This window comes from Pseudomonas sp., from assembly GCF_035554175.1.
Classification (GTDB): Bacteria; Pseudomonadota; Gammaproteobacteria; order Pseudomonadales; family Pseudomonadaceae; genus Aquipseudomonas.
The window spans coordinates 458,400-515,346 of sequence record NZ_DATMIV010000019.1 but is presented as its reverse complement, the minus strand read 5'-3'; the positions used below and the strand labels follow the sequence as shown (position 1 = coordinate 515,346).

The window sequence follows — 56,947 nt, the reverse complement described above, 5'->3', positions numbered from 1 at the left end:
GCTTTCAGGCAGCCTGCTGAAACTGCTGCCGATACTGATTCGGCGACAGTTCCGTGTGCTGGCGGAACAGTCGCGCAAAGAAACTCGCATCGTCGTAACCGACTTCATAACTGATGGTCTTGATGCTCTTGCGCGTGCCCGAGAGCAAGCCCTTGGCGGTCTCGATGCGCAGACGTTGCAGGTAATGCAGCGGCTTGTCGCCGGTGGCGGTCTGGAAGCGGCGCATGAAGTTGCGGATGCTCATGCCGTGCTCGCGGGCGACGTCTTCGAAGCGGAACTTGTCGGCGAAATGCTCCTCGAGCCAGTGCTGGATCTGCAGGATGATCACGTCCTGATGCAGCTTCTGCCCGCCAAATCCGATACGCCCCGGCGAATAGCTGCGCTGCACTTCGTAAAGAATGTCGCGGGCCACGGCCTGCGCCACGTTCGCGCCGCAGAAGCGTTCGATCAGGTAGATATACAGATCGCAGGCCGAGGTCGTACCGCCGGCGCAATAGAGGTTGTCGGCATCGGTCAGGTGCTTGTCCTGATTCAGGTAGACCTTGGGGAAGCGCTCGGCGAAAGCATTGAAGAAGCGCCAGTAGGTGGTCGCTTCCTTGCCATTGAGCAACCCGGCCTCGGCGAGCCAGAACACGCCAGTCGCTTCGCCACACAACACCGCGCCGCGAGCGTGCTGTTCGCGCAGCCACGGCAGGATTTGCGGATAACGGCCGCACAGCGTGTCGAAATCGTCCCAGAACGCCGGGAGGATAATCACATCGGCATTTTCCAGACCGCCGTCGACCGGCATGACGACGTCGCTGAAGCTTTTCACCGGTTGGCCATCGGGGCTGACTAGGCGCGTTTCAAACGCCGGCGTCAGGCCGTGGCCCAGTTGTTTGCCGTATCGCAGGCTGGCCACATGGAAAAAATCCTTGGCCTGCATGAGGGTGTAAGCGAAAACCCGGTCGATGGCCAGGATGCTGACGCGCCGCAAGGGCGGGGAGACGTGCTTGGACATAATTCAACTTTTGTTTTGTTTTTATAAGGGAAAGTGGTCACCAGACGGCTGGATCGTCTTATTTTTTGTCGGATGTGTCCAGTGTCCCGTAACGGAAGTCGGGCTTAGTCTCTGAAAGCCGTATCCCTCCAACAAGAAAGAAAGGTGCCGCATGATCCCCAGAACCCTGTTCAGCTCCGAGCATGAATTGTTCCGCGACAGCGTACGAACGTTCCTCGAGAAAGAGGCTGTGCCGTATCACGCGCAGTGGGAGAAGCAGGGGCATATCGACCGCGCACTCTGGAACAAGGCGGGGGAGGCGGGGATGCTGTGTTCGCATCTGCCGGAGGAATATGGCGGGCTGGGCGCGGATTTTTTATACAGCGCCGTGGTGATCGAAGAAGTCGGCCGTCTGGGCCTGACCGGGATCGGTTTCTCGCTGCACTCGGACATCGTCGCACCGTACATCCTGCATTACGGCAGCGAAGCGCTGAAGCACAAATATCTGCCGAAGCTGGTTTCGGGGGAAATGGTTACCGCCATCGCCATGACCGAGCCAGGCGCCGGCTCCGACCTGCAAGGGGTGAAAACCACGGCGGTGCTGGACGGTGACGAATACGTGATCAACGGTTCGAAAACCTTCATCACCAACGGCTTTCTGGCGGATCTGGTGATCGTGGTGGCCAAGACCGATCCGAAGGCCGGCGCCAAGGGCACCAGCCTGTTTCTGGTGGAAGCGAACACACCGGGCTTTGAAAAGGGCAAGCGTCTGGAGAAGGTCGGCATGAAGGCGCAGGACACCTCGGAACTGTTCTTCCAGGACGTACGCGTGCCCAAGGAAAATCTTTTGGGGCAGGCCGGCGCCGGGTTCGCTTATCTGATGCAGGAATTACCGCAAGAGCGCCTGACCGTAGCCATCGGCGGGCTGGCTTCGGCTGAAGCAGCGCTGCAGTGGACGCTGGATTACACCCGCGATCGCAAGGCGTTCGGCAAGGCGATCGCCGACTTCCAGAACACCCGCTTCAAACTGGCCGAGATGGCTACCGAGATCCAGATCGGCCGGGTCTTCGTCGACCGTTGCCTGGAACTGCACCTGCAAGGCAAGCTCGATGTGCCAACGGCAGCGATGGCCAAATATTGGGGCACCGACCTGCAATGCAAAGTGCTCGACGAATGCGTGCAGTTGCATGGCGGCTACGGCTTCATGTGGGAATACCCGGTGGCCCGGGCGTGGGCGGATGCGCGGGTGCAGCGGATCTATGCCGGCACCAATGAAATCATGAAGGAGATTATTGCGCGGTCGCTCTGAGAGGCTGAAAAGATCGCAGCCTGCGGCAGCTCCTACACAGGACCGATGTGAACCCTGTAGGAGCTGCCGCAGGCTGCGATCTTTTTATTTACGGTGCAGGATTCGGATGATCCTTGTGAATCGCCTCAATCCCGGCCAGCACTTGATCGGAAAGCTTCAGATTGAAACTGGCGATGTTGCTGTCCAGTTGCTCAAGCGTAGTCGCGCCAATGATGTTGCTGGTCACGAACGGTTGTTGCGTTACGAAGGCCAAGGCCATTTGCGCCGGATCCAGACCGTGTTCACGGGCCAAAGCCACATAACGGCTGCACGCTGCTTCCGATTGCGGATTGAAATAGCGGCTGAAGCGGCTGTAGAGGCTCAGGCGGCCTTTTGGTGGCCGGGCGCCGCCCTCGTACTTGCCAGAGAGAAAGCCGAACGCCAGCGGCGAATAAGCGAGCAGACCGCATTGTTCGCGAATGGCGATTTCCGCCAGGCCCACTTCGAAGCTGCGGTTGAGCAGGTTGTACGGATTCTGGATCGACACCGCACGCGGCCAGCCACGGGCTTCGGCCAAAGCTAGAAAACGCATGGTGCCCCACGGCGTCTCATTGGACAGGCCGATGTGGCGGATCTTGCCGGCCTTCACTTGTTCATCGAGGGCTTCGAGGGTGTCTTCGAGCGGGGTCAGGTTGGCTTCGATCTTGTGCTTGTAGCCCAGTTGTCCGAAAAAGTTGGTGCTGCGCTCGGGCCAGTGCAATTGGTACAGATCGATGTAATCGGTCTGCAGGCGTTTGAGGCTGCCGTCCAGCGCTTGGGTGATGTGCTGGCGGTTGTGGCGCAGATTCTTGTCGCGGATGTAGTCGATGGTGTTGCCGGGGCCGGCGATCTTGCTGGCGAGGATCCAGTCGGCACGATCACCGCGACTTTTGAAGTAATTGCCGATATAGCGTTCGGTAGTGGCGTAGGTTTCGGCTTTCGGCGGCACCGGATACATTTCGGCGGTGTCGAGGAAATTGATCCCCGCCTCTTTGGCCCGTTCGATCTGGGCGAAGGCTTCAGCTTCAGTGTTTTGCTCGCCCCAGGTCATGGTGCCGAGGCAGATTGCACTCACGTTCAGGTCGGTACGGCCTAGCTGGCGATAGTCCATCGGGTGCTCCTTGGGCAAAACAATCATAAAAGCAGGTTGAAAATTTTTTCGCAATCTGCATAATTGCCGACCTCTTTCTGCAGTGGAAGTGATGCCCCGCCGCCGAAGAATCTTGCCGTTGAACGGACGCGCCGACCCGAGCCCCCGAAAGCGTCTGTATCCGGCTGCCTTTGACTTGTCAAAGTACGCACTATTCAGTAAGATCCGCCGTCTTATTTACAGGCGGCCCCTGAGGCTATAAAGAATGAAAACTTTTACTGCTAAACCGGAAACAGTAAAGCGCGACTGGTTTGTCGTCGACGCTGCTGGTCAGACCCTGGGTCGTCTGGCCACCGAAATCGCGAGCCGTCTGCGTGGCAAGCACAAGCCTGAGTACACTCCTCACGTTGACACCGGCGACTACATCGTCGTCATCAACGCCGAGCAGATCCGTGTTACCGGCGCTAAAACCACTGACAAAATGTACTACTCCCACTCCGGTTTCCCGGGCGGCATCAAGTCGATCAACTTTGAAAAGCTGATCGCCAAGGCCCCTGAGCGCGTGATCGAGACCGCGGTTAAAGGCATGCTGCCTAAAAACCCGCTGGGTCGCGACATGTACCGTAAGCTGAAAGTCTATGCGGGCGCTGCACACCCTCATACTGCTCAGCAGCCCCAAGAACTGAAGATTTAACGGAATAGTTCATTATGTCGGCGACTCAAAATTACGGCACTGGCCGTCGCAAGACCGCAACCGCACGCGTTTTCCTGCGTCCGGGTACTGGTAACATCTCCATCAACAACCGTTCGCTGGATAACTTCTTCGGCCGCGAAACTGCCCGCATGGTAGTTCGTCAGCCGCTGGAGCTGACCGAGACTGTCGAGAAGTTCGACATCTACGTCACCGTGATCGGTGGTGGTGTAAGTGGTCAGGCTGGCGCAATCCGCCACGGTATCACTCGCGCTCTGATGGACTACGACGAAACCCTGCGTAGCGCTCTGCGCAAAGCCGGCTTCGTTACCCGCGACGCCCGTGAAGTTGAACGTAAGAAAGTGGGTCTGCGCAAAGCGCGTAAGCGTCCGCAGTACTCGAAGCGTTAATTCCGCTTCTACGTTCAAAAAAGAACGCCCGATTCCTCACGGAAGCGGGCGTTTTTTTATGCCTGCGATTTATCAAAGAATTGCGTTGTGACAACTTGCCACAGCCGTAGACCCCCTATACTCCAAGGCTTAAGGGGCTGAGCCCCGGGGAATTAACCTTGTCAGAATTGGGGGTTTTCATTACCATTCGGGCAAAATTTTTATAAGTAACATTTGATTTATTTAGTAGACGCCTGATTTAACAGGCCAAAAAAGCTGATGGGAGAGGACTGAATGAGCAATGACGGCGTGAATGCAGGCCGGCGTCGCTTCCTGGTGGCAGCCACATCCGTGGTGGGTGCTGCAGGAGCGGTGGGGGCTGCGGTCCCGTTCGTGGGGTCATGGTTTCCCAGTGCCAAGGCGAAAGCTGCCGGTGCACCGGTGAAAGTGAATGTCAGCAAAATCGAGCCAGGCCAGCAAATGATTGCTGAGTGGCGCGGCCAGCCGGTGTTCATTGTCCGCCGTACCGAGGAAATCCTGGGGAATCTCAAAAAGATCGAGGGCCAGCTCTCCGATCCGACCTCCAAAAACTCCACGCAACCCACCTATGTCGACCCTGAAGTGCGCTCGATCAAGCCGGAAATTCTGCTGCTGATCGGGATCTGTACGCACCTGGGTTGCTCACCGACCTTCCGTCCCGAAGTGGCACCTGCAGATCTGGGCAAAGACTGGGTAGGCGGGTATTTCTGCCCTTGCCACGGTTCCCACTACGATCTGGCTGGCCGCGTCTACAAGTCGCAACCTGCGCCTTTGAACCTGCCAGTTCCCCCGCATTCCTATGAGACCGATGACCTGATTGTCATTGGCGTCGATACGGAGAAAGCGTGATGAGCAAATTCATGGATTGGGTTGATGCGCGCTTTCCCGCGACCAAAATGTGGGAAGACCATCTCAGCAAGTATTACGCACCAAAAAACTTCAACTTCTTCTATTTCTTCGGCTCGCTGGCGTTGCTGGTGCTGGTCAACCAGATCGTTACCGGCGTCTGGCTGACGATGAGCTACACGCCGTCGGCAGAAGAAGCCTTCGCTTCCGTCGAATACATCATGCGCGACGTCGAGTACGGCTCGATCCTGCGTCTGCTGCATTCGACCGGCGCCTCGGCGTTTTTCATCGTCGTCTATCTGCACATGTTCCGCGGCCTGCTCTACGGTTCGTACCAGAAACCGCGAGAGCTGGTCTGGGTGTTCGGCATGCTGATCTACCTGGCGCTGATGGCCGAAGCATTCATGGGTTATCTGCTGCCCTGGGGCCAGATGTCCTACTGGGGTGCCCAGGTGATTATCTCGCTGTTCGGTGCGATTCCGCTGATCGGCGATGACCTGACCCAGTGGATTCGTGGTGACTACCTGATCTCCGGGATCACCCTGAACCGCTTTTTCGCCTTGCACGTTGTCGCGCTGCCGATCGTGATTCTAGGCCTGGTGGTGCTGCATATTCTGGCGCTGCACGAAGTCGGTTCGAACAACCCTGACGGCGTTGATATCAAGAAGCACAAAGACGAAAACGGCGTACCTCTGGACGGCATTGCTTTCCACCCGTATTACACGGTGAAGGACATTGTCGGCGTCGTGGTGTTCCTGTTCATCTTCTGCTTTATCGTGTTCTTCTTCCCGGAAATGGGCGGCTACTTCCTCGAAAAACCTAACTTCGAACCGGCCAACCCGTTCAAGACGCCTGAGCATATTGCCCCGGTCTGGTACTTCACACCGTTCTACGCCATCCTGCGTGCGATCCCGGACAAACTCATGGGTGTTATCGCCATGGGGGCTTCAATTGCGTTGCTGTTTGTCCTGCCATGGCTTGACCGAAGCCCGGTGAAGTCGATGCGCTATAAAGGCTGGATGAGCAAGGTCTGGCTGATCGTATTCTGTATTTCTTTCGTGCTGCTTGGCTGGACGGGCGTTAAAGCTCCGACTCCATCTCTGACATTGCTATCGCAGGTCTGCACCTTCCTGTATTTCGCCTACTTCATTCTGATGCCGTTCTACACCCGGCTCGAGAAGACCAAACCGGTTCCGGAAAGGGTGACTGGCTGATGAAAAAGTTATTGCTTGCTCTGATTTTTGTTGCGCTGCCTTCCCTGTCTTTTGCGGCCGAGGGTCATGGTCCGGAACTGGAACATGTCGATATCGACGTCTCCGACCAAGCCGCCCTGCAGGATGGCGCGCGCACTTTCGCCAACTATTGCATGGGCTGTCACAGTGCCAAGTTCCAGCGTTACGAGCGCGTCGCCGATGACCTCGGCATCCCGCACGAATTAATGCTGGAGAAGCTGGTGTTCACCGGCGCCAAGATCGGCGACCACATGAACATCGGCATGCAGCCGGCCGACGCCAAGACCTGGTTCGGCGCGGCGCCGCCGGATCTGACTCTGGTAGCCCGCGTGCGTGGCACCGACTGGCTCTACGGTTATCTGAAGTCGTTCTACGAAGATCCTGCACGTCCATGGGGTGTGAACAACAAGGTCTTCCCGAACGTCGGCATGCCTAACGTACTGGTCGGCCTGCAAGGTCGTCAGGTGGTGGGCTGCAAACAGGTGCAGATCGTCGAGGATGGCAAGAAGCAATACGATCCGCTGACCGGCACGCCGCTGACCCATGAAGCGTGCGATCAGTTGACCATCGTGCCGAAATCCGGTGCTCTGAACGAAGAGCAGTTCGATGAGAAGGTCAAGAATCTGGTAACCTTCCTGGCTTACTCGGCTAACCCGGTTAAGCTGCAACATCAGCGCATCGGTACTTATGTCTTGCTGTACCTGGCGTTCTTCTTTGTGTTCGCCTACCTGCTCAAGCGTGAATACTGGAAAGACGTGCACTGATACGCTTCAAGCATTGCTGTTAATCGCGCGCGCCCAAGGGCGCCTCCGCTAAAGCAGGGTCTGCTCAGCCAGACCTTGCGGGAGGTGTCCTCTGGGCGCGCGCGTTTTTCCGGTTCCGACACATTCAACAAGCGAGGAGGATCGCCATGGGCGTGACCAATCGGTTGGCCTGTTACTCCGACCCCGCCGACCACTATTCCCACCGAGTGCGCATCGTGCTTGCAGAGAAGGGTGTCAGCGCCGAAATCATTTACGTGGAAGCGGGTCGCCAGCCGCCTAAACTGATTGAGGTGAACCCTTACGGCAGTCTGCCGACGCTGGTCGATCGTGACCTGGCGTTGTGGGAGTCGACCGTGGTGATGGAGTATCTGGATGAGCGTTACCCGCACCCGCCGCTGATGCCGGTTTATCCGGTGGCGCGGGCCAACAGCCGTCTGCTGATCCACCGGATTCAGCGTGACTGGTGCGGGCTGGTGGATCTGATTCTGGATCCCAAGAGCAAAGAGGCCGCACGGGTCGTGGCGCGCAAGGAACTGCGCGAAAGCCTGACAGGCGTTTCGCCGCTGTTCGCCGACAAGCCGTTCTTCCTCAGTGAGGAACAAAGTCTGGTGGATTGCTGCCTATTACCCATACTCTGGCGTTTGCCGATTCTGGGTATTGAACTGCCGCGGCCGGCCAAGCCGCTGCTTGATTATATGGAGCGTCAGTTTGCGCGTGAGGCTTTCCAGGCGAGTCTGTCTGGTGTCGAACGCGATATGCGCTAAGGCTTAAGGAGCCGCTATGAACTCCAGTCGACCTTATCTGGTCCGCGCGCTCTACGAGTGGATTGTGGATAACGATTGCACCCCGCACATGCTGGTCAATTCCGAGTATCCAGCGGTGCAGGTGCCACAGGGCTTTGCCAGCGACGGCCAGATCGTCCTGAACATCTCGCCGAGTGCCGTGCGTCATCTGCACATGGACAACGACGTAGTAACGTTCGAAGGCCGCTTCGGCGGCGTTCCACACAGCCTCTACGTACCGATCAGTGCAATCCTGGGTATCTACGCCCGGGAAAATGGCCAGGGCATGGTGTTTGACCTCGAGTTGCCGATGGATGACGAGGAAGGCATCGATCCGGATGACGACTCGCCGCCACCGGGCAGCGAGCCGCCACGCCCGAGTGGCCGGCCAAGTCTGAAGGTTGTGAAGTAATAAAAAAGGCGATCCGGATGGATCGCCTTTTTTTGTGTCATTGGCCATGTAGGAGCTGCCGAAGGCTGCGATCTTTTGATTTTTAAAAGCAAGATCAAGAGATCGCAGCCTCGTTGCACTCGTCAGCTCCTACACAGCTCCTACACAGCTCCTACACAATCAGGTCAGTCGATGTACTCGAACAGCTTCACGATCTTCTGCACGCCGGACACACCTTGAACCAGATTGGTCGCCTGGTTGGCTTCCTGTTTGGTCAGCAGGCCCAGCAGATAGACGATGCCGTTCTCGGTCACGACCTTGATGCGCGAGCCAGGGATGCTGGCGTCGGTGAGCATCTGGGTCTTGATTTTGGTGGTCAGCCAAGCGTCGTTCTGGCGCGCGAGCAGGGAGGACGGTTGCAGTACTTGCAGCTCGTTATGCACCTTCTTCACTCGCTGCACATTGGCGGCGGCCTGTTCGGCCTTGGCCTTGAGATCTTCGCGAGGGGTCTGGCCGGCCAGCAGGACGACGCCGTTGAAACTGGTGATGACGATGTGTGAATCGTTGTCCAGCGCCGGGTCGGCCTTGGCGATATTCACGCCCGCTTTGGTTTCGATCAGCGAGTCGTCGATCTTGCTGCCGAAGGTGCGGGTGCCACGGTCGTCTTCGATCGGCGCTTCACGGCTGGCATTCACCACGGAGGTGCAGCCGCTGATGCCGAGGCATAGGGTCAAGGCCAGAAGGCCAAGGCGATTAGGGGTCATTCTTCACTCCCGAACAGTTGGCTGTCGATCAGATCGCAAAGGCAATGGATCGCCAGCAAGTGGACTTCCTGGATACGTGCAGTGACGTCGGCCGGTACGCGAATCTCCAAGTCCTCGGGCAACAGCAGCGACGACATGCCGCCGCCATCGCGTCCGGTCAATGCTACGACAATCATTTCGCGATCATGTGCGGCCTGGATCGCTTGAATAATATTCGCCGAGTTACCGCTGGTCGAAATCGCCAGCAGCACATCGCCTGGCTGACCGAGGGCGCGGATCTGTTTGGAAAACACTTCGTTGTAGCTGTAGTCGTTGGCGATCGAGGTGATTGTCGACGTGTCGGTGGTCAGCGCGATCGCCGGCAGGCTCGGACGCTCGCGTTCGAAGCGGTTGAGCAGCTCCGAGGAAAAGTGCTGGGCGTCGCTGGCCGAGCCACCGTTGCCGCACGAGAGCATTTTGCGTTCGTTGAGCAAGGCGTTGACCATGATCTGGCTGGCTTCCTCGATGTACGGTGCAAGTACGTCCATCGCCTGTTGCTTGGTGTCGATACTGGCCTGGAATAGCTGGCGAATTCGGGATTGCATGTCCATCTGTGTGACCTTAAGTGGCGCGGCTGTTCGGCACGTGAATGTGCAGCCCGCAAAGCAAAGAGCAAAATGTGGCGGACAAAATCGGGGCAGAGTGCAGGCAATCAACCGTCGAAAGCATTCTGCAACCAGTTCAACTGATACGGGTGGCTGTCGATCGCCACCACGTCGAAGCGGCAGGGGGAATTGGCCCAGCGCGACTCGCGCTGAAGAAAATACTGTGCTGCAAAGATCAGTTTCTGCTGTTTGCGCTCGTCGATACTGGCGAGCGCACCACCCCATTGCGTATTTTTTCTGTAGCGAACTTCAACGAATACTACTGTATCGCCATCAAGCATGACCAGATCAAGCTCGCCGCGCTTGCATAACCAGTTCTGCGCCAGCAGCCGCAGCCCTTGATTCTGCAGATGTTCGAGCGCGTGACGCTCGGCATCCTTGCCGCTTTGCGAGCGCGATCTGTCGGGCATCAGCGCTGAGTGTCCGGCAGGCGCTGCACCTGACCGCTGACGAACTGCGCCCAAGGCAGCTGACGCACAACACGCTGGGTCTGGGTCATGCCGAGGCTGCCCGACTGACCCTCGATCCGGCTGTCCGGCAGGGCTTTGAGCTGACCAAGGCGCGGTGCCAGACGATAGGCGTCGGCGCCCATGGCGTACAGGCGACCGAGACTGCCGTTGGCTTGCGGCCACTGTGCAGTCACTTGCTGGCGCAACGGATCGCTGGTTTCCAGCAGCCATGGGGTTTCGCAGAAGCGAATGCCGTTCATGTCGTTGTACTGATTGACGTCGCCGCTGGCGCTGTACACGTGGGAGGTCGCGTAGACGGGAACGTCACCGGCGTACTGGAAGTTCAGGGTCGGCTTGATCTGCTGGGCCTGTTGCGGCGTGGCGGCGAGGAAAATGAATTCGATGTCCTGACGGCGCGAAGGCTGCGCGGCGACGTTGGTGCCAGCAACGTTCTGCAGGCTCTTGGCGCGGGCTTCGCTCTGGCGCAGCTGGAACATGTCGGCGATCTGCTGGGCCAGTTGCACCGGCTGATCGACACGTTCGGTGGCGACGATGCTGCCGCCATTGGCTTGCCAGTCCTGGCTGAACGCACGCAGGACGCGGTCGCCCCATTCGCCCTTGGGCACCATGATCGCCGCGCGGTGCAGGCCATCGGCACGGGCCCGCCGCGAGACCTCACGGGCTTCGTCTTCAGCAGCGAGACCGAACTGGAACAGTTGCGCCGGGCCTTGCTCGCCTTCGCTGTAGTTCAGCGCCAGGGTGGTGATCGGCAGTTGCGGGCGGGTGCTCAGTTGCTTGACCAGTGGTTTTTCCAGCGGGCCGACCACCAGTTGCACACCGTCAGCCTGAGCCTTGCGGTAGAACTCGTCCATCGAGGTCAGCTTCGAGCTGTCGTAGAACTCAATGGCAGGTGGGTTCTGCCCGGCCTGTTGCGCCTGATAATGCGCGGCCATGAAGCCTTCACGCAGCGCTTTGCCGACCGAAGCCAATTGGCCGTCCTGTGGTAGCAGCAGGGCGATTTTGCTCAGGGGCTGGCTGGCCAGTTCCTTGAGTTTGGTCAGAGGCAGGGGCAGGTTGATTGCGGCCGGGTGCTTTGGATTCTGTGCGCGCCAGTTGTCGATCGCGGCTTGCTGCTGCTCCAGCGTGCCTGCGGTTTTCACCGCTTGCGCCAGTGCCATCCAGCCGCCGAGGTCGTCGTTGCTGTTCGGTTGCAGTTGATCGGTCGGCAGCGAGGCGATCAGGGTCCAGATCGCTTCGTGGTTCTTGCTTGCCGCTTCGCCTTCCAGCATCGGCGCGATGAACACACGCTCGCGGGCAGCGGCCAGTGTCTGGCCATCGGCTTCAAGGGCGCGGGCGTGGACGGTGCCGGTGCGTACTTGCTGCTCTTCTGGCATTTCACCCAGCTTCTGGAAGCTCGGATGGCTCAGGGCAGTCAGCGCAGCTTTCGGTTGATTGCGCGTCATGGCCAGCTCGGCGGACAGCGTGTTGGCGAAAATCTGCTGGCCTGGCTTGAGTTGCTCCACCGGCACTTGTTGCAGGATTTGCGCGGACTGGCCGGCATTGCCTTGGCGGTAAGCCTGGTCCGCCGCGCTCAGGCGCAGCAGGGCGGCTTGTTCCGGGGTTTTAGCCTGGGCAGCCTGTTCGAGCAGTTGCTCGATGCTGGCGTCCGGAGTCCGTGGAAGTTCGCCAAGGCTGGAGGAAGGGGAGCTGGCACACGCGGCCAATAAGGCAGCGAGGCAGAAGGCAGTGAACAGCCGCAGGCAAGCGATCATGTAAGTGTTCCTGATACTCGATCAAATTAGCGTGGAATTGTACCCAAGCACTGGCCGGGGCGCGATGTTAGTGGCGTGAATCGGTCAATTTAGCTGAAGCAAATGTTGTGACGGCGCACACCCGTGAGCAAAACCGCGCTCGGCTCGCGCGCATCGCCAGCCTCGTGACGCGTTACAATGGCCGCTTTTAACGATCACGAGGTGTGCGCTTTGACTGCTCCAGGTCCTTTGAATTCCGCTGCTGGCTCGCTTTATGTGGTGGCGACGCCCATCGGCAACCTGGACGACATCAGCGCCCGGGCCTTGAAAATCCTCCGTGAAGTGGCGCTGATTGCCGCGGAAGACACGCGGCACTCGGCACGCCTGATGCAGCACTTCGGTATCGGCACGCCGCTGGCCGCATGTCACGAGCACAACGAACGGGATGAGGGTAGCCGCTTTATTACCCGATTGCTGTCGGGCGACAACGTCGCGCTGATCTCCGATGCCGGCACGCCGCTGATTTCCGATCCGGGTTATCACCTGGTGCGGCAGGCTCGCGCGGCGGGGATCAATGTCGTGCCAGTGCCGGGCGCCTGCGCACTGATCGCCGCGCTGTCGGCGGCGGGGCTGCCGTCCGACCGTTTTATCTTCGAAGGTTTCCTGCCGGCCAAATCGGTCGGGCGCAAGGCGCGTCTGGAGGCGGTCAAGGAAGAACCGCGTACCTTGATTTTCTACGAGGCGCCGCACCGCATTCTCGAATGCCTGCAGGATATGGAGGCGGTGTTTGGTGCCGAACGTCAGGCTTTGCTGGCCCGCGAGATCACCAAAACCTTCGAAACCCTCAAAGGCCTGCCGCTCGCCGAGTTGCGCGCTTTCGTCGAGTCCGACAGCAATCAGCAGCGGGGCGAGTGCGTGGTGCTGGTCGCCGGCTGGACCGCGCCGGAGTCGGAGGACGCGGTCAGTAGCGAAGCCATGCGCATCCTCGAGCTGCTCCTGGAGGAAATGCCCCTCAAGCGCGCCGCCGCACTGGCAGCGCAAATCACTGGCGAGCGCAAAAACGTGCTGTATCAGCTGGCGCTGGATAAACAGAAAGGCGTGTAAGCCGTCGCCCATGGCGCTCTTGAGGGTTTTAGCGCTTGTTCTTCCGGCGCTCTGCCGTTAACCTTCGCGGCGGAGAGTCGATCGGACAGTCGCTGCCCTCTATGAAAATTAGGGGGGGGAGGAAAGTCCGGGCTCCATAGGGCGAAGTGCCAGGTAATGCCTGGGAGGCGTGAGCCTACGGAAAGTGCCACAGAAAATAACCGCCTAAGCGCGCAAGCGCCGGTAAGGGTGAAAAGGTGCGGTAAGAGCGCACCGCACGTCTGGCAACAGTTCGTGGCTAGGTAAACCCCACTTGGAGCAAGACCAAATAGGGTCCCAAGGCGTGGCCCGCGCTGGGACCGGGTAGGTTGCTAAAGATGTCCAGTGATGGCCATCGTAGACGAATGACTGTTCAAGACAGAACCCGGCTTACAGATCGACTCTCCACCTTTTTCTTTCCCTGCCTGAGTCAAGGATTGAGCGGCTGTGTAATATCAGCAGGCCCGGTCTGAAATTCCGGCAGCGGCAATCGCGGTAATAGCCTTTTCCCACCTCGCTTCAATCCACAGCAGAAGCGCATTTGTAATACCGAAAAAATCTTACTCTTAACAAATCACTTTAACTTTCGAGCGCAGCTGTCAGTGCTGCATCAAGTTATCAGTCGAAACTTCACGTCAGATTCTCGTTAAGCCTCCTTTTACGCTCCTAAATCTCCGTTCTGTAAGGCTTTTCCTTTAATCCGCGCCTTGACGGTGTGGTGGGCGCATTCCTATAGTGTGCGCAAGTGGCGGAAAGTGGCATGAAGTGGGTTTTTTGAGCTCAAAACGATAAAAATTGGAGAAACGCAGACGTGTTTCGCGGAGCTAACGCTATCAGTCTCGATGCAAAGGGCCGTCTCGCCATGCCGAGCCGGTACCGTGACGAGCTCGATTCGCGCAGTTCCGGCCAGTTGATCGTGACCATTGATGCCGTTGATCCGTGTTTGTGTGTCTATCCGCTCGACGAGTGGGAAATTATTGAAACCAAGTTGCGCGCACTCCCTTCGCTTCGCGAAGAGAACCGGCGCCTGCAACGTTTATTGATTGGTAATGCCGTCGACCTCGAACTCGATGGCAGTGGTCGTTTTCTGGTTCCGCCACGTCTGCGCGAGTACGCCAGGCTGGACAAGCGGGCGATGCTGGTCGGCCAACTGAACAAGTTCCAATTGTGGGACGAGGATGCATGGAACGCGGTATCTGCCGCCGACCTTGCTGCTATTCAACAACCGGGCGCGATGCCTGATGAACTGCGTGATTTGATCCTGTGACTATTGATAGCGGCTTTAACCACATCACCGTACTGCTTGACGAAGCCGTCGAGGCTCTCGCCGTACGTGCTGATGGCTGCTATCTGGACGGCACGTTCGGGCGCGGCGGGCACAGTCGGTTGATCCTCAGCCAGCTCGGGCCGGACGGTCGGCTCATCGGGTTCGACAAGGATCCACAAGCGATTGCCACCGGGCAAACGCTAGCGGCCGAAGACGGCCGCTTTGTCGTTGTGCAGCGCAGCTTTGCCGAGCTCGGTTCAGTGGTTGCCGAGCGCGGTCTGGCCGGCAAGGTCAGCGGCATCCTGCTCGATCTCGGTGTGTCGTCACCGCAGCTTGACGATGCCGAGCGCGGTTTCAGTTTCCTCAATGACGGTCCGCTGGACATGCGCATGGACCCGTCCCGTGGTATCAGCGCTGCCGAATTCGTCAACACCGCGCCGGTGGAAGAAATCGCCCGGGTGTTCAAGGAATACGGCGAAGAACGTTTCTCCGGGCGCATGGCCCGTGCCGTCGCCGAACGTCGTGACATCAGGCCATTCGAGCGCACTGCCGACCTGGCCGAAGTGCTGAAAGTCGCCAACCCGGCGTGGGAAAAGGGCAAGAACCCGGCCACCCGCGCGTTCCAGGGTTTGCGCATTCACGTCAACAACGAACTGGGCGATCTGGAAGCCGGCCTCGATGCCGCTCTGGAAGCACTGGAAGTTGGCGGTCGTCTGGTGGTGATCAGTTTTCACTCGCTGGAAGACCGCATCGTCAAACTGTTCATGCGCAAACTGGTGAAAGGCGAAGCCGACAACCTGCCGCGCAACCTGCCGGTTCGCCACGTCGCGTTCGAACCGAAAATCAAGATCCACGGCAAAGCGCAGACGGCCTCCGACGCCGAACTCAAAGCCAACCCACGTTCCCGTAGCGCCGTCATGCGTGTCGCGGAGAAGTTGCGGTGAGCAAGCTTTTCGCCAAACCACTGCCGGGCGGCAGCTTTCTGATGCTGTTGCTGTTTATCGGCGTACTGTTTTCGGCTATCGCCGTGTCGTACAGCGCGCACTGGAACCGGCAGTTGCTCAATACCCTTTATAACGAACTCAGCGTGCGCGACAAGGCGCAGGCCGAGTGGGGCCGGCTGATTCTCGAGCAAAGCACCTGGACTGCGCACAGCCGCATCGAAGTGCTGGCCACCGAACAACTGAAGATGCACATTCCCGGCGCGGCTGACGTGAAGATGGTGGCGCCATGATGAAGCTCGAAGGCGCACTGTTTCCATGGCGCTTCCGTCTGATGGTGGCGCTGCTCGGCCTGATGGTCGCGGCGATCTGCTGGCGGATCATCGATCTGCAAGTGGTCGACCGTGACTTCCTCAAAGGCCAGGGCGACGCGCGCAGTCTGCGACACATCCCGATTCCAGCGCATCGTGGCCTGATCACCGACCGTAACGGCGAGCCTTTGGCGGTGAGTACGCCGGTGACCACGCTGTGGGCCAACGCCAAGGAAATGCAGACGGCCAAAGAGAAGTGGCCGGCACTCGCCGCTGCGCTGGGCCAGAATCCGAAAGCCCTGAGCGAGCGTCTCGAAGCCCAGGCCAACAAGGAATTCATTTATCTGGTGCGCGGGTTGACCCCCGAGCAGGGCCAGGCTGTGCTCGACCTGAAAGTGCCGGGCGTCTACGGCATTGAAGAATTCCGCCGGTTCTACCCGGCCGGTGAAGTGACCGCGCACATGGTTGGCTTTACCGACATCGACGATCACGGTCGTGAAGGCGTCGAGCTGGCCTATGACGAATGGCTGGCCGGAGTGCCGGGCAAACGACAAGTCATCAAGGATCGCCGTGGCCGGCTGATCAAGGATGTCCAGGTCACCAAAAACGCCAAGGCGGGCAAGCCCTTGGCGTTGTCGATTGACCTGCGCCTGCAATACTTGGCCAACCGCGAGCTGCGCAACGCGATCATCGAAAACGGCGCCAAGGCCGGCAGTCTGGTGATCATGGACGTGAAGACCGGCGAAATCCTGGCCATGGTCAACCAGCCGACCTACAACCCCAACAACCGTCGCAACCTGCAACCGGCGATGATGCGCAACCGCGCGATGATCGACGTGTTCGAGCCGGGTTCGACGATGAAAGCCATCTCGATGAGCGCGGCGATCGAAACCGGCCGCTGGAAACCGAGCGACACCGTCGAGGTGTATCCGGGCTCGCTGCAGATCGGCAAATACACCATCAAAGACGTGTCGAAGACCGAAGGGCCGGTGCTCGATCTGACCGGCATCCTGATCAATTCCAGTAACGTCGGCATGAGTAAGGTCGCCTTCGATATTGGCGGTGAAACCATTTTCCGCCTCGCGCAAAAAGTCGGTCTCGGCCAGGACACTGGCCTGGGCTTCCCGGGCGAACGTGTCGGCAACCTGCCCAACTACCGCGAGTGGCGCAAGGCTGAGACGGCGACCCTGTCTTACGGCTACGGTATTTCCGTGACCGCGATCCAACTGGTTCACGCCTTCTCGGCTCTGGCGAACAATGGGCGACTCGCGCCGCTGACCCTGATCAAAACCGACAAGGCGCCGCAGACCACGCAAGTGTTGCCGGAAGCCGTGGCGAAAACCATGCAAGGCATGCTGCAGCAAGTGATCGAAGCCCCGCGTGGCGTTTTCCGTGCGCAAGTGCCGGCGTACCACGTCGGCGGCAAATCGGGTACTGCGCGCAAGACCTCGGTCGGCACCAAGGGTTACGCGGAAAACTCTTACCGCTCGCTGTTCGCCGGGTTCGGCCCGATGAGCGATCCGCGTTACGCCATCGTTGTGGTGATCGACGAACCGACCAAGGCCGGTTACTTCGGTGGTCTGGTGTCGGCGCCGGTGTTCAGCCGTGTGATGTCCGGCACCCTGCGCCTGATGAACGTGACCCCGGACAACCTGCCGACCACGCAACAGGCCAATGCCACCCCGGTCGTTCCGCTGAAAGCCAATGGAGGGCGCGGCTGATGTCATTAAGTCTGAACAAGATATTCCCCCACGCCGGCCACGATCTGTTGATCCGTGAACTGGCACTGGACAGCCGCAACGTGCGCGCGGGCGACCTGTTTCTCGCCGTGCCCGGTGGCCGATTCGATGGCCGTGCGCACATTGCCGATGCCTTGCAGCGCGGTGCGGCCGCCGTGGCGTATGAAGTCGAAGGCGCCACCGTGCTGCCGATCACCGACGTGCCGCTGATTCCGGTCAAGGGTCTGGCGGCGCAACTATCGGATATCGCCGGGCGTTTTTACGGTGAGCCCAGCCATCACCTGAATCTGATTGGCGTCACCGGCACCAACGGTAAGACCAGCGTGACCCAATTGGTCGCGCAGGCGCTGGATCTTTTGGGTCAGCATTGCGGCATCGTTGGCACCCTCGGTTCCGGCTTCTATGGCGCGCTGGAAAGCGGCCTGCACACCACGCCCAATCCTATCGCCGTGCAAGCGACGCTGGGCGACCTGAAAAAGGCCGGTGCCAAAGCGGTTGCGATGGAAGTGTCGTCCCACGGCCTGGATCAGGGCCGCGTCACGGCGCTGGCGTTTGACGTAGCGGTGATGACCAATCTGTCCCGCGATCATCTGGATTATCACGGCACCATGCAGGCTTACGCCGAGGCCAAGGCCAAGCTGTTCGCCTGGAATGACCTGAAGTGCCGCGTGGTCAACCTCGACGACGATTTCGGCCGGCAACTGGCAGCGGAAAAACGCGAGTCGCGCCTGATCACCTACAGCCTGCTCGACAGCAGCGCCTATCTGTATTGCCGCGAAGCGCAGTTCGACGATCACGGTGTGCGCGCCACGCTGGTCACGCCACAGGGCGAGCATCATCTGCGCAGCACGTTGCTCGGCCGTTTCAACCTGAGCAACATATTGGCAGCCGTTGGCGCCTTGCTCGGACTGGATTACGCCCTCGACGAAATTCTCAAAGTGCTGCCGAAACTCGAGGGTCCGGCCGGTCGCATGCAGCGTCTGGGCGGTGGCACCCAGCCGTTGGTGGTGGTCGATTACGCCCACACCCCGGATGCGCTGGAAAAGGTTCTCACGGCACTGCGCCCGCACGTCAAAGGCCAACTCCTTTGCCTGTTCGGCTGTGGCGGTGACCGTGATCGCGGCAAACGTCCATTGATGGCCGAAGTGGTCGAGCGTCTGGCCGACCAGGTGCTGGTCACCGATGACAACCCGCGCACCGAAGATCCGGCAGTGATTTTCGACGACATCCGCGCCGGTTTCAGCGCCGTGGACAAAGTCACTTTTGTTGCCGGTCGTGGTCAGGCCATTGCGCAATTGATTGCCGGCGCGACCGCTGACGACGTAATTGTCCTGGCCGGCAAAGGTCATGAGGACTATCAGGAAATCAACGGTGTGCGCCATGCGTTTTCCGATCTGGTCGAGGCCGATCATGCCCTGACCGCGTGGGAGGTGGCCCATGCTTAAGGCCCTGACACTCAGTGAACTGCTCAATGCGCTCGACGCCCGTCTGATCGGCGAAGACGCCAGTTTCGACGGCGTCAGCATCGACAGCCGCGCGATCCAGCCCGGCCAATTGTTCGTCGCCCTCACGGGCCCGCGTTTCGACGGTCATGACTATCTGAATGATGTCGCCGGCAAAGGCGCCGTGGCCGCACTGGTCGAGCGTGAAGTCGCCGACAGCACGCTGGCGCAGTTGCTGGTCAAGGACACCCGTCAGGCCCTCGGCCAACTCGGCGCGTTGAACCGTGCGGCGTTCAACCAGCCCGTGGCGGCGGTGACCGGTTCCAGCGGCAAGACCACGGTCAAGGAAATGCTCGCAAGCATCCTGCGCACACGCGGTCCGGTGCTGGCCACTCGCGGTAACTTGAACAACGATCTCGGCGCGCCGCTGACCCTGCTCGAACTGGCCCCGGAACATACGGCGGCCGTAATCGAACTGGGGGCTTCGCGTCTGGGTGAAATCGCCTACACCGTTGGCCTGACCAAGCCGCATGTAGCGATCCTGAACAATGCCGGCACCGCCCACGTCGGTGAGTTCGGCGGGCCGGAAAAAATTGTCGAAGCCAAAGGGGAAATCATCGACGGCCTGGCGGCTGATGGCGTCGCCGTACTCAACCTCGATGACAAGGCCTTTGGTATCTGGAAGACCCGTGCGGGCGCTCGCAAAGTGCTGACCTTTGCCCTGAGCAACACCGAGGCGAATTTCCATGCCAGCGATCTGGCCACTGATGCCCGTGGCTGCCCGGCATTCAATCTGCACACGCCTGAAGGCAGCGAGCGCGTTCAGCTCAACCTGCTCGGCACCCACAACGTCGCCAATGCCATGGCCGCCGCGGCGGCTGCTCACGCCTTGGGCGTGTCGCTGTTCGGCATCGCCACCGGGCTCGGCGCCGTGCAACCGGTCAAGGGTCGCACCGTTGCGCAACTGGCGAAAAACGGCATGCGCGTGATCGATGACACTTACAACGCAAACCCCACCTCGATGTGCGCGGCCGTTGATATACTCGCCGGCTTTTCCGGCCGCACCGTCCTGGTGCTCGGGGATATCGGCGAGTTGGGCGACTGGGCGGAGCAGGGGCACCGCGACGTGGGCGAGTACGCCCGAGGCAAGGTTTCCGCGCTTTACGCGGTCGGGCCGAACATGGTCCACGCCGTAAACGCTTTCGGTGAGCAGGCGCAACACTTCGGCACCCAAGCCGAACTGATCGCTGCCCTCGACGCCGAGCAGGACACAAACACCACCATTTTGATCAAGGGTTCGCGCAGTGCAGCGATGGAAAACATCGTTGCGGCTCTGTGCGGGTCCAGTCTGGAGAAACATTAATGCTGCTGCTGCTAGCGGAGTATCTGCAACAGTTCTACAAAGGCTTCGCGGTCTTCCAGTACCTGACCCTGCGCGGGATTCTCGGTGTACTGACCGCGCTGGTCTTGTCGCTGTGCTATGGCCCGTGGATGATCCGCACCCTGCAGAACCGTCAGATCGGCCAGTCGGTTCGTAACGACGGCCCGCAATCGCACCTGTCCAAATCCGGCACGCCGACCATGGGGGGCGCGCTGATTCTGTCGTCGATCGGCGTCAGCACTTTGCTCTGGGCTGACCTGAGCAACCGCTACGTCTGGGTGGTGCTGCTGGTGACCCTGCTGTTCGGCGCCATCGGCTGGGTCGACGATTACCGCAAAGTCATCGAGAAAAACTCCCGTGGCCTGCCGAGCCGCTGGAAGTATTTCTGGCAGTCGGTGTTCGGCCTCGGCGCGGCGATCTTCCTTTACATGACGGCCGCAACGCCGGTGGAAACCACGCTGATCCTGCCGATGCTCAAGGACTACAGCATTCCCCTGGGCGCGGGTTTCATCGTGCTGACCTACTTTGTGATTGTCGGCTCGAGCAACGCGGTCAACCTGACTGACGGCCTCGACGGTCTGGCGATCATGCCGACGGTGATGGTCGGCGGTGGCCTGGGGATTTTCTGCTACCTGTCGGGTAACGTGAAATTCGCCGAATACCTGTTGATTCCTTATGTACCGGGCGCGGGCGAACTGATCGTGTTCTGCGGCGCGCTGATCGGTGCCGGCCTCGGCTTTCTCTGGTTCAACACTTATCCAGCGCAGGTGTTCATGGGCGACGTCGGTGCACTGGCACTCGGCGCGGCACTGGGCACCATCGCGGTGATCGTGCGTCAGGAAATCGTCCTGTTCATCATGGGCGGCGTGTTCGTGATGGAAACCCTGTCAGTGGTTATTCAGGTTGCTTCCTTCAAGCTGACCGGTCGCCGTGTGTTCCGCATGGCGCCGATCCACCACCACTTTGAACTCAAGGGCTGGCCGGAGCCGCGCGTGATCGTCCGTTTCTGGATCATCACCGTGATTCTCGTCCTGGTCGGCCTTGCCACCCTGAAGCTGAGGTAGAACGAGTGTCTCTGATCGCTTCTGACCACTTCCGCATCGTTGTCGGCCTCGGCAAGAGCGGCATGTCCCTGGTTCGCTTCCTGGCGAACCGGGGCACGTCGTTTGCCGTGGCGGACACGCGGGAAAATCCACCGGAACTGGCCACGCTCAAGCGTGACTATCCGCACGTGGAAGTGCGTTGTGGCGAGCTGGACGTCGAATTCCTCTGCCGTGCCGACGAGCTCTATGTGAGCCCCGGCCTGGCGCTGGCGACCCCGGCCCTGCAAGCGGCCGCCGCGCGTGGCGTGAAACTGTCCGGCGACATCGAGCTGTTCGCGCGTAACGCGCGGGCGCCGATCGTGGCCATCAGCGGCTCCAACGCGAAAAGCACCGTGACTACCCTGGTCGGCGAGATGGCGGCTGCGGCGGGCAAGCGCGTCGCCGTCGGCGGCAACCTCGGCACTCCGGCGCTGGATCTGCTCAGCGATAACGTCGAGCTGTACGTGATGGAGCTGTCGAGTTTTCAACTGGAAACCACCGACCAGCTCAACGCCGAAGTCGCCACCGTGCTGAACATCAGCGAAGACCACATGGATCGCTACAGCGGTCTGCCGGCGTATCACCTGGCCAAGCACCGGATCTTCCGTGGTGCGAAGCAGTTCGTGGTGAATCGTCAGGACGCGCTGACCCGGCCGCTGATGGGCGAAGGTCAGCCATGCTGGACCTTCGGCCTGACCCAGCCGGATTTCAAGGCGTTCGGTATCCGCGAAGAGGACGGCGAGAAGTATCTCGCGTTCGAATTCCAGAACCTGATGCCGGTGCGTGAACTGAAGATCCGTGGCGCGCACAACCAGTCCAATGCGCTTGCAGCGCTGGCGCTCGGTCACGCTGTCGGGCTGCCATTCGATGCCATGCTCTCGGCGTTGCGCACGTTTGCCGGCCTCGAACATCGCTGCCAGTGGGTGCGCGATCTCGACGGCGTGGCCTATTACAACGATTCCAAAGCCACCAACGTTGGCGCTGCTCTGGCCGCCATCGAAGGCCTCGGTGCGGACATCGACGGCAAGGTCATTCTGATCGCCGGCGGTGATGGCAAGGGCGCCGAATTCAACGATCTGCGTGACCCGGTCGCGGCCAACTGCCGCGCCGTGGTGCTGATGGGCCGCGACAGCGACAAGATCGGCGCGGCCATTGGCGATGCCGTGCCGTTGATCCGCGCGACCTCGCTGGTCGACGCCGTCGCGCAGTGCCGCGCCGCCGCGCAAGCGGGTGATGTGGTGCTGCTGTCGCCGGCCTGCGCCAGTTTCGACATGTTCAAGAATTATGAAGACCGTGGTCACCAGTTCGTCCGCGCTGTGGAGGAACTGGCATGAACCTGAGAAACATCATCAAGCCGTACCCGTCGCCGCTGATCACCGGGCGTGGCATCGACCTCGACTTCCCGATGCTCGCCGGTTGCCTGGCGCTGCTCGGTCTGGGCCTGATCATGATTGCTTCGGCGTCCACGGAAGTGGCGGCGGCGCAGTCGGGCAGCCCGTTGTACTACATGATTCGCCACCTCATTTATGTGGTGCTGGGGCTGGGCGCGTGCATCGTCACCATGATGATCCCGATCGCCACCTGGCAACGCCTCGGCTGGATGATGCTGATCGGCGCTTTCGGCCTGCTGGTGATGGTGATCATCCCGGGCATCGGTCGTGAAGTGAACGGTTCGATGCGCTGGATCGGTTTCAGCTTCTTCAACGTGCAGCCGTCGGAAATCGCCAAGGTGTTCGTGGTGATCTACCTCGCCGGTTACCTGGTGCGCCGGCAGAAAGAAGTGCGCGAGAGCTGGATGGGTTTCTTCAAGCCGTTCATCGTCCTGCTGCCAATGGCTGGGCTGTTGCTGATGGAGCCGGACTTCGGCGCCACCGTGGTGATGATGGGCGCGGCGGCGGCGATGCTGTTTCTTGGCGGAGTCGGGCTGTTCCGTTTCTCGCTGATGGTGGTGCTGGCGGTTGGCGCGGTGGTTTTGCTGATTCAGATGCAGCCGTATCGAATGGCGCGTCTGACCAACTTCGCCGACCCGTGGGCCGATCAGTTCGGCGCCGGCTATCAACTGTCGCAAGCCTTGATTGCTTTCGGTCGCGGCGAGTGGCTGGGCGTAGGCCTGGGCAACAGCGTGCAGAAGCAGTTCTACCTGCCGGAAGCGCACACCGACTTCGTATTCTCGGTACTCGCCGAAGAGCTCGGCGCCGTGGGTTCGCTGTGCACCGTCGCACTGTTCGTATTCGTGTGTATTCGCGGCATGTACATCGGCCTGTGGGCAGAGAAGGCCAAGCAGTTCTTCGCCGCTTATGTGGCTTACGGTCTGTCGTTCCTGTGGATTGGTCAGTTCCTGATCAACATCGGTGTGAACGTCGGCCTGCTGCCGACAAAGGGCCTGACCTTGCCGTTCCTCAGTTACGGGGGCAGCTCGCTGGTGATCTGCTGCGCCTGTCTGGGCCTGTTGCTGCGCATCGAGTGGGAGAGTCGAACCCACCTGGGCAGCGAAGAGATGGAATTCCAGGAGAGCGACTTCGCCGAGGAGCCGACTCATGGGCGCTAACGTGTTGATCATGGCCGGCGGTACCGGCGGCCACGTGTTCCCGGCGCTGGCCTGTGCCCGCGAGTTCCAGGCGCGCGGCTACACCGTGCACTGGCTCGGCACGCCACGGGGCATCGAAAACGAACTGGTGCCGGCGGCAGGTCTTGAGCTGCACCGGATCAACGCCAGCGGTCTGCGCGGCAAGGGCAAGCTGTCGCTGCTCAAGGCGCCTTTGATGCTGCTCAAATCGGTGTGGCAGGCGCGGGCGATCATGCGTCGCCTGAAGCCTGTGTGCGTGGTCGGCTTCGGCGGTTATGTGACCGGTCCTGGTGGTCTTGCCGCGAAACTGGCCGGTGTGCCGGTGATCGTTCACGAGCAGAACGCCGTTGCCGGCACCGCCAATCGGTTGCTGGTGCCGTTCGCCGCCCGAGTGTGTGAAGCGTTCCCTGACACCTTTACTCTGTCGGACAGCCGCCGTACCACCGGTAATCCGGTGCGCAGTGAGCTGTTCCTCGAGACATCGCGACCGGCGCTGGCCGGGCGCAAAGCGCGTTTGCTGATCCTTGGCGGCAGCCTGGGCGCAGAACCGTTGAACAAATTGCTGCCTGAAGCCCTGGCCCAAGTCGCTGCCGACCTGCGCCCGGAAGTGTTTCATCAGGCCGGCAAAAATCACGATGAAGTGACTGCCGAGCGATACCGCGCCGTGGGCGTGGACGCGCAGGTGCAGCCGTTCATCAAAGACATGGCCCAGGCATATGGCTGGGCTGACCTGGTGGTGTGCCGCGCCGGCGCGCTGACCATCAGTGAGCTGGCGGCCGCCGGTCTGCCCTCGATGCTGGTGCCTTTGCCCCACGCGATCGACGATCACCAGACCCGCAATGCCGATTATTTGGCCCGCGAAGGCGCTGCCTTCCTGATGCCGCAAAGAACGACTGGTGCCGCGGACCTGGCCGCGCGCCTGACAGAGGTCTTGATGCAACCGCAACGACTCGAAGCAATGGCCCAAGCGGCCCGCCGACTGGCCAAACCCGATGCCACCCGTAGCGTGGTCGATACCTGTCTGGAGGTGGCCCATGGTTGAGAATCAGAAAGCCATGCCCCAACCGGAAATGCGCCGCATCCGCCGTATTCACTTCGTCGGTATCGGCGGCGTGGGCATGTGCGGTATCGCTGAAGTGTTGTTGAACCTGGGCTATCAAGTCTCCGGTTCCGACCTGAAGGCGTCACCGGTCACCGAGCGTCTGGAATCCTTCGGTGCACAGATCTTCATCGGCCACCGTGCCGAGAACGCTGCAGCCGCTGACGTGCTGGTAGTGTCGAGCGCGGTGAACACCTCCAACCCGGAAGTGGCGACTGCCCTTGAGCGCCGTATACCGGTGGTGCCGCGCGCGGAAATGCTCGCCGAGCTGATGCGCTATCGCCACGGCATCGCCGTCGCCGGCACCCACGGCAAAACCACCACCACCAGCCTGATCGCTTCGGTGTTCGCGGCCGGTGGTCTGGACCCGACATTCGTGATTGGTGGTCGTCTGAACGCGGCGGGCACCAATGCCCAGCTCGGCACCAGCCGTTACCTGATCGCCGAAGCCGACGAGAGCGATGCGAGTTTTCTGCATCTGCAGCCGCTGGTGGCCGTGGTCACCAACATTGACGCCGACCACATGGCGACCTACGACGGTGACTTCAACAAACTGAAGAAAACCTTCGTCGAATTCCTGCACAACCTCCCGTTCTACGGGCTGGCGGTGATGTGCCTGGACGATCCGGTGGTGCGTGAAATCCTGCCGCTGGTGAAACGTCCGACGGTGACCTACGGCTTCAGCGAAGACGCCGACGTGCGCGCGATCAACGTGCGCCAGCAAGGCATGCAGACGTTCTTCACCGTGCTGCGCCCGGATCGTGAGCCGCTGGAAGTGTCGGTGAACATGCCCGGCAACCACAACGTGCTCAACTCGCTGGCCACCATCTGCATCGCCACCGACGAAGGCGTCAGCGATGAGGCCATCGTGCAGGGCCTTTCAGGCTTCCAGGGGGTCGGTCGGCGCTTCCAGGTCTACGGCGAACTGCCGGTGGACGGCGGCAACGTGATGCTGGTCGATGACTATGGTCACCACCCGACCGAAGTCGCAGCGGTGATCAAAGCCGTACGCGGCGGCTGGCCGGAGCGCCGTCTGGTGATGGTCTACCAGCCGCACCGCTACAGCCGCACTCGCGATCTGTACGACGATTTCGTCAATGTACTGGCCGACGCCAACGTGCTGCTGCTGATGGAAGTCTATCCGGCCGGCGAAGAGCCGATCCCGGGTGCCGACAGCCGCAAGCTGTGCAACAGCATCCGTCAGCGCGGTCAGCTCGACCCGATCTACATCGAGCGGGGCGTCGATCTGGCGCCGCTGGTGAAGCCGCTGCTGCGCGCCGGCGACATTCTGTTGTGCCAGGGCGCCGGTGATATCGGTGGTCTCGCACCGAAACTGTTGAAAAGTGAGTTGTTCGCCGGCGCCGTGGCGGCGTCGGTCGAGGGGAAGTTGAAATGACTGCTGCCTACGCCAAGCTGTTTTCCACCATCGCGCCGAAAGACTTCGGCCGCGTCGCCGTACTGTTCGGCGGCCTGAGCGCCGAGCGTGAAGTGTCGCTGAAATCCGGTAACGCCGTGCTCGAGGCGCTGCAAAGCGCTGGCGTGGACGCGTTCGGCATCGATGTGGGCGAGGATTTCCTGCAGCGTCTGCTCAGCGAAAAGATTGATCGCGCGTTCATCATTCTCCACGGTCGTGGCGGTGAAGACGGCAGCATGCAGGGCCTGCTCGAGTGCGCAGGCATTCCGTACACCGGCAGCGGCATCCTTGCCTCGGCCCTGGCGATGGACAAACTGCGCACCAAGCAGGTCTGGCACAGCCTCGGCATTCCGACGCCGCGTCACGCCGTGCTGTGCAGCGAAGCCGATTGTATTTCGGCAGCGACGGAACTGGGCTTGCCTTTGATCGTCAAACCGGCGCATGAAGGTTCAAGTATCGGGATGGCCAAAGTGAATTCTGCGTCCGAGTTGATCGACGCATGGAAAGCGGCCAGTACCTACGATTCGCAAGTGTTGGTCGAGCAATGGATTCAAGGTCCGGAGTTCACCATCGCCACCCTGCGTGACCAGGTGTTGCCTCCAATCGCCCTGGGTACACCGCACACGTTTTACGACTACGACGCCAAGTACATCGCCAACGATACCCAGTACCGCATTCCGTGCGGGCTGGACGCGGCCAAGGAACAGGAACTCATGGAACTCACGGCCAAGGCCTGTGAGGCGCTGGGTATTGCCGGTTGGGGCCGCGCGGATGTGATGCAGGACGCCGACGGGCAGTTCTGGTTTCTCGAAGTCAACACCGCACCGGGCATGACCGATCACAGCCTGGTGCCAATGGCGGCGCGTGCCGCCGGCCTGGATTTCCAGCAACTGGTTCTGGCCATTCTGGCGGCCAGCGTTGAAGACGCAGGCCAGACCGAGGCGCGAGGTTAAGACCATGCAAGGCGCTCATCTCAGACATCAGCCACCCGCACCCGGCCGCAAGCCGGTGCCGCGGGGTGCCAGCCGAATGGTGGCGAAAGAGCCGATGTCCGCGCGCCTGCCGAAAGCCAATTTCAGCTTTCTGAAAAGTCTGTTCTGGCCGGTGCTGCTGGTGGCGCTCGGCTTTGGCACCTATGAAGGCGCGCAGCGTTTGCTGCCGTACGCCGACCGGCCGATCAGCAAGATCGCGGTGCAGGGCGACCTCAGCTACATCAGCCAGCAGGCGGTGCAGCAGCGGATCGCGCCGTTCGTTGCGTCGAGTTTCTTCACCATCGACCTCGCCGGTATGCGTACCGAGCTGGAGCAGATGCCGTGGATCGCCCACGCCGAAGTGCGCCGGGTATGGCCGGATCAGGTGGTGATCCGCCTCGAAGAGCAACTGCCCGTGGCCCGTTGGGGCGACGAGTCGCTGCTGAACAACCAGGGCCAGGCGTTCACGCCCAAGGAGCTGGCGAACTACGAACACCTGCCGCAGCTGTTCGGCCCACAACGGGCCCAGCAGCAGGTGATGCAGCAGTATCAGGTGCTGAGCCAGATGCTGCGGCCACTGGGTTTTTCGATTGCACGCCTGGAATTGCGTGAACGCGGCAGCTGGTTCCTGACCACCGGTGCCGGCAGTTCCGGCCCCGGCATCGAGTTGCTGCTGGGACGCGGCAACCTGGTGGAAAAGATGCGCCGCTTCATCGCCATCTATGACAAGACGCTGAAAGAGCAGATTACGAACATTGCGCGCATCGATCTGCGCTACGCCAACGGCCTCGCTGTTGGCTGGCGGGAACCCGTAGCGCCGACGACAGCCCAACCCGCTGTCGCAAAGAATTAAGAAGAGGCAGGACCCATGGCAAACGTGCAAAGCGGCAAAATGATCGTCGGTCTGGATATCGGCACCTCCAAAGTGGTGGCGCTGGTAGGCGAGGTCGCGGACGACGGCCAGCTGGAAATCGTCGGGATCGGCACGCATCCGTCCCGCGGCCTGAAGAAGGGCGTGGTGGTCAACATCGAATCCACCGTGCAGTCGATCCAGCGCGCGATCGAAGAAGCCCAGCTGATGGCCGGCTGCCGCATTCACTCGGCGTTTGTCGGCGTGGCCGGCAATCACATCCGCAGCCTGAACTCCCACGGCATCGTCGCGATCCGTGATCGCGAAGTCAGCTCGGCTGACCTTGAGCGTGTGCTCGACGCAGCTCAGGCGGTGGCGATTCCGGCTGACCAGCGCGTGCTGCACACCCTGCCGCAGGATTACGTGATCGATAACCAGGAAGGCGTGCGCGAACCATTGGGCATGTCCGGCGTGCGTCTGGAAGCCAAGGTTCACGTAGTCACCTGCGCCGTTAACGCCGCACAGAACATTGAAAAATGCGTGCGTCGCTGCGGTCTGGAAATCGACGACATCATTCTTGAGCAACTGGCCTCGGCCTATTCGGTACTGACCGACGACGAGAAAGAACTGGGCGTTTGCCTGGTCGACATCGGCGGCGGCACCACCGACATCGCGATCTTCACCGAAGGCGCAATCCGCCACACCGCAGTGATCCCGATTGCCGGTGATCAAGTGACCAACGACATCGCCATGGCGCTGCGCACCCCGACCCAGTACGCCGAAGAGATCAAGATCCGTTACGCCTGCGCCCTGGCCAAACTGGCCGGTGCCGGCGAAACCATCAAGGTGCCAAGCGTCGGCGACCGTCCGCCGCGCGAACTGTCGCGTCAGGCCCTGGCCGAAGTGGTCGAGCCGCGTTACGACGAACTGTTCACCCTGATCCAGGCCGAACTGCGTCGCAGCGGTTACGAAGACCTGATCCCGGCCGGCATCGTCCTCACCGGCGGTACGTCGAAGATGGAAGGCGCGACCGAACTGGCCGAGGAAATTTTCCACATGCCGGTCCGCCTCGGTGTGCCGCATGGCGTGAAAGGCCTGGATGACGTGGTGCGCAACCCGATTTATTCCACTGGCGTCGGTTTGTTGATGTACGGCCTGCAGAAGCAGTCCGACGGAGTTTCGTTCTCCGGCATCGGCAGCCGCGACAGCTACAGCAGCGACGAGCCTCAGGCGCCGCTGCTGGACCGACTGAAAAAGTGGGTTCAGGGCAATTTTTAAAAGCAGCTTGAAGCGACAAGCTTCAAGCGGCAAGCAACTGCAGTAGATACACCGCTACAAACAGCAGTAGGCGAAAAAACTAGAGAATGTAAGGAGAGGGAAAATGTTCGAACTCGTAGACAACATCCCCGCAAGCCCGGTAATCAAAGTTATCGGTGTCGGCGGTGGCGGCGGCAACGCTGTCAATCACATGGTCAAGAGCAACATCGAAGGCGTTGAGTTCATCTGCGCCAACACCGACGCTCAGGCGCTGAAAAACATCGGCGCGCGGACCATCCTGCAACTGGGTACCGGCGTAACCAAAGGCCTGGGTGCCGGCGCCAACCCTGAAGTCGGCCGTCAAGCCGCTCTGGAAGACCGCGAGCGCATCGCTGAAGTGCTGGCCGGCACCAACATGGTGTTCATCACCACCGGCATGGGCGGCGGTACCGGTACCGGTGCAGCGCCGATCATCGCCGAAGTGGCCAAGGAAATGGGCATTCTGACCGTTGCGGTCGTGACCCGTCCGTTCCCGTTCGAAGGTCGCAAGCGTATGCAGATCGCCGACGAAGGCATTCGCATGCTCTCGGAAAGCGTCGACTCGCTGATCACCATCCCGAACGAGAAGCTGCTGACCATCCTCGGCAAAGACGCCAGCCTGCTGTCGGCTTTCGCCAAGGCTGACGATGTACTGGCCGGTGCCGTTCGCGGTATCTCCGACATCATCAAGCGTCCGGGCATGATCAACGTCGACTTCGCCGACGTACGTACCGTGATGAGTGAAATGGGCATGGCAATGATGGGCACTGGCTGCGCCAGCGGTCCGAACCGCGCACGTGAAGCCACTGAAGCGGCCATCCGCAACCCGCTGCTGGAAGACGTGAACCTGCAAGGCGCACGCGGCATTCTGGTGAACATCACCGCAGGTCCTGACCTGTCCCTGGGTGAATACTCCGACGTCGGTTCGATCATCGAAGCCTTCGCTTCCGAGCACGCCATGGTCAAGGTCGGTACCGTTATCGATCCGGACATGCGCGATGAGCTGCATGTAACCGTGGTTGCCACCGGTCTGGGCGCGAAAATCGAGAAGCCTGTGAAGGTCATCGACAACACCGTTCACACCTCGATGGCTTCTGCTCAGGTGCAACAACCGGCTCCGGCCCGTCAGGAGCAGCCAGCGGTGAACTACCGTGATCTGGACCGTCCGACCGTCATGCGCAACCAGGCTCAGGCCGGTGCTGCGGCTGCCGCGAAGATGAATCCGCAGGATGACCTGGACTACCTGGACATTCCGGCATTTCTGCGTCGTCAGGCCGATTGATGGAATGTATCAGGGCTATGAAGGTGATTGGTGTTCAGCAAAGGCATGGTCTGCTATCATCGCCAGCCTTTGTTGATACCAGTTCGCAATTTGCGCTGAAGCGGCCCAAGCCATGATTAAACAACGCACACTGAAAAATATTATCCGTGCCACAGGTGTAGGCCTGCACTCCGGTGAGAAGGTCTATCTGACCCTCAAGCCTGCGCCTGTCGACACTGGCATTGTGTTTTGTCGCGCTGACCTCGACCCTGTGGTGCAGATTCCTGCCCGCGCGGAAAACGTCGGTGAAACCACTATGTCGACAACGCTGATCAATGGCGACGTCAAAGTGGACACGGTAGAGCACTTGCTCTCGGCCATGGCTGGCCTGGGCATCGATAACGCCTACGTCGAGCTCTCCGCGTCCGAAGTCCCGATCATGGATGGCAGCGCTGGACCCTTCGTATTCCTGATTCAATCGGCTGGCCTGGAAGAGCAGGACGCCGCCAAGAAATTCATCCGCATCCTGCGTGAAGTGACAGTGGAAGACGGCGACAAGCGCGCCACTTTCGTCCCTTTCGAAGGCTTCAAGGTGAGTTTCGAGATCGACTTCGATCACCCGGTATTCCGGGACCGCACCCAGAGTGCAAGCGTGGATTTTTCCAGCACTTCGTTCGTAAAAGAAGTCAGCCGCGCCCGTACCTTTGGTTTCATGAGTGACATCGAGTACCTGCGCAAGCACAACCTCGCACTCGGCGGCAGCGTGGAAAACGCAATCGTGGTCGATGCGGATGGTGTGTTGAATGAAGACGGTCTGCGTTATGAAGACGAATTCGTCAAACACAAGATCCTTGATGCGATTGGCGACCTGTACCTGCTGGGCAACAGCCTGATTGGTGAGTTCAAAGGCTTCAAGTCCGGTCATGCACTGAACAACCAGCTGCTGCGCAAATTGATTGAGCAGACAGATGCCTGGGAAGTGGTGACGTTCGAAGACGCCAGCACCGCACCGATCTCTTACATGCGCCCGGTAGCGGCCGTGTAAGTAAAAAACCTCTCTAGTTTTTTGAAGGCCATCCTTGGATGGCCTTTTTTTATGCCCTTTCAAAAGCAAAAGGTCGTCCGATCGCGGCCCGAGCCTTCGGCAGCTCCGGCAGGTATACCGCATTCCAAATGTAGGAGCTGCCGAAGGCTGCGATCTTTTGACTTTAAGCTGACACTACAACGCGATTGCGCCCGCCTTCCTTGGCCTGATACAACGCTTTGTCCGCCGCAAACAACAGCTGCTCCAAGGTCATCTCGCTCGCCGATGTCCAAGTGGCGATGCCGATACTCACGGTCATCGCCCGCTCAGCGCCCTCGGCCCAAGGCAAGTTTTCCACAGCCTGGCGAATCTGCTCGGCGATCTGCTGGGCACCCGCGCTGTCAGTCTCAGCGACAATCACCGAAAATTCTTCGCCACCATAACGCGCGACCAGATCCGCCGGACGTCGCACATTCGCGGTGATTACCCTGGCCAGTTCGCGCAAGACCTGATCGCCAGCCTGATGGCCATGGCGGTCATTGAAGGCCTTGAAATGGTCGGCGTCGATCATCATCACCGACAACGGCTGGCCCGAGCGCTGGGCGCGGAACCACTCGTGGCGCAGGGTCTGATCGAGCATGCGCCGGTTGGCCACACCGGTCAGATCGTCGGTGGCGGCCAGTTGTGAAAGTTCGCGTTCGGCGCGGTGGCGCAAACGCAGCTCCCGCGCAAGCAGCCAGGTCAGCCACAACAGTCCGACGCACAGCACGCCGGTGGCGCCACTGATCAATATCGCGGTGCGTCGCCAGGTGCCGAACACTTCATCGCTGGACAGCGCCACCATCACCGTCAACGGCAGATTGCCGACCCGTGAATAGGTATAGAGCCGGCGTTGGTTATCCATGCTGGAGGTGCTGGTGAAGCTGCCGCTGCCATCACGGTCGTTGAGAATCCGCACGACATTGGGCCGATTGCCGAAGCTCTTGCCCACTGAATCACTTTGCAGGTACGGCTTCTGCGCGAGCAGAACACCGTCGCTGTTGATGATGTTCAATGTGCTGTCGGTGCCGATGTCGAGGCTTTTGAACAGGTCGTCGAAGTAGTCGAGCTTCAACGACGCCACGGCCACGCCGAGGAATTCGCCGGTCTGCGAAGCAATCCGCCGGCTGAAGCTGATCCGCCACTGGTCAGCCTCGTCGCAGTCGCAACGGGTCTTGAATGGTCGGCTGATGAACATGCCCATGTCGCGGTTGAACGCATGGGCGAGGAAATAATCCCGGTCGGCGAAATTGCCCGGTTTCGGCTCTATTCGCGAGGAGTCGGCGATCACCTCGCCATGCTTGTCGAGCAGCAGGATGTCGCCTTTGAAGCGCGCGGTGGTCGAGCGGTCGAACAGCGCCAGATGACGGATCTGCGGCGAGACGTTCTGCAGATCGTCACGCTGTGCGGCAGCGATCAGGCCTTGCAGCGTCAAGTCGTACAGCTCGACAGTGCGCAGCACATCGGCGTCGATCAACTGCGCGATGGTGGTGGCGCGGCGGGTGGCGGCTTCCTGCGCACTGGTGTGCTCGCGGATCAGCAGGAAAGTGACGATGCACAAAATCGCGATGACGGTCAGCAAACTGCCGCAGATCAGCAGCAGCTCCGGGCGTCCGGTCTTGCCCGCAACGGGTGGGGTACGGCTCGCGATCATGATGGGGGTTCGGTTGAGGGGATCTTATAAGCGTAGCTGCACAGCGAGCCTGTTCTCCCACTGTAGGAGCTGCCGAAGGCTGCGATCTTTTGATCTTGCTCTTGAAAATCAAAAGATCGCAGCCTTCGGCAGCTCCTACAGAGGAACTACCTGCAACAGGTTCAATGTTGATTGAGCTTCAGCCTGGTAGCGATCTTAGAAGACGTTGACCGGGTAGTCGATGATCACGCGGTATTCATCTGTATCCGAATCAATCGCGCCGTAGCCGTTGCCGCCACGGTTGGTCGCCCATTGCAGGCGCACAGCCAAGTCCTTGGCCTGGCCGCTTTGCACAACGTATTTCAAATCGATATCGCGCTCCCAGTGTCTGGCGTTACGGCCATCTTCGCTGTACCAGCTGGAATAGCCTGCGCTGTCCGGGTCGGCTTTGGTCAGGTCGACCGTGCCGCGTGAGTAGGACAACGCCGAGGTCAGCCCCGGCATGCCGACACCGCTAAAGTCATAGGCGTACTTGAGCTTCCACGAGCGTTCGTTCGGCCCGTTGAAGTCCGAGTATTGCTGGGAGTTGTCCAGGTAAACGCTGTCGCCTTGGCTGATGTAGTCGAACGGTGTGTTGCCGTTGACCCGCTGGTAAGCGGCGGTGACGCTGTGGTTGCCGATGCCGACGGTGAGATGCGCGCTCCAGGTGTTGTTGTCGATGTCGCCGAGCAGCGCATCGCCAGTGTCCTGGGTGTGATAGAAGTGCAGGCCCGGGTTGAGGCTGAGCAGGTCATTCAACTGCCAAGTGTAGTCGAGGTCGTAGTAGTACTGGTTCCAGATGTCCTTGAGTTCGGAAGCATAAAGACTGCTGGTCAGACCCTCGACACCGCTCCAGGCCACACCGGCCCAGTTCAGGTGCCGGCTCTCATCGCCATCGGCGAGCGTGCCGTACGACGTACCGATCCGCGTGTGACCGCTCTGGTTATACGGCTTGGTGAAACTGGCCTGGCCACCTTCGATCAGCCAGCCGTCGAAACTGTGGTTGGTCAAACGAACGCCGCGAAACGTCTGCGGCAGCATGCGCGTGTCGCCGCCGGCAATTACCGGGTTGGTGAGGAACAGATCACCGGCCTTCAACTCGGTATCGAATGCACGCAGCTTGAGCGTCCCGCCTGCGGTCGAGAACGAGCCCGGCGCTTTGCCGTTACCATCGCTGATCGGCAGGATGCTCGAACCGTCGGTACCGCCACCGCCATCGAGTTTCAGGCCGAGCATGGCGTGGGCATCAACACCGAAGCCAACCGTGCCCTCGGTATAACCGGACTGGAACACCCCGAGAAAACCCTGGCCCCACTCGATGTTGTCGTCCGCTTGCTGCAAGCGGTTGCGATTCATGTAGTAGTTGCGGGCGTTCAGGTTGAAGCTCGAACCTTCGACGAAGCCTTGTTCAGCAGGCTCGTCGGCGTGGGCGGTGGGAACAATCGTTGCGGCCATTGCAATGAACAGCGAGGTAAGGCGGGCAGGGTAAAACACGTGCGGTGGAGCTCCTTGGGTCAGCGGGCCGCTCTGTTTCTTGAGCGGCTTGATATTTCTTGTTGTTACAGACGCACCAGACGGCTTTCAGACCACAACGAAAAAAGGCCGCTGAACGGCAGCGGCCTGGAGTGACGACGGTTGAACGGGAAGAGCCAAACAACCGCGTCGAGGGAAACCTTTCGCGGTGCGACTCAGCTGTCTTTCTCTGCGGATAAAACTTGAGAATCAGCGGCCTGCGGGGATTGCGTGGCGTCTTGAGCCCGGGCCATCACTTCGCCCTGATGCTGATCGAATGCCTGGGCGCGAGCGACGTTGTGCGCGACGAACGCTTGCGATTCTTCAGCCATCGCCAGCGGCGACAGGATCAATGAGGACAAAACGAACGCGCTGGCGATACCCATACTGTTGGACATTTGAAAACCTTCTTGCTTGGCAAGTGCTGTTTGGTGCGGGCCAAGATAAGGTCGCCGAGGAATGGGAAACAGCGTGATTTTCATAAATGACTTTTACAGCAAAAGCAAAGATCGCAGCCTTCGGCAGCTCCTGCGGAAAAATGGTGGACACCTGTAGGAGCTGCCGAAGGCTGCGATCTTTTGATCTTTTTCAGACCGGAAGGTTGATGCCGAAGGTATTCATCCCCCGGTCACTGCGCACAAACACATCCCCGCCGTGCATCAGTGCAATCGCCTTGACGATCGCAAGGCCCAGCCCGTGGTTATTGCCACTGTTGCTACGTGAAGCATCGACCCGATAAAAGCGTTCGAACAAGCGTGGCAGATGCTCGCTGGCAATCGGCGAACCGGGGTTAGCCACGCCAATGCTCACCTGATGATCGTCCACCTCGATGCGCACCTCGATGACCTGACCCGGTTCAGTGTGCTGGACCGCGTTGCTCAGCAAGTTGATCAACGCCCGGCGCAGATGCGCGACCTCGATCTGCACCTGCGCGTCGCCGTTGACCTGCACTTCAACCTGCGCATCCTCAAGGATGAAATCCAGGTAATCCAGCGTCGTCGCCACCTCGTCAGCCAGTGACGTCGAGGTCAGCTTGGTCGCCTTGTTGCCCTGATCGGCGCTGGCCAGAAACAGCATGTCGTTGATGATCGAGCGCAGTCGTTCCAGCTCTTCGAGGTTCGATTGCAGCACTTCGAAATAATGTTCGGCCGAGCGCCCGCGAGTCAGCGCGACCTGAGTCTGGCCGATCAGGTTGGTCAGGGGCGAACGCAGTTCATGGGCGACGTCGGCATTGAAAGATTCCAGTCGTGAATACGCCAGTTCAACCCGCTCCAGCGTCGAGTTGAACGACTCGACAAACTGCTCCAGCTCCGGTGGCAGCGGCGACAGACGCAAGCGTCCGGCGCGTAACGGCGGCGCCAGCCGTTGGGCTTCCTGCGACAGTTTGATCAGCGGCTTCAGACCAATGCGCGCCACCCAGTAACCCAGTGCCGAGGCCAGCAACACACCGACAATCGCCAGGCTGATCAGCGCGATCAACAAATGATGCTGGGTCTGATGCAGCGCCTCGGTGTCGATGCCGATCATAAAGCGCAGCGGCGGGCGCTGGTCTTTGGCCGGAAACTGACTGACCAGCACTTTCAGCGGGTAGGGTTGGTCGGGCAGATGCAAGTCATGCATGCCCAACGGGCCGTTGGCGGCAGCGCGAATTTGCGCAGTCAGGTTGCCGTATTCGTAGTGAGGATCGCCGCTGCTGATCCAGAAACTGATGCGCTTGTCTTCCTCGCCGAGCAGCTTGAGCTTGTTGTTGATCTTCACCCAATGCTCGGGCGTGCCGTAGCGGCCGACGGTGGATTCGAGCACGCTGTAACGCGCGTCGAGCTCGGCTTCCGGCAACAGGCCCAAGCCTTTGTCGACCTGTTGATACAGCGCGCCGCCGATCAACAGGAACACCAGCAGCGCCACCAGCGTGAACATTCCACTGAGGCGCAAGGCAATCGAATTACTGGACACCACGGCTCTCCAGCACATAACCCATGCCGCGAATGGTGTGCAGCAGTTTCTCGTTGAACGGCCCGTCGAGCTTGGCGCGCAGGCGTTTGATCGCCACTTCGACGACGTTGGCGTCGCTGTCGAAATTGATGTCCCAGACCATTTCGGCGATGGCGGTTTTCGAGAGGATTTCGCCCTGGCGTCGGGCGAGAACACTGAGCAAAGAAAACTCTTTCGCCGTCAGATCCAGGCGCGTGCCGGCGCGGGTCGCCTTGCGGCTGATCAAATCGATCCACAGGTCGGCGATGGTCACTTGCACCGGTTCGTGGCCACCGCTGCGCCGAGTCAGCGCCTGCAGGCGGGCGACCAGTTCGAGGAAGGAAAACGGTTTGCCGAGGTAATCGTCAGCGCCGTCGCGCAGGCCCTTGATACGGTCTTCAACGCGCTCGCGGGCGGTGAGCATGATCACCGGAGTCTGTTTGCGCGCTCGCAATGCGCGCAGCACGCCGAAGCCATCGAGCCCCGGCAACATGACGTCGAGGACGATCACCGCGTAATCGCATTCCAGCGCCAGATGCAGGCCTTCGACACCGTCGCGGGCAAGATCCACGGTATAGCCCTGTTCGGTCAGGCCACGGTGCAGATAGTCCGCGGTTTTTTCTTCGTCTTCGATAATCAGAACGCGCATGACCGCCTCAGTCTGTGGTCGCCAGTGCCGGTGCAGGCAAAGGTTTTGGCCGGTGAAACAGCCGCTCGAGCCATAAGTATATGACCGGCGTGGTGAACAGCGTCAGCATCTGGCTGACCAGCAAACCGCCGACCACGGCAATGCCCAACGGTTGGCGCAGTTCGGCGCCGGTGCCGTAGCCGAGCATCAGCGGCAAGGCGCCGAGCAGGGCGGCGAGGGTGGTCATGATGATTGGCCGGAACCGTGTGATGCACGCCTCGAATATCGCCTCTTGCGGCGACAGACCGCGCTGGCGCTGCGCCTCGAGGGCGAAGTCGATCATCAGGATGCCGTTTTTCTTGACGATACCGATCAGCAGCACCAGCCCGATCAGCGCCATGATCGAAAAGTCCTGGCCGCAGATCCACAGCATGATGACCGCACCGAGGCCTGCCGCCGGCAATGTCGAGATGATCGTCAGCGGATGGACGAAGCTTTCATAAAGCACGCCGAGAATGATGTACACCGCCACCAAGGCCGCGAGAATCAGCCACGGCTGACTGGCCAGCGAACTCTGGAACGCCTGCGCCGCGCCCTGAAAATTGCCGCTGATCGCGGTGGGCATGCCGATTTCGGCCTTGGCCTGATTGAGCAGAATCACCGCATCGCCCAGTGCCACGCCGGGGGCGAGGTTGAACGACAGGTTGGCGGCGGGGAACATACCGTCGTGGGCAATCGACAACGGGCCGATGGTCGGCGCATCGAATCGGGCCAGCGCCGACAGTGGCACCATCTCGCCGCTGAGTGGTGAGCGCAGATAGAAATAGTTGAGGCTTTCGGCCTTGCCGCGTTGTCTGGTGTCCAGTTCCAGGATCACGTTGTATTGATTGACCTGGGTCTGGAATTCATTGATCTGCCGTTGGCCGAAGGCGTCGTAGAGTGATTCATCGACATCGCTGGCGGTCAGGCCGAAGCGCGCTGCTGCGCTGCGGTCGATGCTGATGTGAGTGATGCTGCCGCCCAGTTGCAGGTCGTTGGAAATGTCGCGGAACGCTGGGTTGCTGCGCAGTTTTTCGGTCAGGCGCTGCGTCCACGTGGCGAGCGTCTCGCCGTCATTGCTCTTGAGCACGTACTGATACTGCGCGCGGCTCGGGCCGGAGCTGAGGTTGATGTCTTGCCCTGCGCGCAAATAAAGGACGATGCCGGGGACTTTCATCAGTTGTGGGCGGATGCGGTCGATGAACTGGCTGGCTGAAACATCACGATCGCCACGTTTTTTCAGCGCGATCCAGAAGCGCCCGTTGGCGATGGTCTGGTTACTGCCGGAGACACCGACCGAATGGGAAAACGCCTGCACCGCCGGATCAGCTGCAACGATTTCGGCCATCGCCAAGTGTTTTTTCACCATGTCGCCGTAGGAAATATCCGCAGCAGCTTCTGTGGTGCCGAGGACGAAACCGGTGTCCTGCACCGGGAAAAACCCTTTGGGGATCAAAACGTATCCGGTGACGGCCAGGGCCAGGGATAAACCAAACACGCCGATCATGAGTTTCTGGTGGTCGAGGGCACGGCGCAGACCTTTTTCGTACCAGCCGAGCAGTCGTTCACTAAAGCCGGGTCTGGCATTGGTGTGATGCACCGGTTTGCGCATGAACAGCGCCGCGAGAGTTGGCGCCAGGGTCAGTGACACCACCACGGAAATCATGATCGTCGAGGTCGCGGTCAAGGCGAATTCCTTGAACAAGCGCCCGACGACTCCGCCCATGAACAGCAGCGGAATAAACGCCGCCACCAGCGAGAAGCTGATCGACACCACGGTGAAGCCGATCTCGCCGGCGCCTTTGATTGCCGCCTCGCGCATGTCATCGCCGGCCTCGAGATGACGGTGAATGTTCTCCACCACCACAATCGCATCGTCCACGACGAAGCCGACCGCGACGACGATCGCCACCAGCGTCAGGTTGTTCAGGCTGAAACCGAGGACGTACATCAGCGCGAAACTGGCGACCAGCGAGACGCCGAGCACCGCCGAAACAATCAGCGTCGCCGACAACTGCCGCAGGAACAGCGCCATCACCGCGACTACCAGCAGGATTGCGATCAGCAAAGTGATCTCGACCTCATGCAGCGAGGCGCGGATGGTCTGCGTGCGATCGATCAGGGTTTTCACCTGCACTGAGGCCGGCAGCATCGCTTCAAGGCCGGGCAGGGCGGCTTGAATGCGGTCGACGGTCTCGACGATGTTGGCGCCGGGCTGGCGCGAGATCACCAGATTCACCCCCGGACGATCACCGGCCCAGGCCTGCACGTAGGCATCTTCCGCACCGTTGACGACTTTGGCGACATCGCGCAGGTGAACCGGGGCGCCATCCTTGTAGGAAACGATGAGTTGGCTGTAGTCCTCGGGGTGGAACAACTGGTCGTTGGTCGACAGCGTGGAAATGCTCGACTCGCCGTACAGCGCACCCTTGGCCAGGTTGAGGCTGGTCTGTTGGATGGCCAGGCGGATGTCAGCAAGGGTCAGGCCGATGGCGGCGAGTTTGTCCGCCGAGGCCTGCACGCGAATCGCCGGGCGTTGCTGACCGGTGATATTGATCTGGCCGACGCCGTCGATCTGGCTGATCTGCCGGGCGAGCAGGGTTTCCACCAGGTCGCTGAGTTCGGTGCCGGGCATCTGTGTCGAGCTGACGCTGAGAATCAGCACCGGGCTGTCGGCCGGGTTGACTTTCTTCCACGTTGGCAGCGTCGGCATGTCCTTGGGCAGTTTGCCGGCGGCGGTATTGATAGCCGCCTGCACTTCCTGGGCGGCGGTGTCGATGCTTTTGTCGAGGCTGAATTGCAGGGTCAGCAGCGTTGAGCCCAAGGCACTGCTCGAGGTCATTTGGGTCATGCCGGGGATGGCGCTGAATTGCACCTCCAGCGGCGTGGCCACCGAGGAAGCCATGGTGTCGGGGCTGGCACCGGGCAGCTGCGCCGAGACTTGAATCGTAGGAAATTCCGCTTCCGGCAGTGGTGCGATCGGCAAGCGTGGGAAGGCAATCACTCCGACCAGAACCAGAGCGATGGTCAGCAGAATCGTCGCTACCGGGTGATCGATGCACCACGTCGAAACGCCTTTGTGCGAGGTCATGGTTTCGGCTCCGCCTGCACCACTTGCGGCGGCTCGCTCATGACCTGCACGACCGAGCCTGGTTTGAGCCGCGACTGGCCATCGGTCACCAGCACGTCACCGGCGCTGACGCCTTTGATGATGTCCTGACCGCTGCTCTGGTAAACCATCTGCACCGGCACCGCCTCGACCTTGTCGTCCCGCACGCGATAAACGAAATGTTGCTCGAGCCCGCGTTGTACGACAGTGGGCGGAACGACCAGCGCGTCTTTATCCACAGCCGTCTGAATTTTTACCGTCACCAGCAATCCCGGCCACAGCTTCTGGCTGGCGTTGGTGAATTCGGCTTTGGCGCGGATGGTGCCGGTGTTGGCGTTGATCTGGTTGTCGATCAGGGTCAAGTGACCTTCGCCGAGCAAATTGCCGGTTTCGCCATCGCTGTCGGCGCCGATGTAAGCCTTGACCGGTGCGCGTTGCGGATCGCTTATCAGGCTTTGCAGGGTCGGCAGCATTTGCTGGGGCAGGGAGAACTCGACGGCGATCGGATCGATCTGAGTGACCGTGAACAGGCCTTGGGTGTCGGTCATGCGCAGGAAATTGCCTTCATCCACGGTACGAATGCCTACGCGGCCGGTGACCGGGGAGCGAATCTGCGTGTAGGACAGTTGCACTTGCGCCGCATCAATCGAGGCCTGATTGCCTTGGGCGGTAGCTTTGAGCTGGTTGACCAGCGCCTGCTGCTGGTCGTAAGTCTGTTTCGACACGCCGTCATCGACACTGAGCAGTTTGTAGCGCTTAAGGTTGACCTGCGCGACTTGCAACTGCGCCTGGCTCTCGCTCAACTGCGCCCGGGCCTGATCGAGGCTGGCGCGAATTGAGCGATCGTCAATGGTCGCGAGCAGATCGCCGGTTTTGACCAGTTGGCCTTCCTTGACCAGGATTTTGGTGAGGATACCGTCGATCTGCGGACGCACTACCACGCTGTGCAGGGAGAGCACCGAACCGATGCCACTGGTGTAACGCGGCACGTCTTTGGCGCTGACCGTCACCACGCGCACCGGGATGGCGGTCGGGCTGGCCAGTTTGGCCGGGGTGGGTTTGAGTGCAAACCAGAGGCCGGCGACTGCCAGCAGGATCAAGAGAGTGGCGAGCAGGATTTTGTTTTTCTGAATGGTCATGCGCGGCGCCGAAGTCTGGAGTTTGGGCAGATTGACCAGTTATAAACGGGTTTGGCGGTCGAGAGGGTGACGGCCCGCTGTCAGGAATGTCAGTTTTCTGCAGTTACCGCGATGGCTGCGATCAAGGTTCAGTTGATAAGTCCCTAAAAGGGACCTATCGTTCCTTTTTTAAGACTCATTGGTCCTCCAATGGATTACCTTTCTCTAAGCGAAGCCCTGTTCACCACCACTCAGCAAAAAGTGCTGGCGCTGCTGTTCGGCAAGCCGGACCAGACGTTCTACGCGAATGAAATTGTGCGGCGGGCGCAGGTTGGCAAAGGCGGCCTCATGCGGGAACTGGATCGATTGCATCGGGCTGGCGTGCTGCGCATGACACGAGTGGGTAATCAGACCCATTATCAGGCCAACCCCTCCTGTCCCATCTACTCGGAGCTTCTGGGCATCACGCGCAAGACCTTCGGTTTTGCCGAGCCCCTTCGTCAGGCATTAGAGCCGTTCGCCGAGCAGATTACCTGGGCGTTCGTGTATGGCTCCATCGCGAAAAACTCGGCGAACACACTCAGTGACATTGATCTCATGCTGATCGGCGAAGGCCTGCACTACAGTGAGTTGATGGAGCGGCTCATACCCGTGGAGGAGCAATTGGGGCGTCCCATCAACCCGACGCTGTACACCCCGCGAGACTGGGCTACGAAACTGGCGGGGCAAAACAGTTTTGTCGTGCGGGTGATGCAGCAGGAAAAAATCGATCTGTCAGGGGCAAACCCTTTGGAGTCCAAGGATGGGCAGCAGCGAAAGTCTGGAGAATCTTCTACGTAGCGGAGTACTGAAAGCGGAGCCACCCGATCGCAAGGAGTGTGAAGGGCTGATGCGCTCGGCGCTTGACAGGCTCAAGGATGCGCACGCCAGCACACTGTCTTTTTCCAGCCGGTTCGATTTGGCCTACAACGCAGCTCACGCCCTGGCGCTGACGGCCCTTCGCTTGAGTGGCTATCGCTCGGACAGGCGTTATCTGGTCTTTCAGTGCCTGATTCTTACCACGCAAAGCAGCAAGGTTCAGGTCCGATTGTTCGCGTTGTGCCACGAGCGGCGCAATCTCGCCGAATATGAAGGCTATATGGATGAGGATGATGCGCTCCTCGAGCAGTTGCTGGAGAGCGCCTCGCAATTGTTGGGTGACGTTCAGCACCGTATGAACTGAAACATCATCACGCAGTGTCAGTGCCAAAGAACCATTCGACGCATCCCGCAAATCTTCAGATGCCGAGCCAGGGCGCACAGGTATACTGCGCGCTTTTGCGGCTCACTGATCGGGCCGACTTATCGTTCCCGGAGCTTTTATGACTTCCCCGACCCAACCGCCGGTTGACGTGGCTGATACCAGCGAAACCAAAGCCGAGATCCCGGCGTTCAAATTCCCCTTCAAACCGGGCGAGCTGGCCTCGGCAAAAGGTTCGAATCAGCCATGGTACAAGAATGGCGCGAAGAATGGCCATACCAAAACCCCGGGGATGGCACCGCCGGGGACGCGTCGGTCGATGGGCAAGCGTTGAAATAATGCGCTGTGTGGGCGTGAGTGCTGGCCCCTTCGCGAGCAGGCTTGCTCCCACCAGGTTTTGTGATTCGCGCAGATCCAATGTGGCAGCGAGCTTGCTCGCGAAGGCGGTAGCCGCTACACCACTAAGGTTTCATCAAGCCGCACGCAGCGAAATAAACGCATAAGTCTGCGCCGGCTCAGTCACCACCTGCCCGCCAGCCGCCAGCACTTGCCCGGCGATGTCATCGCCAGACAAATGAAACAGCCACTCACCCGGTTTTTCCGCTAGCGATTGTGCGGTCACTTGATCGATTACCGCGGCAAACGCCGCCATATCCGGCAAATACGCTGTAAAGCCATCGCCCTTGAGCGCCGTTGTGCGTATCCCGAGGGTAGCGCAGATCGCATCCTTCAGTCGTATGTCATCACGATCGGCCTGGCGCGAGCGCTGAATCAACTCAACCAGTTCCCGATCGACCAATTCCCCCCCGACGATCAGTTCCGGACCCTGTCCCCAGGATTCGGGCGGGCAGTCTTTGGCGGCAGGATCGAGCGGGATGTGCGGATTGATTTCCGCCGGGTAGATACGGCACACCAGCGGGCGTCGCTCGTAGATCCGGCAGCGTTTGTCGTCGTCAAGATTCCGGCAGGGGCCGACGTTGTAGGCCGCAAACGTGATCGCCACATGAGCATGGGTGACGCCGCTGCGTACCTCTATCGAACGACGCTCGGCATGTTCGCGCTGCTGCGTCGGCAGGCCCAGGCCATTGGCGAGAAATGCTTCGACCAGCACGATCACCTGACCGCCATCTGCTGCCCACATGCGGGCTTCGGCCAGGGTCAGCGGGACATGGTGGTCGCTGCAGCATTTGCCGCAGCCTACGCAGGAAAACGTCGTATTCATTGAGTGATCTGTCTTCAATCAGGGTGCGAAACGACGGCGGAAAACCATCGCACGGACTCTGATCGAAGCAAGTAATGCGCCACTCAATGGGTTTTACTGGCTGGGCGAATCGAGTCCCACTCGGTGACGAACGCGGTTTTCGACTGTTTGTTGTACAGGCACAGCTCGCTGCCCTGTTGGCCCTTCATGTGTTTTTGCGGGTATTGGCCTTGCAGCAGAACGGCGGTGTAGCCAACGCGATCGTCGAATTGCGCGGGTGTGCCGACCGGTTTGGCGTTCTTCAGGCCGCTGGCCTTGGTGCAACTGGCGAGCACGGTTTTGTCATAGGCGGCCCAGGCGTCGGGGCTGGAGGCGTGGGCCTGGGAGGCGAACGCGGTGAGGCTGAGCAGGCTTGCGGTGAGGATTTTCACGGTGGGCGTCCTTGGTTCTGGGTGGCCAAGGTTGGAGTCTGTCTAAAGAGATTTGTTGCCTGGGACACCGCTAAAAGATCGCAGCCTTCGGCAGCTCCTACATGGATATGCGGTTTCCTGTAGGAGCTGCCGAAGGCTGCGATCTTTTGACTTTAATCAGTCCGGCACCAATTCCCGCCGGACCACACACATCCCGACACCCTCATACAACCGCTGCGCCCGCAGGTTGTCCTCCAGCACCCTCAAGTCGACAAACCCTTCACGCCGCTGTTGAAAGACGCTGAAGGCACGCAGCAACAAGGCTCGCCCAAGTCCCCGGCCCTGCATGCGCGGATGCACCACCAGATTCTTGATATACGCACTGGTCCAGCACTGCGCCACGCCAACTACACCTGTGGCATCGCAAGCAACGAAACATAACGCCGGATCGTATTCGGGATCGCTGACAAACCGCTGCAGCCATTCGTTCAGCGCCGGTACGAGACTGTCACCCTGCAGATGTCCGAGCTGCATCAGCTGATGCACCGCTGGCGCCAGCTCCTCGCGATAGGCGGACAGCTCAATCCCGGAGGGCCATTGCGCATCCGGCACCGCTTCACTCAGGTCGCGCCGCATCAAAAAACAATACCTCTGGGCCAAGACTCAGTGCCCGTTCGCCGCGACGTGCTTGGCCGCTTCGATCAGCCGTTGCGTCAGTTCCGGCGAGGAGAATTTGGTCAGTACCGCGTTGGCGCCCGCCAGTCGGGCTTTTTCGCTGTTCATCGCGCTGTCGAGCGAGGTATGCAGCAGTACGTACAAGTGGGCGAAGTCCGGGGTCTCGCGCAGGGTACGAGTGAACGCATAACCGTCCATCTCGGACATTTCGATGTCGGAGACGATCAGGTTGATCTGCTGCGCGGTGCCTTGCAGGTCGAGCAGGCAGTCGATGGCTTCCTTGGCACTGCGCGCCGTGTGGCATTGCAGGCCGAGATTGCGCAGGGTGTGCACCGATTGCTGCAGCGCTACCTGACTGTCGTCGACCACTAGAATCCGCGCGTTGCCGAGCACTTCGGCGTCTTCCATGGTCAGGTCGGTCGGCGCCATTTCGATCTGCGCCGGGGCGATGCTGTGGATGACTTTTTCGATATCCAGCACTTGCACCAGCGTGCCGTCCACCGAGGTTACGCCGGTGATAAAGGCGCGCGAGCCGCCGGAGCCGAACGGTGGAGGCTTGATGTCGGTGGTCAGGCAATGGACGATTTTGCTCACCGCCTGTACGTGCAGGCCCTGCTTGGAGCGGCTGACATCGGTGACGATCAGGCAGCCACCGTTGGGGTCTTCCAGCGGCCGCTCGCCGATGGCGCGGCTCAGATCAATCACCGATAGCGAGGCGCCACGCAGGCTGGCGATACCTTTGACGTGCGGGTGCGACTCCGGCAGCTTGGTCAGCGGCGGGCAGGGGATGATTTCACTGACTTTCAGCAGGTTGATCGCCATCAGCTTGCCGCTGCGCAAGGTAAACAGCAGAAGCGAAAGTGAATCTGCGCGGGCTTTGGTGGAGGACATAAGAACCTTCTGTGGATGGGCGAGAGTGGAAATCGCCAGAAACCTTTGATGCCGGGTTATCGGCTTGAATGGTGTGGGCTTTAGGCTATTGGCGCTTCAGCTTTTCATGCCCAAGCGCTTGGCCATCCGCCCCAGATTCGCCCGATCCACCCCCAACTCCCGCGCCGCACTCGCCCAGTTATCCTGATGGCGCTCCAGCGCCGCACCAATCAAGCGCCTCTGGAACTCATCGGTTGCACTGCGCAAATCCCCACCGATCACCGGCATCACATTGGCCAGGTTTGCATGCGCGGGCTCAATCACGTTATCCACAACCTCACGGGGCAAATCCAGATCCGCCGCGCTCAGACTCAGAATCTTCGGCCTGACCTTGCAGTTACCCAGCGCCTTCAAGGCACTGCGTCCGATCAAATGTTCCAGCTCACGCACATTGCCCGGCCAGGTGTAGGCAAGCAGCGCTTCCTGGGCGTCGCTGTTCAGGCGCAGGCTGTTGAGGCCCATGCGCGAGCGATTCTGCTCGAGAAAAAAGCCACTGAGCAGCAACACATCGCGCCCGCGATCGCGCAGCGCCGGCACGCGCAACGGGTACACACTCAAGCGGTGATAGAAGTCGGCACGATAGCGGCCGCTGCGCACTTCCTCGGCCAGATCACGATTGGTTGCGGCTATCAAACGCACATCGACCTGATGCTCCTTGTCCGAACCCAGGCGCTGTAGCTGACCGCTCTGCAGTACGCGCAGCAGTTTGGCCTGGACGGTCAACGACAACTCGCCGACTTCATCGAGAAACAACGTGCCGCCGTTGGCCAGTTCGAACTTGCCCCGGCGATCGCTGGTGGCGCCGGTGAAAGCGCCGCGCACGTGGCCGAACAGTTCGCTTTCTACCAGCGTGTCGGGCAGCGCGGCGCAATTGAGGCTGATGATCGGTTTGTCGGCACGAGGGGAAGCGGCGTGGATGGCCTGGGCGACCAGTTCTTTGCCGACCCCGGTCTCACCGGTGATGAGTACGGTCAGGTCACTGCCGCCGACCAGATTGATCTCCTCCACCAGGCGCTTGTGCGCTTTGCTCTGGCCGATCATTTCGCGATTCTGTTGGCCGCTGGCCTGACGGTAGACCTCGGCGCGCTGATGCTCGTCTTCGGCACGGGTGGCCAGACGTTCTATGCGTTCGGCGGCGTTGACCGTGGCCGAGGCGAGGCTGGCGAAAGCTTGCAGGGCATCGAGTTCGATCGGTTCGAAACGCTCGGGGTCGAGGGCGTCGAGGGTGATCAGGCCCCAGAGTTTTTCATCGACAAACAAAGGGCAGCCGAGGCAGTCGTGGACTTCGAGATGATCGTCGAGGCCGTCGACCAGACCGTCATAAGGATCCGGCAGGTCGCTGTCGGCGGCGAAGCGCGTCGGCCCGGCGCCGGCCAGCAGAATTTCGAAGCGCGGATGCTCGCTGACCCTGAAACGTCGGCCAAGGGTATCGGTACTCAAACCGTCCACCGCCAACGGCACCAACGATTCGCCGTCCAGACGCAGCAACGCCGCCGCATCACAGGGCAACAATGCACGCATGGCTTCGAGCAGGCGCCGGTAGCGCTCACCTTCGGGCAGCTCGCGGGACAGGTCGGAGACCAGAGGCAGCAGTGCGGTGAGCAGAGATTTGGCAGTCATGGGTTTGTAGTCAGAAAGACAAAATGTAGTCGAGATGACTATACGTGTATTTGTGTCCAAATGACTACGTTGGCTTTAACTCGTTGATTTTATTGGGTTAATAAGTTGGCACGAAAGCTGATATCCCCAGTGCAATCATTCAAGAAAGCGCAGGAGTCACCTTATGCTTAGCGTCCAGGATCGTGCCATCGTCAAATCCACCGTGCCCCTGCTGGAAAGCGGCGGCGAGGCGTTGATCACGCATTTCTACCGCATGATGCTCTCCGAATACCCGCAAGTGCGCCCACTGTTCAACCAGGCGCACCAGGCCAGTGGCGATCAGCCGCGTGCCTTGGCCAACGGCGTGCTGATGTATGCCCGGCACATCGATCAGCTCGACCAGTTGGGCGATCTGGTGGCAAAAATCATCAACAAGCACGTGGCCCTGCAGATTCTGCCGGAACACTACCCGATCGTCGGCACCTGCCTGCTGCGCGCCATCTCCGAAGTGCTCGGTGAAGAGATCGCCACGCCCGAAGTGATGAGCGCCTGGGGGGCGGCGTATGGGCAACTGGCCGACATTCTGATCGGCGCCGAAACCGCGATCTACGATCAGAAAGAACAGGCCGTCGGCGGCTGGCGTGGTGCGCGGGAATTCATCGTCGCGGCGAAAGTGCAAGAGAGCGCCGAAATCACTTCGTTTTACTTCGAACCGGCGGATAAAGGGCCGATTCTCGCGGCGGAACCGGGCCAGTACATCGGCATGAAACTGATCCTCGACGGCGAGGAAATCCGCCGTAACTATTCGCTGTCGGCCCTGGCCAACAACGGTCAGTATCGCATCAGCGTCAAGCGTGAACCCGGTGGCCGCGCGTCGAATTATCTGCATGATCAATTGCAGGTCGGCTCGCGCATTCAACTGTTTCCGCCATCCGGCGAGTTCACCCTGGCGGCCAGCGACAAACCGTTGGTGCTGATCAGCGGCGGCGTCGGCATTACCCCGACTCTGGCAATGCTGGAAGCGGCGTTGGAGACCGAGCGCCCGGTGCACTTTATCCACTGCGCCCGTAACGGTAGCGTTCACGCGTTCCGTGACTGGGTCGACGGGCTGGCCGAACGTCACCCACAGCTCAAGCGCTTCTATTGCTACGCCGAAGAAGATGGCGTGAGCCCGGCGGCGGACAAGGTCGGCATGCTCAACGAGGAGCTTCTAGGCGAGTGGCTGCCGGCGCAGCGTGATGTCGATGCTTATTTCCTCGGGCCGAAAGGCTTCATGGGCGCGATCAAGCGGCATCTGAAGGCGTTGGGTGTGCCTGAGCAACAGAGCCGTTATGAGTTCTTCGGGCCGGCATCTGCTCTGGAATGATCTGAGACCGAGTTGTCTCGTTCGCGAGCAGGCTCGCTCCCACTGGATTTGTGTTCGACGCAGATCCAGTGTGAGAGCGAGCCTGCTCGCGAATCTTCTGCGCGCCGCAAAGCCATGTTGGTTAATCATTCCTTAACCGCTCTATCGTTTATTGCCCCGGTGTAGACTTGCGACAATTTCAGCCGCCGGCCGGCTGGACCATGGACTTACAAGGGAAAGGCAATGAGCGAGGAAACGATGCGGTTGGGACGTGAGCGGCGCTACCTGGTGCTGCTGGGAATCATCTGCCTGGCGTTGATTGGCGGTGCGTTGTACATGCAGGTCGTGCTTGGCGAGGCACCGTGCCCACTGTGCATTCTGCAGCGTTATGCCTTGTTGCTGATTGCACTGTTTGCATTCATTGGCGCGGGCATGCGCAGCCGTCGCAGCATCACGGTGTTCGAAACGCTGGTGGTGATTTGTGCGCTTGCCGGGGCTGCCGTCGCCGGGCATCACGTCTACACGCAGTTTTATCCGGCGGTGAGTTGCGGGGTCGATGTGCTGCAGCCAATTGTCGATGATTTGCCGCTGGCGAAGATTTTCCCGCTGGGTTTCCAGGTCGACGGCTTCTGCTCGACGCCGTATCCGCCGATTCTCGGTCTGTCGCTGGCGCAATGGGCGCTGGTGGCGTTCGTGCTGGTGGTGATTCTGGTACCGCTGTTGACCTCGCGTAATCGAAAAGCGCTGCGCTGAGTCAACTTTTCAGCACTGGTGCCGATAAACAAAACGCTTCGATTTTCTGTGATGAAAATCGGGGCGTTTTGCATTTCAGAGCGTTTGTGAAAACACCGTGACGAACGGCAATGAAGCCTGCGGCAAATGTGCGACATGTTGTCACACGCGGGCTGTCGCAGGGAGTGCGGATGCGCCGGATTGGTCGACTGTTACATAAAAACATTGGCCAGTTTCGACGTTTTCGGGCTTCAGGAAAGAGGCGTTGGATCAGGCAGTTTTAACAGGCACCGGCAATGGCCCAAAGCCCTTGGGATATCGGGCTTTACGCCGATCAAGTGCGCGAAAACGGGTCGCAGAGCTGTCTGATTTGAGGCGTTCACACCTGCAGATTTTGCCGTTTTTATTGAGAAACGCTTTCGATAACAGGGGCGATTTTTGCAAAAATGGCGAGGCATTGTTGCTCTGAGTGATAAAAATTATTTCGGGATAAGACATGGTGTATAGGGCGCTACCTATCTACAATCGCCCGCACTGAATTCCCGGCGCTGTTCAGCCTTTATTGAGGAACTGGACAGGAGGTCGGGTGTCGAGCGAGCCGCGAGGCTTTCAAGACACCCAGGTGTCGGTGCCTTTCCAACTTTCCGCACCAAATGGAATTGGTCTGTAACAAGGCCTTTGACCACGAATTCGAATAAGAACTGAACGCTGTCCCAAGGTTTTGTCGAGCATGTAACGCGCGACGGGCGGCCCTTATTCAATCCAAAGAAAATGCCAACCCTTGGCAGGGTGAAGTGTTGGCGATCAAAACCCAACTGCATTGCGCAAGCTGCTTTAGAGGTCGTGAGATGAGTAAAAACAGGTACCCCAGATTACTAGGCCTAGTGCCGCTGCTCGGCACGTTGTTGCTGGGAGGCTGCAACATGACCTTGCTCAATCCAACGGGCCAGGTCGGCCTGGAACAGCGCAACCTGATCATCACCGCCACGCTGCTGATGCTGTTGGTCGTCGTGCCGGTCATCATCATGACCTTCCTGTTTGCCTGGAAGTACCGCGCTTCGAACAAGAACGCCGTCTACACGCCGAAGTGGTCGCACTCGACCAAGATCGAAGTGGCTGTATGGACCATCCCGGTGCTGATCATCGTCGCCCTGGGTTACATCACGTACATCTCGACTCACGAGCTGGACCCGTATCGTCCGATCGAGTCTGACGTCAAGCCAGTGACCATCGAAGTCGTCGCGCTGGACTGGAAGTGGCTGTTCATCTACCCGGAACAAGGCATTGCCACGGTCAACAAGATCGTGTTCCCGGCGCACACGCCAATCAACTTCAAGATCACCTCCGACGCCGTGATGAACTCGTTCTTCATCCCGGGCCTGGGCGGCCAGATCTACGCGATGGCGGGCATGCAGACCAAACTGCACCTGATCGCTGACCGCAACGCTGAAATGGACGGTATCTCCGCCAACTACAGCGGCGCGGGCTTCACCGGTATGAAATTCAAGGCTATCTCCACCACTCAGGAAGATTTCGACGCCTGGGTCAGTGAAGTCAAGAAGTCACCTAAACAGCTTGATCAAGCTGAGTACGCGGCCCTTGCCAAACCGAGCCAGAACAATCCAGTCGAGCTCTACTCGTCGGTCACGCCGAACCAGTTCCAGATCATCGTCGACAAGTACGAAGGTATGAAGCCGGGCAAGCCGCTGAAGCACGAGAAGAAAGAGAAAGAAGTGGCGGCCACGGATATTGACGCGGGTTCGCATTCAGCTGCCGGGGCAGAGGAGTAAACGATGTTTGGTAAATTAAGTTGGGAAGCAGTCCCATTCCACGAGCCGATCGTGATGGTGACCATCGCCATGATCGCCCTCGGCGGTCTGGCGCTGTTCGCTGCGATCACTTACTTCAAAAAGTGGACGTACCTGTGGACCGAGTGGCTGACTTCGGTCGATCACAAGAAAATCGGCGTGATGTACATCATCGTCGCCATGGTCATGCTGCTGCGCGGTTTTGCCGACGCAATCATGATGCGTACCCAGCTGGCCATGGCCACCGAGGGTTCGCCTGGCTACCTGCCACCTGAACACTATGACCAGATCTTCACCGCTCACGGTGTGATCATGATCATCTTCATGGCGATGCCATTCTTCACCGGCCTGATGAACCTTGCAGTGCCGCTGCAGATCGGCGCGCGTGACGTAGCGTTCCCGTTCCTCAACTCCCTGAGCTTCTGGCTGCTGGTGTCCGGCGTCGTGCTGATCAACCTGTCGCTGGGTATCGGTGAATTCGCCAAGACCGGCTGGGTTGCGTATCCGCCGCTGTCGGGTCTGCAATACAGTCCTGGCGTGGGTATGGATTACTACATCTGGGCGCTACAGCTATCCGGATTGGGTACGACGCTAACCGGGGTCAACTTCCTCGCGACCGTACTGAAAATGCGTACCCCTGGCATGAAACTGATGGACATGCCGATCTTCACCTGGACCTGCACCTGGGCAAACGTTCTGATCGTGGCTTCGTTCCCGATCCTGACCGCGACCCTGGCACTGCTGACCCTTGACCGTTACATGGATTTCCACATTTTCACCAATGAACTTGGTGGCAATCCGATGATGTACGTCAACCTGTTCTGGGCGTGGGGCCACCCTGAGGTTTACATCCTGATCCTGCCGGCCTTCGGTATCTTCTCGGAAGTGATCTCGGCCTTCACCGGCAAGAAACTGTTCGGCCACCACTCGATGATCTACGCTTCGGGCGCGATCTCGGTACTCGGCTTCATGGTTTGGCTGCACCACTTCTTCACCATGGGTTCGGGTGCGAGCGTCAACGCCTTCTTCGGTCTGGCGACGATGCTGATTTCCATCCCGACGGGTGTGAAGCTGTTCAACTGGCTGTTCACCATCTACCAGGGCCGTCTGCGCTTCACCAGTCAGGTGATGTGGACTCTGGGCTTCATGGTGACCTTCGCCATCGGCGGCATGACCGGCGTACTGCTGGCCATTCCGGGTGCTGACTTCGTGCTGCACAACAGCCTGTTCGTGATCGCGCACTTCCACAACGTGATCATCGGCGGTGCGGTATTCGGTTACATCGCTGGCTTCGCGTTCTACTTCCCGAAAGCGTTCGGCTTCAAGCTGCACGAAGGCTGGGGTAAAGCAGCGTTCTGGTTCTGGATCTCGGGCTTCTTCGTCGCGTTCATGCCGCTCTATGCACTGGGCTTCATGGGCATGACCCGTCGTCTGAACGCCACCACCAACCCTGAGTGGGTACCGTACCTGTACGTGGCCATGTTCGGTGCGGTGATGATCGCTGTCGGTATCGCCTGCCAACTGATCCAGCTGTACGTCAGTGTGCGTGACCGCAACAAGCCAGAGAACATTTGCGATCACGGTGACCCGTGGAATGCGCACACGCTGGAATGGTCGACCTCGTCGCCACCACCGTTCTACAACTTCGCTGTGCTGCCAAAGGCTGACTGCATCGACCCGTTCACCGAAGCCAAGGAAAACGGTACTGCGTACCAGCGTCCGGCCAAGTACGAGCCGATCCACATGCCGAACAACACCGCCACTGGCGTGGTGATGGGCGCGCTGTTGACCGTCTTCGGTTTCGCGATGATCTGGCACATCTGGTGGCTGGCGATCGCGAGCCTGGTGGGCACCGTCGTTTACTTCGTGATTCACGCTGCACGTGACGACCAGGGCTATATGGTTCCGGTTGAAACGATCGAGCGTATCGAAGCCGAGCAGCACAAGCGTCTGGTCGCGGCAGGGAAAATCCCGGCCAATGCCACCCGTGTTGAAACCTCGTTGGAACAGGCTTAAACCATGTCGAACTTAGTGACCAATGTTGGACACGCCCATGGTGACCATGGGCACGATGACCATCACCACGACTCGGGCGAGATGACCGTATACGGTTTCTGGCTCTACCTGATGACCGACTGCATTCTGTTTGCGTCGATCTTCGCGGTGTACGCAGTACTGGTAAACAACGTTGCCGGTGGCCCGTCGGGCCACGACATCTTCGAACTGCCATACGTGTTGGGCGAAACCGCTCTGCTGTTGTTCAGTTCGATCACCTACGGCTTCGCCATGCTGGCGTTGTACAAAGGCAAGAAGCAGGCTGTCCTGGGCTGGTTGTTCATGACCTTCCTGCTCGGCGCAGGCTTCATCGCCATGGAGATCAACGAGTTCCACCTGCTGATCTCCGAGGGCTTCGGTCCTAGCCGTTCGGGCTTCCTGTCGGCGTTCTTCACCCTGGTCGGTACCCACGGTCTGCACGTTTCGGCCGGTCTGATCTGGATGGGCATCATGATGTATCAGGTCAACAAGCATGGCCTGACGTCGACCAACAAGACCCGTCTGAGCTGCCTGAGCCTGTTCTGGCACTTCCTGGACGTGGTCTGGATCTGCGTCTTCACCGTTGTTTACCTGATGGGGACTCTGTAATGGCTAACGCACACTCCCATGACAGCCACGATGCTGGCCACGGCAGCGTCAAGTCGTACGCCATCGGCTTCATCCTGTCGGTAATCCTGACCGTCATTCCGTTCGGTCTGGTGATGTACCCGACCCTGCCGAAGTCGACGACGCTGGCTATCGTTCTGCTGTTCGCGGTGATCCAGGTGATCGTTCACCTGTATTACTTCCTGCACCTGGACCGTTCCATTGCCCAACGTAACAACGTGATCGCATTCGTCTTTACGGCGATCGTGATCGTGCTGCTGGTTGGCCTGTCGCTGTGGATCATGTTCAGCATCCACACGTACATGATGGCGAAGTGAGGTAGACCCGATGTCGCTCAAGCACTTTATCCAAATCACCAAACCGGGGATCATTTTCGGTAACGTGCTTTCTGTGGCAGGCGGGTTCTTCCTGGCCTCGAAAGGGCATGTCGATCTGGCGGTGTTTCTGGCCGCCATGATCGGTACTTCCCTGGTCGTGGCCTCCGGTTGCGTGTTCAACAACTGCATCGACCGCGACATCGACCTGAAGATGGAACGCACCAAGAACCGTGTGCTGGTACAGGGCCTGATCTCCCTGAAACTGGCCTTGGTCTACGCGACCATTCTGGGTGTTCTCGGCGTTGCGTTGTTGTACAAGGTGGCCAACCCGTTGGCTGCCCTGTTCGCGGTAATCGGCTTCGTCATCTACGTCGGCTTCTACAGCCTGTACCTCAAGCGCAAGTCGGTTCACGGCACGCTGGTGGGCAGTCTGTCGGGCGCCATGCCGCCAGTGATCGGTTACGTTGCCGTGACCAACAGCTTCGACATGGCCGCGCTGACCCTGCTGGTGATGTTCAGCCTGTGGCAGATGCCGCATTCCTACGCCATCGCAATCTTCCGTTTCAACGATTACCTGGCCGCATCGATTCCGGTGCTGCCAGTGAAGCGCGGAATTCAAGTGGCGAAGAAGCACATCCTGCTCTACATCCTGGCGTTCCTCGTGGCGACCTTGATGCTGACCTTCAGCGGCTACGCCGGCATGAGCTACCTCGCCGTCGCCGCCGCCATGGGCATGTACTGGCTGTACATGGCCTGGACCGGCTACAAGGCAGTTGATGACACGGTCTGGGCACGCAAGCTGTTCGTGTTCTCGATCTTCACCATCACTGCACTGAGCGTCATGATGTCCCTGGACTTCAAGGTGCCGGCAGAGCTGCTGCTGACGTACGCGCCGTAAGGCTCAAAGGCTTCAGGAAAAACCCCGCACGTTGAGAGATGTGCGGGGTTTTTTGTTGGGTGAAATCTGCTCCTTCGGGGTGCTGCGATTGGCGAGCAGGCTCGCTCCCACAGTTTGCGGTTGCGGCCATTCGGTAAAAGACCTAGATTCGGATCCAACCCTGACAGTAGTAGCTCCAGGCCATCCTCCGGTGCTCGACTGTCTCAACCCGTGCATTGAACAAAAGGCTGGGCGCAATGACCGAACGGATGACCTGCGATGAACGCTTTATCGCCCTGGCCGAAGAACTCAACTACGACATCTATGGCGAGAACACCGCCGGTGGCAATTACGCGCCGCTGATCCGTCACCACGATGAGTTGTACATCAGCGGCATGGTGCCGCGGGTCGATGGCAGGATTCTGTACCCCGGCCGCGTGGGGCTGGAATTGACGCTCAAGGATGCACAAGCCGCGGCGAGCATCAGCGCCATGCGTTGCCTGGCGCTGATCGTCGATGCGGTGGGTTCGCTGGACAAGATCCGTGCGTTGTTGCGGGTCACGGTGTATGTGAAGTCGACCGCTGACTTCGTAGATCTGAGCGAAGTGGCCAACGGCGCATCGGATGTGTTCAGCCATGTGCTGGGCGATGCCGGGCGGCACACCCGCACGACCATCGGCGTTTATCAGTTGCCGAAGAATGCGGCGATTGAAGTGGACATGATTGCAGCGCTGCATCCTTCGGCCTGAGCCGTACTCGCCGCCAACAAAAAGCCCCGCCTGATCATTCAGCACGGGGCTTTTTCACAAGCACTCTGCGTATTACTGCGCCGCAATGCTGTACCCATCAAACGCAGTCTGCTGTTGCAACGCGGTAATGATGTTCTTGCGGTTCACAGCCTGTTCCGTGCCAGAGTTATCGACGAAGGTTTCGCTTGCCAGCTCGGCCTCGTCACCTTCACCCACGAAGGTGAAACCGAGAAACTCCAGCGCCTCACGGTCAACATTCAGACGTGAACGCGGGGTGCGCATTGGCAGGGTCACGCTGGCGCCGTCCTTGCTGATGGTGAAGATTTCCACTTCTTTCTTCTTCGCAGCCTTGCTCTTGCCACCGCTCGGATTGCTGATCGCCTGATGGGTCTGATTCAGCACTTTCAGCGC

Annotated in this window: 55 protein-coding genes and 1 other RNA gene (1 of these 56 running past the window's edge); 37 read left to right on the top strand and 19 right to left on the bottom strand. The window is 59.8% G+C overall.

Annotated features, from left to right (window positions below; translation table 11 throughout):
• Positions 1-4: 4 nt before the first annotated feature.
• Complete coding sequence (locus VNV36_RS10595) at positions 5-901, bottom strand: GlxA family transcriptional regulator (RefSeq protein ID WP_325717716.1); 897 nt, start codon at positions 899-901, stop codon at positions 5-7.
• 250 nt (positions 902-1,151) lie between these two features.
• Between VNV36_RS10595 and VNV36_RS10590 the strand changes: the two genes are divergently transcribed.
• Positions 1,152-2,288, top strand: coding sequence for an acyl-CoA dehydrogenase family protein (locus VNV36_RS10590; protein ID WP_101161947.1), 1,137 nt, complete (start codon positions 1,152-1,154; stop codon positions 2,286-2,288).
• 88 nt (positions 2,289-2,376) lie between these two features.
• Here the strand turns inward: VNV36_RS10590 and VNV36_RS10585 are convergent, their stop codons facing one another.
• Positions 2,377-3,417: an NADP(H)-dependent aldo-keto reductase gene (locus VNV36_RS10585; protein ID WP_325717703.1), complete on the bottom strand. Its 1,041-nt coding sequence runs from the start codon at positions 3,415-3,417 to the stop codon at positions 2,377-2,379.
• A 244-nt stretch (positions 3,418-3,661) separates the two neighbouring features.
• Between VNV36_RS10585 and rplM the strand changes: the two genes are divergently transcribed.
• The 7 genes from rplM (at position 3,662) to VNV36_RS10550 (ending at position 8,551) form a co-directional block, all read left to right on the top strand.
• Positions 3,662-4,090, top strand: a complete 429-nt coding sequence (rplM, locus tag VNV36_RS10580; RefSeq protein ID WP_003228062.1) for a 50S ribosomal protein L13 — start codon at positions 3,662-3,664, stop codon at positions 4,088-4,090.
• A 14-nt stretch (positions 4,091-4,104) separates the two neighbouring features.
• Positions 4,105-4,497 (top strand): 30S ribosomal protein S9, encoded by a 393-nt coding sequence (gene rpsI / locus VNV36_RS10575; RefSeq protein WP_003228056.1) that lies wholly within the window; start codon positions 4,105-4,107, stop codon positions 4,495-4,497.
• 273 nt (positions 4,498-4,770) lie between these two features.
• Positions 4,771-5,364, top strand: coding sequence for a ubiquinol-cytochrome c reductase iron-sulfur subunit (gene petA / locus VNV36_RS10570; protein ID WP_007917031.1), 594 nt, complete (start codon positions 4,771-4,773; stop codon positions 5,362-5,364).
• On the top strand, positions 5,364-6,575 hold the full coding sequence (locus VNV36_RS10565; protein WP_325717702.1) for a cytochrome b: 1,212 nt from the start codon (positions 5,364-5,366) through the stop codon (positions 6,573-6,575). Before petA ends, VNV36_RS10565 begins: the two co-directional genes overlap by 1 nt.
• Entirely contained in the window at positions 6,575-7,357 is a 783-nt protein-coding gene (locus VNV36_RS10560) for a cytochrome c1 (RefSeq protein WP_325717701.1), read from the top strand. Before VNV36_RS10565 ends, VNV36_RS10560 begins: the two co-directional genes overlap by 1 nt.
• 146 nt (positions 7,358-7,503) lie before the next feature.
• A complete protein-coding gene (locus VNV36_RS10555; RefSeq protein WP_007961620.1) occupies positions 7,504-8,121 on the top strand; it encodes a glutathione S-transferase N-terminal domain-containing protein in 618 nt (205 codons plus the stop codon).
• Between the two features lie 16 nt (positions 8,122-8,137).
• A complete protein-coding gene (locus VNV36_RS10550; RefSeq protein ID WP_325717700.1) occupies positions 8,138-8,551 on the top strand; it encodes a ClpXP protease specificity-enhancing factor in 414 nt (137 codons plus the stop codon).
• 164 nt (positions 8,552-8,715) lie between these two features.
• Here the strand turns inward: VNV36_RS10550 and VNV36_RS10545 are convergent, their stop codons facing one another.
• From VNV36_RS10545 to VNV36_RS10530, 4 genes are all read right to left on the bottom strand, one after another.
• On the bottom strand, positions 8,716-9,294 hold the full coding sequence (locus VNV36_RS10545) for a BON domain-containing protein (RefSeq protein ID WP_101161952.1): 579 nt from the start codon (positions 9,292-9,294) through the stop codon (positions 8,716-8,718).
• Complete coding sequence (locus VNV36_RS10540) at positions 9,291-9,884, bottom strand: phosphoheptose isomerase (RefSeq protein WP_325717699.1); 594 nt, start codon at positions 9,882-9,884, stop codon at positions 9,291-9,293. The genes VNV36_RS10545 and VNV36_RS10540 overlap by 4 nt, the downstream gene beginning before the upstream one ends.
• 101 nt (positions 9,885-9,985) lie before the next feature.
• The gene (locus VNV36_RS10535; RefSeq protein ID WP_325717698.1) at positions 9,986-10,348 is read right to left on the bottom strand and encodes a YraN family protein; all 363 of its coding nucleotides are present in this window, start codon (positions 10,346-10,348) and stop codon (positions 9,986-9,988) included.
• Entirely contained in the window at positions 10,348-12,159 is a 1,812-nt protein-coding gene (locus VNV36_RS10530; RefSeq protein ID WP_325717697.1) for a penicillin-binding protein activator, read from the bottom strand. Before VNV36_RS10530 ends, VNV36_RS10535 begins: the two co-directional genes overlap by 1 nt.
• A gap of 177 nt (positions 12,160-12,336) precedes the next feature.
• On the opposite strand from VNV36_RS10530, the gene rsmI reads away from it, so the two are divergent.
• From rsmI to lpxC, 18 genes are all read left to right on the top strand, one after another.
• The gene (gene rsmI / locus VNV36_RS10525; protein WP_325717696.1) at positions 12,337-13,242 is read left to right on the top strand and encodes a 16S rRNA (cytidine(1402)-2'-O)-methyltransferase; all 906 of its coding nucleotides are present in this window, start codon (positions 12,337-12,339) and stop codon (positions 13,240-13,242) included.
• 73 nt (positions 13,243-13,315) lie between these two features.
• Positions 13,316-13,669, top strand: an RNA gene (gene rnpB, locus VNV36_RS10520) — RNase P RNA component class A.
• A gap of 402 nt (positions 13,670-14,071) precedes the next feature.
• Complete coding sequence (gene mraZ / locus VNV36_RS10515; protein ID WP_090286131.1) at positions 14,072-14,527, top strand: division/cell wall cluster transcriptional repressor MraZ; 456 nt, start codon at positions 14,072-14,074, stop codon at positions 14,525-14,527.
• Positions 14,524-15,471: a 16S rRNA (cytosine(1402)-N(4))-methyltransferase RsmH gene (gene rsmH, locus VNV36_RS10510; RefSeq protein ID WP_414705503.1), complete on the top strand. Its 948-nt coding sequence runs from the start codon at positions 14,524-14,526 to the stop codon at positions 15,469-15,471. The genes mraZ and rsmH overlap by 4 nt, the downstream gene beginning before the upstream one ends.
• Positions 15,468-15,761, top strand: a complete 294-nt coding sequence (ftsL, locus tag VNV36_RS10505) for a cell division protein FtsL (protein ID WP_016773269.1) — start codon at positions 15,468-15,470, stop codon at positions 15,759-15,761. Before rsmH ends, ftsL begins: the two co-directional genes overlap by 4 nt.
• On the top strand, positions 15,761-17,500 hold the full coding sequence (locus tag VNV36_RS10500; RefSeq protein WP_325717714.1) for a peptidoglycan D,D-transpeptidase FtsI family protein: 1,740 nt from the start codon (positions 15,761-15,763) through the stop codon (positions 17,498-17,500). Before ftsL ends, VNV36_RS10500 begins: the two co-directional genes overlap by 1 nt.
• Entirely contained in the window at positions 17,500-18,963 is a 1,464-nt protein-coding gene (locus VNV36_RS10495; RefSeq protein WP_325717695.1) for a UDP-N-acetylmuramoyl-L-alanyl-D-glutamate--2,6-diaminopimelate ligase, read from the top strand. Before VNV36_RS10500 ends, VNV36_RS10495 begins: the two co-directional genes overlap by 1 nt.
• Entirely contained in the window at positions 18,956-20,323 is a 1,368-nt protein-coding gene (locus VNV36_RS10490; RefSeq protein WP_325717694.1) for a UDP-N-acetylmuramoyl-tripeptide--D-alanyl-D-alanine ligase, read from the top strand. The genes VNV36_RS10495 and VNV36_RS10490 overlap by 8 nt, the downstream gene beginning before the upstream one ends.
• The gene (gene mraY / locus VNV36_RS10485) at positions 20,323-21,405 is read left to right on the top strand and encodes a phospho-N-acetylmuramoyl-pentapeptide-transferase (RefSeq protein WP_016773275.1); all 1,083 of its coding nucleotides are present in this window, start codon (positions 20,323-20,325) and stop codon (positions 21,403-21,405) included. The genes VNV36_RS10490 and mraY overlap by 1 nt, the downstream gene beginning before the upstream one ends.
• A gap of 5 nt (positions 21,406-21,410) precedes the next feature.
• Positions 21,411-22,757, top strand: a complete 1,347-nt coding sequence (murD, locus tag VNV36_RS10480) for a UDP-N-acetylmuramoyl-L-alanine--D-glutamate ligase (RefSeq protein WP_325717693.1) — start codon at positions 21,411-21,413, stop codon at positions 22,755-22,757.
• Positions 22,754-23,971 (top strand): putative lipid II flippase FtsW, encoded by a 1,218-nt coding sequence (gene ftsW, locus VNV36_RS10475; RefSeq protein ID WP_016773276.1) that lies wholly within the window; start codon positions 22,754-22,756, stop codon positions 23,969-23,971. Before murD ends, ftsW begins: the two co-directional genes overlap by 4 nt.
• On the top strand, positions 23,961-25,031 hold the full coding sequence (murG, locus tag VNV36_RS10470; RefSeq protein ID WP_325717692.1) for an undecaprenyldiphospho-muramoylpentapeptide beta-N-acetylglucosaminyltransferase: 1,071 nt from the start codon (positions 23,961-23,963) through the stop codon (positions 25,029-25,031). Before ftsW ends, murG begins: the two co-directional genes overlap by 11 nt.
• Positions 25,024-26,484, top strand: a complete 1,461-nt coding sequence (gene murC / locus VNV36_RS10465; protein ID WP_090286114.1) for a UDP-N-acetylmuramate--L-alanine ligase — start codon at positions 25,024-25,026, stop codon at positions 26,482-26,484. Before murG ends, murC begins: the two co-directional genes overlap by 8 nt.
• Positions 26,481-27,455 (top strand): D-alanine--D-alanine ligase, encoded by a 975-nt coding sequence (locus tag VNV36_RS10460; protein ID WP_325717691.1) that lies wholly within the window; start codon positions 26,481-26,483, stop codon positions 27,453-27,455. Before murC ends, VNV36_RS10460 begins: the two co-directional genes overlap by 4 nt.
• 4 nt (positions 27,456-27,459) lie before the next feature.
• Positions 27,460-28,326, top strand: a complete 867-nt coding sequence (locus tag VNV36_RS10455; protein ID WP_039761388.1) for a cell division protein FtsQ/DivIB — start codon at positions 27,460-27,462, stop codon at positions 28,324-28,326.
• A gap of 15 nt (positions 28,327-28,341) precedes the next feature.
• Positions 28,342-29,601: a cell division protein FtsA gene (gene ftsA / locus VNV36_RS10450; protein ID WP_325717690.1), complete on the top strand. Its 1,260-nt coding sequence runs from the start codon at positions 28,342-28,344 to the stop codon at positions 29,599-29,601.
• A 103-nt stretch (positions 29,602-29,704) separates the two neighbouring features.
• On the top strand, positions 29,705-30,901 hold the full coding sequence (ftsZ, locus tag VNV36_RS10445) for a cell division protein FtsZ (RefSeq protein WP_016773283.1): 1,197 nt from the start codon (positions 29,705-29,707) through the stop codon (positions 30,899-30,901).
• A 112-nt stretch (positions 30,902-31,013) separates the two neighbouring features.
• Positions 31,014-31,925 (top strand): UDP-3-O-acyl-N-acetylglucosamine deacetylase, encoded by a 912-nt coding sequence (gene lpxC / locus VNV36_RS10440; protein ID WP_007916984.1) that lies wholly within the window; start codon positions 31,014-31,016, stop codon positions 31,923-31,925.
• Between the two features lie 163 nt (positions 31,926-32,088).
• Here the strand turns inward: lpxC and VNV36_RS10435 are convergent, their stop codons facing one another.
• The 7 genes from VNV36_RS10435 to VNV36_RS10405 form a co-directional block, all read right to left on the bottom strand.
• Complete coding sequence (locus tag VNV36_RS10435) at positions 32,089-33,597, bottom strand: sensor domain-containing diguanylate cyclase (RefSeq protein WP_325717689.1); 1,509 nt, start codon at positions 33,595-33,597, stop codon at positions 32,089-32,091.
• Between the two features lie 195 nt (positions 33,598-33,792).
• Positions 33,793-35,070 carry an OprD family porin gene (locus VNV36_RS10430; RefSeq protein ID WP_414705506.1) on the bottom strand — a complete coding sequence of 426 codons (1,278 nt, stop codon included), beginning with the start codon at positions 35,068-35,070 and terminating at the stop codon, positions 33,793-33,795.
• Positions 35,071-35,303: 233 nt separating this feature from the next.
• A complete protein-coding gene (locus tag VNV36_RS10425; protein WP_325717713.1) occupies positions 35,304-35,525 on the bottom strand; it encodes a hypothetical protein in 222 nt (73 codons plus the stop codon).
• 190 nt (positions 35,526-35,715) lie between these two features.
• Positions 35,716-37,080 carry a heavy metal sensor histidine kinase gene (locus VNV36_RS10420; protein WP_325717687.1) on the bottom strand — a complete coding sequence of 455 codons (1,365 nt, stop codon included), beginning with the start codon at positions 37,078-37,080 and terminating at the stop codon, positions 35,716-35,718.
• Positions 37,070-37,747: a heavy metal response regulator transcription factor gene (locus VNV36_RS10415; protein ID WP_016773287.1), complete on the bottom strand. Its 678-nt coding sequence runs from the start codon at positions 37,745-37,747 to the stop codon at positions 37,070-37,072. Before VNV36_RS10415 ends, VNV36_RS10420 begins: the two co-directional genes overlap by 11 nt.
• Positions 37,748-37,754: 7 nt before the next feature.
• Positions 37,755-40,856 (bottom strand): multidrug efflux RND transporter permease subunit, encoded by a 3,102-nt coding sequence (locus VNV36_RS10410; RefSeq protein WP_325717686.1) that lies wholly within the window; start codon positions 40,854-40,856, stop codon positions 37,755-37,757.
• Positions 40,853-42,013, bottom strand: coding sequence for an efflux RND transporter periplasmic adaptor subunit (locus tag VNV36_RS10405; RefSeq protein WP_325717685.1), 1,161 nt, complete (start codon positions 42,011-42,013; stop codon positions 40,853-40,855). Before VNV36_RS10405 ends, VNV36_RS10410 begins: the two co-directional genes overlap by 4 nt.
• Positions 42,014-42,202: 189 nt before the next feature.
• On the opposite strand from VNV36_RS10405, the gene VNV36_RS10400 reads away from it, so the two are divergent.
• From VNV36_RS10400 to VNV36_RS10390, 3 genes are all read left to right on the top strand, one after another.
• Positions 42,203-42,832, top strand: a complete 630-nt coding sequence (locus VNV36_RS10400; RefSeq protein WP_325717684.1) for a nucleotidyltransferase domain-containing protein — start codon at positions 42,203-42,205, stop codon at positions 42,830-42,832.
• On the top strand, positions 42,795-43,214 hold the full coding sequence (locus VNV36_RS10395) for a hypothetical protein (protein ID WP_325717683.1): 420 nt from the start codon (positions 42,795-42,797) through the stop codon (positions 43,212-43,214). The genes VNV36_RS10400 and VNV36_RS10395 overlap by 38 nt, the downstream gene beginning before the upstream one ends.
• 139 nt (positions 43,215-43,353) lie before the next feature.
• A complete protein-coding gene (locus VNV36_RS10390) occupies positions 43,354-43,566 on the top strand; it encodes a hypothetical protein (RefSeq protein ID WP_325717682.1) in 213 nt (70 codons plus the stop codon).
• Positions 43,567-43,704: 138 nt separating this feature from the next.
• Here the strand turns inward: VNV36_RS10390 and VNV36_RS10385 are convergent, their stop codons facing one another.
• The 5 genes from VNV36_RS10385 to norR all read right to left on the bottom strand — a co-directional run bounded on the left by VNV36_RS10385 (position 43,705) and on the right by norR (position 48,068).
• Positions 43,705-44,454: a YkgJ family cysteine cluster protein gene (locus VNV36_RS10385; RefSeq protein ID WP_325717681.1), complete on the bottom strand. Its 750-nt coding sequence runs from the start codon at positions 44,452-44,454 to the stop codon at positions 43,705-43,707.
• 83 nt (positions 44,455-44,537) lie between these two features.
• Positions 44,538-44,864, bottom strand: coding sequence for a hypothetical protein (locus VNV36_RS10380; protein ID WP_325717680.1), 327 nt, complete (start codon positions 44,862-44,864; stop codon positions 44,538-44,540).
• A gap of 156 nt (positions 44,865-45,020) precedes the next feature.
• Entirely contained in the window at positions 45,021-45,479 is a 459-nt protein-coding gene (locus VNV36_RS10375; protein WP_325717679.1) for a GNAT family N-acetyltransferase, read from the bottom strand.
• 27 nt (positions 45,480-45,506) lie between these two features.
• Entirely contained in the window at positions 45,507-46,409 is a 903-nt protein-coding gene (locus VNV36_RS10370; protein ID WP_325717678.1) for a chemotaxis protein CheV, read from the bottom strand.
• A 96-nt stretch (positions 46,410-46,505) separates the two neighbouring features.
• The gene (gene norR, locus VNV36_RS10365; RefSeq protein WP_325717677.1) at positions 46,506-48,068 is read right to left on the bottom strand and encodes a nitric oxide reductase transcriptional regulator NorR; all 1,563 of its coding nucleotides are present in this window, start codon (positions 48,066-48,068) and stop codon (positions 46,506-46,508) included.
• A gap of 163 nt (positions 48,069-48,231) precedes the next feature.
• Between norR and hmpA the strand changes: the two genes are divergently transcribed.
• The 8 genes from hmpA (at position 48,232) to VNV36_RS10325 (ending at position 56,536) form a co-directional block, all read left to right on the top strand.
• A complete protein-coding gene (hmpA, locus tag VNV36_RS10360) occupies positions 48,232-49,413 on the top strand; it encodes an NO-inducible flavohemoprotein (protein ID WP_325717676.1) in 1,182 nt (393 codons plus the stop codon).
• Between the two features lie 222 nt (positions 49,414-49,635).
• Positions 49,636-50,145 (top strand): disulfide bond formation protein B, encoded by a 510-nt coding sequence (locus VNV36_RS10355; protein ID WP_253495752.1) that lies wholly within the window; start codon positions 49,636-49,638, stop codon positions 50,143-50,145.
• 827 nt (positions 50,146-50,972) lie between these two features.
• Positions 50,973-51,914, top strand: a complete 942-nt coding sequence (gene cyoA / locus VNV36_RS10350; protein ID WP_325717675.1) for a ubiquinol oxidase subunit II — start codon at positions 50,973-50,975, stop codon at positions 51,912-51,914.
• A gap of 3 nt (positions 51,915-51,917) precedes the next feature.
• Positions 51,918-53,948, top strand: coding sequence for a cytochrome o ubiquinol oxidase subunit I (cyoB, locus tag VNV36_RS10345; RefSeq protein ID WP_325717674.1), 2,031 nt, complete (start codon positions 51,918-51,920; stop codon positions 53,946-53,948).
• A 3-nt stretch (positions 53,949-53,951) separates the two neighbouring features.
• Complete coding sequence (gene cyoC / locus VNV36_RS10340) at positions 53,952-54,575, top strand: cytochrome o ubiquinol oxidase subunit III (protein WP_016773303.1); 624 nt, start codon at positions 53,952-53,954, stop codon at positions 54,573-54,575.
• Positions 54,575-54,910, top strand: a complete 336-nt coding sequence (cyoD, locus tag VNV36_RS10335; protein ID WP_011335842.1) for a cytochrome o ubiquinol oxidase subunit IV — start codon at positions 54,575-54,577, stop codon at positions 54,908-54,910. The genes cyoC and cyoD overlap by 1 nt, the downstream gene beginning before the upstream one ends.
• 10 nt (positions 54,911-54,920) lie before the next feature.
• Entirely contained in the window at positions 54,921-55,808 is an 888-nt protein-coding gene (gene cyoE / locus VNV36_RS10330) for a heme o synthase (protein ID WP_053123579.1), read from the top strand.
• Positions 55,809-56,044: 236 nt separating this feature from the next.
• Entirely contained in the window at positions 56,045-56,536 is a 492-nt protein-coding gene (locus VNV36_RS10325) for a RidA family protein (protein ID WP_325717673.1), read from the top strand.
• Positions 56,537-56,608: 72 nt separating this feature from the next.
• Here VNV36_RS10325 and VNV36_RS10320 read toward each other — a convergent pair whose 3' ends face one another.
• Positions 56,609-56,947: the end of a hypothetical protein gene (locus tag VNV36_RS10320; protein WP_325717672.1), read on the bottom strand. The gene runs 363 nt beyond the window's last position; 339 of the gene's 702 nt are visible here — the last part of the coding sequence; the start codon falls outside the window, past its right edge; its stop codon occupies positions 56,609-56,611.

Coding starts and splice junctions, on each gene's coding strand:
- VNV36_RS10590 (WP_101161947.1), top strand. CDS start 1,152: ATGATCCCCAGAACCCTGTTCAGCTCCGAGCATGAATTGTTCCGCGAC.
- VNV36_RS10585 (WP_325717703.1), bottom strand. CDS start 3,417: ATGGACTATCGCCAGCTAGGCCGTACCGACCTGAACGTGAGTGCAATC.
- rplM (WP_003228062.1), top strand. CDS start 3,662: ATGAAAACTTTTACTGCTAAACCGGAAACAGTAAAGCGCGACTGGTTT.
- rpsI (WP_003228056.1), top strand. CDS start 4,105: ATGTCGGCGACTCAAAATTACGGCACTGGCCGTCGCAAGACCGCAACC.
- petA (WP_007917031.1), top strand. CDS start 4,771: ATGAGCAATGACGGCGTGAATGCAGGCCGGCGTCGCTTCCTGGTGGCA.
- VNV36_RS10565 (WP_325717702.1), top strand. CDS start 5,364: ATGAGCAAATTCATGGATTGGGTTGATGCGCGCTTTCCCGCGACCAAA.
- VNV36_RS10560 (WP_325717701.1), top strand. CDS start 6,575: ATGAAAAAGTTATTGCTTGCTCTGATTTTTGTTGCGCTGCCTTCCCTG.
- VNV36_RS10555 (WP_007961620.1), top strand. CDS start 7,504: ATGGGCGTGACCAATCGGTTGGCCTGTTACTCCGACCCCGCCGACCAC.
- VNV36_RS10550 (WP_325717700.1), top strand. CDS start 8,138: ATGAACTCCAGTCGACCTTATCTGGTCCGCGCGCTCTACGAGTGGATT.
- VNV36_RS10545 (WP_101161952.1), bottom strand. CDS start 9,294: ATGACCCCTAATCGCCTTGGCCTTCTGGCCTTGACCCTATGCCTCGGC.
- VNV36_RS10540 (WP_325717699.1), bottom strand. CDS start 9,884: ATGGACATGCAATCCCGAATTCGCCAGCTATTCCAGGCCAGTATCGAC.
- VNV36_RS10535 (WP_325717698.1), bottom strand. CDS start 10,348: ATGCCCGACAGATCGCGCTCGCAAAGCGGCAAGGATGCCGAGCGTCAC.
- VNV36_RS10530 (WP_325717697.1), bottom strand. CDS start 12,159: ATGATCGCTTGCCTGCGGCTGTTCACTGCCTTCTGCCTCGCTGCCTTA.
- rsmI (WP_325717696.1), top strand. CDS start 12,337: ATGGCCGCTTTTAACGATCACGAGGTGTGCGCTTTGACTGCTCCAGGT.
- VNV36_RS10500 (WP_325717714.1), top strand. CDS start 15,761: ATGAAGCTCGAAGGCGCACTGTTTCCATGGCGCTTCCGTCTGATGGTG.
- VNV36_RS10495 (WP_325717695.1), top strand. CDS start 17,500: ATGTCATTAAGTCTGAACAAGATATTCCCCCACGCCGGCCACGATCTG.
- VNV36_RS10490 (WP_325717694.1), top strand. CDS start 18,956: ATGCTTAAGGCCCTGACACTCAGTGAACTGCTCAATGCGCTCGACGCC.
- mraY (WP_016773275.1), top strand. CDS start 20,323: ATGCTGCTGCTGCTAGCGGAGTATCTGCAACAGTTCTACAAAGGCTTC.
- ftsW (WP_016773276.1), top strand. CDS start 22,754: ATGAACCTGAGAAACATCATCAAGCCGTACCCGTCGCCGCTGATCACC.
- murG (WP_325717692.1), top strand. CDS start 23,961: ATGGGCGCTAACGTGTTGATCATGGCCGGCGGTACCGGCGGCCACGTG.
- murC (WP_090286114.1), top strand. CDS start 25,024: ATGGTTGAGAATCAGAAAGCCATGCCCCAACCGGAAATGCGCCGCATC.
- VNV36_RS10460 (WP_325717691.1), top strand. CDS start 26,481: ATGACTGCTGCCTACGCCAAGCTGTTTTCCACCATCGCGCCGAAAGAC.
- VNV36_RS10455 (WP_039761388.1), top strand. CDS start 27,460: ATGCAAGGCGCTCATCTCAGACATCAGCCACCCGCACCCGGCCGCAAG.
- ftsA (WP_325717690.1), top strand. CDS start 28,342: ATGGCAAACGTGCAAAGCGGCAAAATGATCGTCGGTCTGGATATCGGC.
- ftsZ (WP_016773283.1), top strand. CDS start 29,705: ATGTTCGAACTCGTAGACAACATCCCCGCAAGCCCGGTAATCAAAGTT.
- lpxC (WP_007916984.1), top strand. CDS start 31,014: ATGATTAAACAACGCACACTGAAAAATATTATCCGTGCCACAGGTGTA.
- VNV36_RS10435 (WP_325717689.1), bottom strand. CDS start 33,597: ATGATCGCGAGCCGTACCCCACCCGTTGCGGGCAAGACCGGACGCCCG.
- VNV36_RS10430 (WP_414705506.1), bottom strand. CDS start 35,070: ATGGCCGCAACGATTGTTCCCACCGCCCACGCCGACGAGCCTGCTGAA.
- VNV36_RS10425 (WP_325717713.1), bottom strand. CDS start 35,525: ATGTCCAACAGTATGGGTATCGCCAGCGCGTTCGTTTTGTCCTCATTG.
- VNV36_RS10415 (WP_016773287.1), bottom strand. CDS start 37,747: ATGCGCGTTCTGATTATCGAAGACGAAGAAAAAACCGCGGACTATCTG.
- VNV36_RS10410 (WP_325717686.1), bottom strand. CDS start 40,856: ATGACCTCGCACAAAGGCGTTTCGACGTGGTGCATCGATCACCCGGTA.
- VNV36_RS10405 (WP_325717685.1), bottom strand. CDS start 42,013: ATGACCATTCAGAAAAACAAAATCCTGCTCGCCACTCTCTTGATCCTG.
- VNV36_RS10400 (WP_325717684.1), top strand. CDS start 42,203: ATGGATTACCTTTCTCTAAGCGAAGCCCTGTTCACCACCACTCAGCAA.
- VNV36_RS10395 (WP_325717683.1), top strand. CDS start 42,795: ATGGGCAGCAGCGAAAGTCTGGAGAATCTTCTACGTAGCGGAGTACTG.
- VNV36_RS10390 (WP_325717682.1), top strand. CDS start 43,354: ATGACTTCCCCGACCCAACCGCCGGTTGACGTGGCTGATACCAGCGAA.
- VNV36_RS10385 (WP_325717681.1), bottom strand. CDS start 44,454: ATGAATACGACGTTTTCCTGCGTAGGCTGCGGCAAATGCTGCAGCGAC.
- VNV36_RS10375 (WP_325717679.1), bottom strand. CDS start 45,479: ATGCGGCGCGACCTGAGTGAAGCGGTGCCGGATGCGCAATGGCCCTCC.
- VNV36_RS10370 (WP_325717678.1), bottom strand. CDS start 46,409: ATGTCCTCCACCAAAGCCCGCGCAGATTCACTTTCGCTTCTGCTGTTT.
- norR (WP_325717677.1), bottom strand. CDS start 48,068: ATGACTGCCAAATCTCTGCTCACCGCACTGCTGCCTCTGGTCTCCGAC.
- hmpA (WP_325717676.1), top strand. CDS start 48,232: ATGCTTAGCGTCCAGGATCGTGCCATCGTCAAATCCACCGTGCCCCTG.
- VNV36_RS10355 (WP_253495752.1), top strand. CDS start 49,636: ATGAGCGAGGAAACGATGCGGTTGGGACGTGAGCGGCGCTACCTGGTG.
- cyoA (WP_325717675.1), top strand. CDS start 50,973: ATGAGTAAAAACAGGTACCCCAGATTACTAGGCCTAGTGCCGCTGCTC.
- cyoB (WP_325717674.1), top strand. CDS start 51,918: ATGTTTGGTAAATTAAGTTGGGAAGCAGTCCCATTCCACGAGCCGATC.
- cyoC (WP_016773303.1), top strand. CDS start 53,952: ATGTCGAACTTAGTGACCAATGTTGGACACGCCCATGGTGACCATGGG.
- cyoD (WP_011335842.1), top strand. CDS start 54,575: ATGGCTAACGCACACTCCCATGACAGCCACGATGCTGGCCACGGCAGC.
- cyoE (WP_053123579.1), top strand. CDS start 54,921: ATGTCGCTCAAGCACTTTATCCAAATCACCAAACCGGGGATCATTTTC.
- VNV36_RS10325 (WP_325717673.1), top strand. CDS start 56,045: ATGACCGAACGGATGACCTGCGATGAACGCTTTATCGCCCTGGCCGAA.